35 protein-coding genes (2 of these 35 only partly in view) are annotated in these 57,671 nt (G+C 63.3%); 10 read left to right on the top strand and 25 right to left on the bottom strand.

The features are described from left to right. Positions 1–1,026: the 5' portion of an oligosaccharide flippase family protein gene (locus tag ACSQ20_RS04230; protein ID WP_436017740.1), read on the bottom strand. It extends 222 nt beyond the left edge of the window; the window shows 1,026 of its 1,248 coding nt (coding positions 1–1,026); its start codon is at positions 1,024–1,026; its stop codon lies off the left edge, out of view. A 298-nt stretch (positions 1,027–1,324) separates the two neighbouring features. Here ACSQ20_RS04230 and ACSQ20_RS04225 point away from each other — a divergent pair, with 298 nt between their 5' ends. Next, on the top strand, positions 1,325–2,530 hold the full coding sequence (locus ACSQ20_RS04225; RefSeq protein WP_436022909.1) for a glycosyltransferase: 1,206 nt from the start codon (positions 1,325–1,327) through the stop codon (positions 2,528–2,530). A 33-nt stretch (positions 2,531–2,563) separates the two neighbouring features. On the opposite strand, the gene ACSQ20_RS04220 is transcribed toward ACSQ20_RS04225, so the two are convergent. Then, entirely contained in the window at positions 2,564–3,796 is a 1,233-nt protein-coding gene (locus ACSQ20_RS04220) for an acyltransferase family protein (RefSeq protein ID WP_436017738.1), read from the bottom strand. Positions 3,797–4,133: 337 nt separating this feature from the next. On the opposite strand from ACSQ20_RS04220, the gene ACSQ20_RS04215 reads away from it, so the two are divergent. Beyond that, positions 4,134–5,684: a hypothetical protein gene (locus ACSQ20_RS04215; protein ID WP_436017736.1), complete on the top strand. Its 1,551-nt coding sequence runs from the start codon at positions 4,134–4,136 to the stop codon at positions 5,682–5,684. A gap of 43 nt (positions 5,685–5,727) precedes the next feature. Further along, positions 5,728–6,933, top strand: a complete 1,206-nt coding sequence (locus ACSQ20_RS04210; protein ID WP_436017734.1) for a glycosyltransferase — start codon at positions 5,728–5,730, stop codon at positions 6,931–6,933. Between the two features lie 57 nt (positions 6,934–6,990). Here ACSQ20_RS04210 and ACSQ20_RS04205 read toward each other — a convergent pair whose 3' ends face one another. Then, the gene (locus ACSQ20_RS04205; protein ID WP_436017732.1) at positions 6,991–8,739 is read right to left on the bottom strand and encodes an FAD-dependent oxidoreductase; all 1,749 of its coding nucleotides are present in this window, start codon (positions 8,737–8,739) and stop codon (positions 6,991–6,993) included. 165 nt (positions 8,740–8,904) lie between these two features. Next, positions 8,905–9,525 (bottom strand): putative colanic acid biosynthesis acetyltransferase, encoded by a 621-nt coding sequence (locus ACSQ20_RS04200; RefSeq protein WP_436022907.1) that lies wholly within the window; start codon positions 9,523–9,525, stop codon positions 8,905–8,907. Between the two features lie 230 nt (positions 9,526–9,755). Here ACSQ20_RS04200 and ACSQ20_RS04195 point away from each other — a divergent pair, with 230 nt between their 5' ends. After that, on the top strand, positions 9,756–10,379 hold the full coding sequence (locus ACSQ20_RS04195; protein ID WP_436017730.1) for a hypothetical protein: 624 nt from the start codon (positions 9,756–9,758) through the stop codon (positions 10,377–10,379). Positions 10,380–10,400: 21 nt separating this feature from the next. Here ACSQ20_RS04195 and ACSQ20_RS04190 read toward each other — a convergent pair whose 3' ends face one another. The 5 genes from ACSQ20_RS04190 to ACSQ20_RS04170 are packed head-to-tail and all read right to left on the bottom strand — an operon-like array spanning position 10,401 to position 20,169. Further along, a complete protein-coding gene (locus tag ACSQ20_RS04190) occupies positions 10,401–11,291 on the bottom strand; it encodes a transglutaminase family protein (RefSeq protein ID WP_436017728.1) in 891 nt (296 codons plus the stop codon). Continuing rightward, positions 11,288–13,978: a circularly permuted type 2 ATP-grasp protein gene (locus ACSQ20_RS04185; RefSeq protein ID WP_436017726.1), complete on the bottom strand. Its 2,691-nt coding sequence runs from the start codon at positions 13,976–13,978 to the stop codon at positions 11,288–11,290. Before ACSQ20_RS04185 ends, ACSQ20_RS04190 begins: the two co-directional genes overlap by 4 nt. 17 nt (positions 13,979–13,995) lie before the next feature. Then, entirely contained in the window at positions 13,996–17,520 is a 3,525-nt protein-coding gene (locus ACSQ20_RS04180; RefSeq protein WP_436017724.1) for a DUF2126 domain-containing protein, read from the bottom strand. Between the two features lie 46 nt (positions 17,521–17,566). After that, positions 17,567–18,646, bottom strand: a complete 1,080-nt coding sequence (locus tag ACSQ20_RS04175) for an alpha-E domain-containing protein (protein WP_436017722.1) — start codon at positions 18,644–18,646, stop codon at positions 17,567–17,569. A 50-nt stretch (positions 18,647–18,696) separates the two neighbouring features. Beyond that, positions 18,697–20,169, bottom strand: a complete 1,473-nt coding sequence (locus tag ACSQ20_RS04170; protein WP_436017720.1) for a circularly permuted type 2 ATP-grasp protein — start codon at positions 20,167–20,169, stop codon at positions 18,697–18,699. Positions 20,170–20,600: 431 nt separating this feature from the next. Between ACSQ20_RS04170 and ACSQ20_RS04165 the strand changes: the two genes are divergently transcribed. Next, on the top strand, positions 20,601–21,296 hold the full coding sequence (locus tag ACSQ20_RS04165; protein WP_436017718.1) for a hypothetical protein: 696 nt from the start codon (positions 20,601–20,603) through the stop codon (positions 21,294–21,296). 43 nt (positions 21,297–21,339) lie between these two features. Here ACSQ20_RS04165 and ACSQ20_RS04160 read toward each other — a convergent pair whose 3' ends face one another. The 9 genes from ACSQ20_RS04160 to ACSQ20_RS04120 all read right to left on the bottom strand — a co-directional run bounded on the left by ACSQ20_RS04160 (position 21,340) and on the right by ACSQ20_RS04120 (position 33,589). Then, on the bottom strand, positions 21,340–22,596 hold the full coding sequence (locus tag ACSQ20_RS04160; RefSeq protein ID WP_436017716.1) for a glycosyltransferase WbuB: 1,257 nt from the start codon (positions 22,594–22,596) through the stop codon (positions 21,340–21,342). Further along, positions 22,593–23,780, bottom strand: a complete 1,188-nt coding sequence (locus ACSQ20_RS04155) for a glycosyltransferase family 4 protein (protein WP_436017714.1) — start codon at positions 23,778–23,780, stop codon at positions 22,593–22,595. The genes ACSQ20_RS04160 and ACSQ20_RS04155 overlap by 4 nt, the downstream gene beginning before the upstream one ends. A gap of 8 nt (positions 23,781–23,788) precedes the next feature. Then, positions 23,789–24,742, bottom strand: a complete 954-nt coding sequence (locus ACSQ20_RS04150; RefSeq protein ID WP_436017712.1) for a GDP-L-fucose synthase family protein — start codon at positions 24,740–24,742, stop codon at positions 23,789–23,791. Positions 24,743–24,754: 12 nt separating this feature from the next. Continuing rightward, positions 24,755–25,873 carry a GDP-mannose 4,6-dehydratase gene (gmd, locus tag ACSQ20_RS04145; RefSeq protein WP_436017710.1) on the bottom strand — a complete coding sequence of 373 codons (1,119 nt, stop codon included), beginning with the start codon at positions 25,871–25,873 and terminating at the stop codon, positions 24,755–24,757. Positions 25,874–25,972: 99 nt separating this feature from the next. Next, positions 25,973–28,222, bottom strand: coding sequence for a polysaccharide biosynthesis tyrosine autokinase (locus ACSQ20_RS04140; RefSeq protein ID WP_436017708.1), 2,250 nt, complete (start codon positions 28,220–28,222; stop codon positions 25,973–25,975). Between the two features lie 68 nt (positions 28,223–28,290). Further along, positions 28,291–29,439 carry a polysaccharide biosynthesis/export family protein gene (locus tag ACSQ20_RS04135; RefSeq protein ID WP_436017706.1) on the bottom strand — a complete coding sequence of 383 codons (1,149 nt, stop codon included), beginning with the start codon at positions 29,437–29,439 and terminating at the stop codon, positions 28,291–28,293. 76 nt (positions 29,440–29,515) lie between these two features. Next, positions 29,516–30,919 carry an undecaprenyl-phosphate glucose phosphotransferase gene (locus ACSQ20_RS04130; protein ID WP_436017704.1) on the bottom strand — a complete coding sequence of 468 codons (1,404 nt, stop codon included), beginning with the start codon at positions 30,917–30,919 and terminating at the stop codon, positions 29,516–29,518. A 30-nt stretch (positions 30,920–30,949) separates the two neighbouring features. Then, a complete protein-coding gene (locus tag ACSQ20_RS04125; protein ID WP_436017702.1) occupies positions 30,950–32,575 on the bottom strand; it encodes a mannose-1-phosphate guanylyltransferase/mannose-6-phosphate isomerase in 1,626 nt (541 codons plus the stop codon). A gap of 15 nt (positions 32,576–32,590) precedes the next feature. Further along, positions 32,591–33,589: a GlxA family transcriptional regulator gene (locus ACSQ20_RS04120; RefSeq protein ID WP_436017700.1), complete on the bottom strand. Its 999-nt coding sequence runs from the start codon at positions 33,587–33,589 to the stop codon at positions 32,591–32,593. A gap of 1,117 nt (positions 33,590–34,706) precedes the next feature. On the opposite strand from ACSQ20_RS04120, the gene ACSQ20_RS04115 reads away from it, so the two are divergent. After that, positions 34,707–36,644, top strand: a complete 1,938-nt coding sequence (locus tag ACSQ20_RS04115; protein WP_436017698.1) for a hypothetical protein — start codon at positions 34,707–34,709, stop codon at positions 36,642–36,644. Between the two features lie 198 nt (positions 36,645–36,842). Continuing rightward, positions 36,843–37,949: a helix-turn-helix domain-containing protein gene (locus ACSQ20_RS04110; RefSeq protein WP_436017696.1), complete on the top strand. Its 1,107-nt coding sequence runs from the start codon at positions 36,843–36,845 to the stop codon at positions 37,947–37,949. Between the two features lie 851 nt (positions 37,950–38,800). On the opposite strand, the gene ACSQ20_RS04105 is transcribed toward ACSQ20_RS04110, so the two are convergent. The 7 genes from ACSQ20_RS04105 to ACSQ20_RS04075 form a co-directional block, all read right to left on the bottom strand. Beyond that, positions 38,801–39,589, bottom strand: coding sequence for a hypothetical protein (locus ACSQ20_RS04105; protein ID WP_436017694.1), 789 nt, complete (start codon positions 39,587–39,589; stop codon positions 38,801–38,803). 217 nt (positions 39,590–39,806) lie between these two features. Next, complete coding sequence (locus ACSQ20_RS04100) at positions 39,807–42,275, bottom strand: hemagglutinin repeat-containing protein (protein WP_436017692.1); 2,469 nt, start codon at positions 42,273–42,275, stop codon at positions 39,807–39,809. Positions 42,276–42,284: 9 nt separating this feature from the next. Next, complete coding sequence (locus tag ACSQ20_RS04095; protein ID WP_436017690.1) at positions 42,285–48,002, bottom strand: two-partner secretion domain-containing protein; 5,718 nt, start codon at positions 48,000–48,002, stop codon at positions 42,285–42,287. A gap of 30 nt (positions 48,003–48,032) precedes the next feature. Beyond that, positions 48,033–49,691, bottom strand: a complete 1,659-nt coding sequence (locus ACSQ20_RS04090) for a ShlB/FhaC/HecB family hemolysin secretion/activation protein (protein ID WP_436017688.1) — start codon at positions 49,689–49,691, stop codon at positions 48,033–48,035. Positions 49,692–49,895: 204 nt separating this feature from the next. Further along, positions 49,896–50,537, bottom strand: a complete 642-nt coding sequence (locus ACSQ20_RS04085; RefSeq protein ID WP_436017686.1) for a DsbA family protein — start codon at positions 50,535–50,537, stop codon at positions 49,896–49,898. Positions 50,538–50,647: 110 nt separating this feature from the next. Next, positions 50,648–52,153 (bottom strand): TAXI family TRAP transporter solute-binding subunit, encoded by a 1,506-nt coding sequence (locus ACSQ20_RS04080; protein ID WP_436017684.1) that lies wholly within the window; start codon positions 52,151–52,153, stop codon positions 50,648–50,650. Positions 52,154–52,241: 88 nt separating this feature from the next. Next, positions 52,242–53,357, bottom strand: coding sequence for an NADH:flavin oxidoreductase/NADH oxidase (locus tag ACSQ20_RS04075; RefSeq protein ID WP_436017682.1), 1,116 nt, complete (start codon positions 53,355–53,357; stop codon positions 52,242–52,244). 170 nt (positions 53,358–53,527) lie between these two features. Between ACSQ20_RS04075 and ACSQ20_RS04070 the strand changes: the two genes are divergently transcribed. From ACSQ20_RS04070 to ACSQ20_RS04060, 3 genes are all read left to right on the top strand, one after another. Further along, the gene (locus ACSQ20_RS04070; RefSeq protein WP_436017680.1) at positions 53,528–54,754 is read left to right on the top strand and encodes an MFS transporter; all 1,227 of its coding nucleotides are present in this window, start codon (positions 53,528–53,530) and stop codon (positions 54,752–54,754) included. A 243-nt stretch (positions 54,755–54,997) separates the two neighbouring features. Further along, positions 54,998–56,998 (top strand): glycoside hydrolase family 28 protein, encoded by a 2,001-nt coding sequence (locus ACSQ20_RS04065; protein WP_436017678.1) that lies wholly within the window; start codon positions 54,998–55,000, stop codon positions 56,996–56,998. Between the two features lie 203 nt (positions 56,999–57,201). Further along, positions 57,202–57,671: the start of a selenium-binding family protein gene (locus ACSQ20_RS04060; protein WP_436017676.1), read on the top strand. 925 nt of this gene lie beyond the right edge of the window; only the first 470 of its 1,395 coding nucleotides appear in the window; it begins with the start codon at positions 57,202–57,204; the stop codon falls past the right edge of the window.

Below are 57,671 nucleotides of genomic sequence, written 5' to 3'. Positions count from 1 at the left end.
GTTCACGACAAAGATGCGAAAGAGCGGCACGGCCGGCATCCATTGCGGACCGAGCACGAGCGAAAACAGCGGCGCTGCGAGCCAGCGCAGCAACAACACAATCAATGCCAGAGCGCAACCTGCCAATAACAGATAGCGCTCGAACAGCCGCGCGGCCCGCGCCGCATCGCTGCGGTGATGCGCGGCAAACGTCGGAAACAAATACTGCGACATCGCGATGGCCGCATCGGCGAGCAGCATCTGCGCCAAGCGCGACGACATCTGGTAGGCGCCCAGTTGTGCCGGCCCGAGCATCTTGCCGACGACGATCTTGTCGAACTGGTTGAGCACGAGATTGACGATGCTGCTCGCCCAAATCCAGCGCGAGAACGCGACGTAGTGCCCAATGCCGTGCCAACGCAGTGCGAGCGGCGGGCGCGGGCGCATCGTGGCCCATGTCAGCGTGCTTTTGAGCCCCTCGCCGAAGGCCATGCCGATCAGCACCGAATACGCACCGGCACCCGAGAGGGCCAGCACGAGCCCGATCGCGCAGTCGGCAAATGCCGCGGCAATCTCGACCACGGCGATGTGCTGAAAACGCCGCTCGCGCTGCACCACGAAATACGCTGGCGAAGCGACGCCGCGAATCAGCGGCAACACGGCCGCAAGCTGCAACAGCAGTAGCGCGTCGTGCAGATGAAACTGCGTGGCCATCACCGGCGCGAGCACGACGAGCAGCAGCGCGACGAGCGCGCCGCGCGCCACGAGCGTCGTCCAGACCGCGCCGAGTTGCGCGCGGCTCGGCGCCTCGTGTCCCTGGATCACGGCCTGCGCGAGCCCCGTATCGGAAAGCGACTCGGCAATAGCTACCGCGAGCAGCGCCACGCTGACGCTGCCGATCGCCGTCGGCCCCAGAATGCGGCCGATCGCTAAAAACTTGACGGCCACGAGCCCGCGCACGACGACCTGCTGCAACAGCACCCAGGTCGCGGCACTCGTACCGAAGCCGGCGCGCATCGACAGCGCGGCCAACCTGCTTGATCTCACTGCCCTGCCCCACGATGCGCTCACGTTGGCCAAACCTGCGTCATTGAACAATATGGATGAACAAAGTACCTGCTCGACGGGTGCAAGGCGCGCCATCTAGTAGGCCGTCTACGCCAGACGAAATTGAGCGCCTGTCTTTTTCCGCCATCGCGTTGAGCAAAATTGGCGGCTCACGTGCGGCGCGCGGTGCTAGTGTTCTCGAAGTCGGCACAGCACCGGTCGCGGAAATCCGCAAGCGCAGACGATGACAAACACAATTCCCACCCCCGACGCACACACCGTTCCCGAACCCCTTGCGATGGCAACGCCCGACGCATCGGCGCGTGCGGGCGTGCGCAAGAGCGTGCTGATCATCGAGCCCAATTTCACCGGGCATCGATGGCGCTACGCGCAATGGGCCGCGGAGGCCTATACCGAAGCGGGCTATCCGTGCCTGATCGTCACCGAGTCTCGCAACGAGGATCATCGGCTCGCGCGCAAAATCGCGGGCGCAGCACGCAGCGATCTCGAGATCGCCTTCGTCGATCCGCCGGAACCCTCACGAGGCGGGCTCGACCGCATCGCCTATCTCCGCCACCACCACTACTTTCGCTACGCCTACGGGCTCGTTGCACCGTTTCAGCCCGTTGCCCTCGTCGTCGTGCCCTACGTCGATTATTTTCTGTACGCGCTGCCGTTTCTCGGTTCGCCGTTCGGCACGACGCCGTGGCTCGGCATTACGATGCGCTCGTCGTTCCATCATCGAAAAGTCGGTGTGAAGGCACCAGATCGGCGTCTGGCCAACGCGATCAAATCGAGCTTGTTCCGCCTGGCCGTGCGCACCAAGGGTATGCGTGCACTGCTGTCGATCGACCCGACATTGCCCGAATGGAGCGCACAGGCGCTCGGACAACGTGCCACAGCCGTGCGTTATCTGGCCGACCCGTTTCCCGACACGCGTGCCGACGAGCCCGCAACGGCCCGCGCGCGCCTCGGCTTGTCGGCGGGCCGCCACTTGCTCGTCTATGGGTCCATCACCGACCGCAAAGGCATACGCGAGCTCGTCGCCGCACTCGCGCAGATGAACGACGCGCCGACGCTTGTCGTCGCCGGCGAGCAGGACGGCGACACGCGCGAATTCCTGCACACGCATGCGGCGCGCCTTTCGCCAACGCCCGTGGTGCTCGACCACTTCATCACGAACGAGATGGAACTCGATCTCTTTTCAGCAAGCGATGTCGTCTGGCTCGGCTACAAGGGGCATTACGGCATGAGCGGCGTGCTGGTGCAGGCCTATCGGTTCGGCAAGCCCGTCATTGCGACGGCCGACGGCTTGATCGGCTGGTTCTGTCGTGGAGGAGGCTTGGGGCCGGTCATCGACGATCTCGAGCCGGCATCGATCATCGGTGCCGTCAACGCGGTCTTCGCGCGCAACCGCACAGAAGGCGTGGCCGCGCACGGGCAATTGCTCGAACGCAACACACTCGAGCAATTCAAGCGCACGCTCCAAGAAGCGATGGGTTGAACCGGGCGCCGCCATCATCCTGCAACACCTACGTCATGACGGCTGCCCGCCGACGCGCGGCGGCACGGCGTTGGCTGAGGCCGCCACTGCGCCGCCCGGTGCCGACACGCTCGGTGCCGGCTTCGGCACCACGGGCACGGGCGCGCTAGGCGCCGCACTCGCCACGTCCCGTGCCGGGAACAGCGCGTTGCGCAGCAATAGGAACGGAAACTCGACAAGCCGTGTCGTCACATAGCCAAGCGATATCGCAATTGCGATTTGAAACGCGATCGCCATCGCCCAAATGACGAGCGACGGCAAGCCAAGCGCGGTCGCTCTTGTAATCAGGATGTCGGCCGGCGCAAAGGCCAGCGAATGCCACAGATAAATGCCGTACGAATAGACGCCGACCCAGGCAATCACCCGAAAGAGCACCGCGTGCGCGAGCGTGCCCGAGTGCTCGAGCATCAGCACGATCAGCGCCACATAGCCAATCGATTGAATCGTATAGCCAATGCTTTCGTCGAGCGCGACTCGCGGGGTCGCGAACGCAAGCCACACCACGAGCAGGCCAACGGTCGCAAGCAGCAAGCTCTTTTTCTGCGCGAGGCGGCGATAAAGCTCGGGCTTCATCCAATAAAGCACGGCGAGCATGACGCCGGCCAGCAGGCTGTCGATCCGGTATTGCGTCTGAAAGAACGCGGCGTCGAGCCCGCCGCTGGCGACCGCGATCGAGCGCGCGACGAGCACCACAAAGCACAGCAGGCCCAACCACGCGAGAATCGCGTTCGCCCGTAGCCGCCAGTGCGCGAAGAGCAACAACAGCGCCGGCAGCAGCAAATAGAAGTGCTCTTCGACCGCCAGACTCCACGTTTGCGAAATCGATGTGCCCAGATAATTCTGCAAATGGGTCAGGTTTTGCACCGCGAACGTGCTCGGCGCATGGCGGCCGGCCAGCAGGTGGAAGACGATCAGCACGTAATACGCGGGCCAGATCTTGAAGATGCGTCGAATGATGAAGCGGCGCACATCGACGGTACCTGTGTCGGCGTACTGACGCAGCAAAAGGCCGCCGACCAGAAAGCCGCTTAACGTGAAGAAGAGGTTCACCCCTTCGCGGCCAAAATGTGTGAACGGATATTGAACGATCGGGATCAGGCTAAAGCCGGTATCGACCGTATGAAAGTGGTAGCCCATCACCGCGATAATCGCGATGCCGCGCAGGAAGTCCAATTCGATCGTTCGATTTCGTACGACGGCATTGGCTCCCCCGAATAGATTGCTCATCGCATCACCTCTTTTTTTCACGGATCGGTGTGCGCGCGAGGCACACGATGACATTGCTTGGCACAGATGTTCCGATGGCACGGGTATGCGCGCCCGCCAATTTCGCGGCGATCGCGGACACGCTGTATGCACCGCGCCACACTCGCGCGCGCTCATCCGCCCGTGGGCGCCGAACGATAGCCGTTATCCGCCAGCACCGCTTTCGATTCCGCCGCACAGCGCTATAGTCGGCAGGACAAGCTGCGCCCCTTGCATCTTTCTTGCATCGAGCCATGCATCAGCGGCGCTCACGCCGCCCCGAGCAGCGATCAACAACGACGAGGGAGAAGCCCACCCGATGGCAGCCGTGCCGCATCAATATCAGTCTCAGTCGACGCTTGCCGGACACCCGATCGCGCGCAACAACCGCTACGCGAACCTGTGGATCTGGCTGTTCGTCTGTCCGCTCGCGATGGACTACAAGGCCGTCAGCGATACCTCGAGCCATCTTGCACAGGTGCTGCTGGCCGTGCCGACGCTCGGCGCGGGCGCGATCCTGATGCTGATCGCGCCGCGTTTGACGGACCGATCGAGCCTGCGCGCGCTGGTCTGGCTCGCGATCGCGCTCGCCGTGCCAGCCAGCCTCATCACGCAGTGGATTCAGGACAACCCGTTCGGACAATATCTGCGCGTCGTGCTGCCGTTCGTGCTGTTTCAGATCGGCTTCATCGTGGCCTGCCACCCCTGGCAGGAAGCGCGCGTGGAGCAGTTCGAAAAGGCGATTTTCTGGAGTAATGTCGTCTGTCTTGCTTTCACGTTCGTCTATGGCATGGCCACCGGCGGGGCGCTCGAGGACGTGCGCTATCGCATCGTGTCGGTGACGTTCCTTGGCCTGCAAGGCGTGCTGCTGCACGAGTTCGTCATCGCCAAGCGCTTCACGTTTCTGACGCTGACGCTGTTCATGTCCACCGTCGTCATCGAGCTGTTGAGCGTCACGCGTTCGCTGCTTGTCGGCACTGCGCTCCTGTTCGCGCTCGCCGTGTGGATGAGCGCGCCGTCGTTGCGCTATCTCGTACGCGCGCTCGTGCGCGCAGCGTTTGCCTCTATCTTGCTCGGTGCGATGGCCATAGGTGCAGCGTCGTTCTTCCCCGAGGTGGCCGGGCACTGGACCCAACGGCTCTTCTTCGCCGAGACGGCAACGACCACCGGCAAGGATCCGACCACGATTACTCGTCTGGCCGAAATGAAATATCAGTACGATCAAGTCACGTCGACGCCACTGTCGACGCTGGTCGGGATGGGCTATGGACACGACTATCGGTATTCGCCGTCTTATTTGCCCGACTTGAAAGGGCAGATGACTGAGAAGGATTTTTACGCGATCCACGACTGGTCCGCGGGACACAATTTCTGGGTCTATCAGTTCTATGCGGGCGGCGTGTTGTTCGGCATCGCCATGCCGTTTGCGATTCTTTTCGCGCTTTATCGCTGCACGGCGACTTATCGTCGATGGCGAACGACGATGCCGCACGTGCCTCACCTAGCGGTGCTGGGTCGTGCAATTTTGCTGACCGCGGCGCTGCCGGCCACGTCGATCGGCGGCAATCCGCTCGGGCCGCGGTTTTCCGGGCTCGTGTTCGGCCTGTCGCTCGGGCTGATGGTCGCAATGCATGTGCAGTTGCGACGGCTCGGTGCGCAGATGAGACTGGCGCACACCCGAGCGCAGCTTGATCCGCATGCGCACGCAGCAGAGCCGGTGGACGTGGCAGGCACAGTGGCCGCGGCACGTCATCAACCAACCGACGAGCGCGGCCGTCGCGAGCCCGGATTCGCTCCGGGTGGCGCCGGCCGGCCGCTCGCCTTGCCCGGCGCCCCGCGCCGTCCCGACGAGCGCATCGAGCCTCGTTGAGCACCGTCATGCCTGTTTTGCGCCGTTGTTTTCCGATCCTCCGATGAAAATCCTCCACCTGACAGCCACGCTCGATCCTCAAGCCGGTGGCCCCGCCGAAGGTGTGCGGCAAAGCGCGCTGGCGCTGGCGGCACTTGGTCATCGCGTGGAAACCGCTTCGCTCGACGATCCGGCCGCACCGTTTCTCGCGCAAACAGCGCTGCCGGTGCCGGTGACCGCGCTGGGTCCGGCGCGCGGCAAGTACGGGCGCACGCCGCGGGTCGCGCCCTGGTTGCGCGAACATGCGGGCCGCTTCGATGCGGTGATCGTCAACGGGCTCTGGCAGTACCACGGCTTTGCCGCCTGGCAAGCGCTGAGTGGGCTTGGCGTGCCGTATTACGTGTTCCCGCACGGCATGCTCGACCCCTGGTTCAAACGCACCTATCCGCTCAAGCACCTCAAAAAGTGGCTGTACTGGCCGTGGGCCGAATATCGCGTGCTGCGCGATGCGCGCGCGGTGCTCTTTACGACGGAAGAGGAGCGCGTGCTCGCACGCCAATCGTTCTGGCTTTATCGCGCAAGCGAGCGCGTGGTCTCATATGGAACCGCGCCGCCACCAGCCGACGCCACTGCATTGCGCGCAGCATTTTTCGCGGCGTTCCCCGCGCTCGCCGGCAAGCGGTTGATTCTATTTCTTGGCCGGATTCATCCGAAGAAGGGATGCGATCTGTTGATCCGTGCGTTTGCCAACGTAGCCGCGGCGGCACCTGATGCACAGCTTGTCTTCGCGGGCCCCGGCGACGAAGACGAACTCGCGCGGCTGCGCGATGAGGTAACGCGTGCCGGCATCGGTACACGGGTCACGTGGGCTGGAATGCTGAGAGATAACCTCAAGTGGGGCGCCTTTTACGCATCGGACGCCTTTGCGCTCAGCTCGCACCAGGAGAACTTCGGCATTGCCGTCGTCGAGGCACTTGCATGCGGATTGCCGGCGCTGATTTCCGACAAGGTCAATATCTGGCGCGAGGTGGCCTCCGATGGGGCAGGCTTGGTCGCGCCCGATACCGTTGATGGGACGCAGCGCAATCTGCGGCGCTGGTTCGCCTTCGATCAACGCGAAGCCGCGCGCATGCGCGCGCAAGCAGCGGCGACGTTTCGAGCGCGGTTCACAGTCGAGGCGCATACGCATCAGTTGCTCGATGTGCTGGAAGCCGACGCGGCGCAGCGCGCCTATTTGGTCGGCGGCGCGCAGGTGGTTTCTTCTTCGTAGCTTCGTAGCTTCGTCAGTTCGTCGCGTTGCGCCGCTTTCGTGCAGCCGCTTTTCGCTTCAACCAGCCGGCGGTGCCGGCATCGGCCCTTCCCTAACGCTCGATAATGACGCCGCCGCGAATGGCAGCGCCTCCACGCCTGCGCCCGATCCCGCCGCATGGCTGCCCACACGCGCGTCGTTGCTTGCCAATGCATCAGGCTTGCCGAGCGACGACGCAAGCCGCTCGGCCATGCGCAACGCCAGCGCAGTAATCGTGATGGTCGGAAAGTTTGCGCCGACGCTCGGAAACACGGAACTGCCGGCGATATGAAGATTGTCGATGCCATGCACCTTGCCGTGCCGATCGACGACTCCTTCGCGCGGCGAATCATGCATACGCGTCGTTCCCATGTGGTGCCACGTTCCCTCGAGCGACGAGGGCCACTCGCGCCCTTCGAGCGGCGCATCGAGCTGGATTTGCGCCACGCCGCCCGCGCGCAACTCCTCGGCCACGAGCGCGAACGTGCGATCGAACGTGCGCTGTACGAGCGGATCGAGCCGCCAGGCAACCTTCACGCGCGGCATGCCGAGCCGGTCTCGCGAGCGGCTCAGCGTCACGCGGCTGTCGCGGTTCGGCGCGGCTTCGACGATGGCCTGCAGCTTCACATCGGTAATCAGCGCGCGGGGCTGCAACAACCGCGTGACACCGAAGCCGAGCGTATCGAGCGGATGCGCCGCCATCGTCGCGAGGTCATCACGCAAGCGCCAGCCGGGCTGATCTTTTTTGAGCAGCGCTTGCTTGCAGCGAATCAGCGCTTCCGCACCTTCGCTGCCTTCGCCGTAAAACGTCGAAAAAAACCACACGCGCGCATTGAGCAATTGCTCGCGCCGCAGCACCTCGGGCGTCAATGCCAGTTGCGAGGAGATTCGCGTGCCCTGCGCCGAGACGGCAGCATTCTGATAGTGAAATTTGATGTCATAGAGTTTGTTGCGCGCCCAACGATCCGAAAAGCGCACGCTTGCCGACATCATGCGCGGATGGTCCATGAAATAGCGCCCGACGATGTCGTGTCCATTACCGAGCCCGGCCGGCTGCACGCGGTTCGAAGCCAGCAAAAGCCGTGCATTTTCGATGCCGCCCGCAGCGAGCACATAGTGCGTTGCGCGAACGACGATGCGGCGGCCCGACAACGTGGCGACATCGATGCCGGTCACGCGCGCGGCATCGTGATCGGTCGCGATGTTCACGGCGTTGGCATAAAGAAACACGCGCACGAAAGGCGAACGCTCGAGGTCCTTGCGATACAGCTTGCCGAATCGCGCCGGCGGACTGAATTGCGCGATGGTGTCGCGCACCTTGCCGGTAACGAATGGAATACGCTGTACGTCGGGGCGGCCGATCGCAGCCTCCCAAAACGCCGGGTCGAAATTGTCCGGGCCGAGCTTGAGCCACGCATGCGTGCGCGTGTAATAAGGCGCGAGCGTTTCGAGACCGAACGGCCAGCCGCTCGCGGGCACCCACTCGCGCTTTTCGAAATCCCACGGATCGAGCGGCCGGCACCATCCACCCCAGCAATTGCTGCTGCCGCCCAGAAAACGGCTGCGGCTGCCATCGGCAAAGCTGTACGGCAAGCCCGCGCTTTCCCCGCGATACAGATCGCGCGTCTCGTCGTCGGCCTGATAGCCGCCGCTTTCGAGCAGGCATGTGTCGATGCCCATTCGATTCATTTCGAGCGCAAGCGTGATCCCGGCCACCCCGGCGCCGACAACGCAAACCGTCGTTTCGACTACATAGCCCTCGTCGACGGCACGTGTATCGATAAACATGGTTTTCCCCTTTTTGTTGTTGATATTCGAGCTAGCGCATGTGTGACGTCAGCCAACATCGCGCCGCTTGCAGCCAACGGATCACGCGCGCTGGTCTGATGAAATATGTGTTTGTTGGTTTTTTATTTTTGGCTTTGCAGATTACCGAAGGGCGCGCCGCTGAACTCAAGATGCCGGAAAGCGCTTGCGCAAAAAGCGGCAAGGGTTGCCGCCATAGACCCCTTCTGGCTCGAGCGAGCGGTGCACCACGGAAAGCGGTGTGACGACGGCGGAGCGCCCGATCGTCACGCCCATTTGTACGACGCATTTCGATGTGATCCACACGCCGTCTTCGATAACGATCGGCGCGACGCGCAGGTCCATCGTCGTGCCGATGTCATGTGAGCCCGCGCTCAGAAATGTGCCTTGCGAAATGCACACATGCGAGCCGATGCGAATGGGCGCCTGGTTGTAAATCCATACGTCGACCCCGAACCAGCAGTGGTCGCCGACCGCGAGGTTCCACGGCGCCTTCACGCGTACCGGATGCACGAATCGGCAGCCGACGCCGATCTTCGCGCCGAACAGGCGCAGCAGCGCCACACGCACCATCGAACTCGGCACAAGCTTGTTGTTGATCAGGCACGCCTCGATGACGAACCAGGCGGCCTCGACGAGCCTGCCGCGCTTGGCGACATAGTTGCCCTTGCCAGCGCGCGAAAGGTCAATGACACGGCCGCGCACCCCGCCCTGAACGGGCGCATGCAATGGTTGCTCGTATGCGTCGTGCTGAATATGGCGCTCCATCGCCTGATGGCCCTCGCGATATTTGGAATCGATGACGTCCTGCAACGATTATCGAGTGCGGCATGCACGACGGAGGGTCGGCAGGCGCACAGATGGCGGCTCGCGGCGCGATTTTGGCGGCTGCTGCCCGCGTGCGGGCGCGAGTATGGACTGAACGTCACGCCATTTCGTTTTGCTTTTTATCGACAAGTCGTGCGAATAGATGCCTATCGCGCGGCGGGAGTTCGCCAGTGTCTATGCCGTTCGATTTCGATCCGAATTTTGATTTGATTAGCGCTCAGCCTCGTCTCGCACCAACGCCACGGACTTGGTTACGTACTTGGCACGCCGCGGTGCTGGCGTTGCTGCTAGTTGCGGCCTCGCCGCTGGCGGCGCAGCAGGCGCCGGGCAACGCGGGCGGCGCGAATGCCCGTGCCGGCGCACCCGCTCGCGGCGGCGCCGCAGGCGATGCGCCCCCAACCGGAGCCGAGCGCCATGCAGCCGCGCAAACCGCGGCGAACCAATTGCGCGGAGCCGGCGACGAGCAGTCGTTGCTCGGGGCGCCGCGGGGCTATCGCGACCCGTATCAAAGCGCGCTCGACGCGAACGAAACGCAGCAAACAGAGTTAATGAAAGCCGAGCGCGTGCCGTCTGGCGGCACGAACGCGAACGGCGGCAACGGCTACGATCCGCTGCCGCCGGGAGGCCGCCGGCCATTGCGCGCAGCGGATGCAAACGGCGCGGCTGCCGCGCCCGCCACGACGCCGCAAGAAGCCGCACAGGCGGCCTATCGCGATTCGTTCAACGGGCAGAAGACAAAGGCAGCGGCGAACGGTCTGCCTGCCGCGCAGCCCGTCTACAAGTCACCGTGGTGACCCGCCGCAATCACGGTTACATCACGGTTCAGCGCTGACGTGCACCGCCACCTCGACGGTATGCTCGCCGCCGCCGAGGATGATGCCGCGCAGCAACGACACGTCGCTGTAGTCGCGGCCGATGGCCAGCGTGACATGATCGAGGTCAGCGAGCACGTCGTTGGTCGGGTCGAGATCGACCCATCCGGTGCCGGGACAGAACACCGAGGCCCAGGCATGCGACGCATCGGCGCCAATGAGCCGCGGCGTGCCCTCGGGGGGCACCGTGCGCAAATAGCCGCTCACATAGCGTGCGGCGAGACCCAGCGAGCGCAAGCAGCCGATCATCACTTGCGCGAAGTCCTGGCAAACACCTTGGCGCAGATCGAATGCGCGCAACGCGGGCGTATCGAATTCGGTGGCCTGCGGCTGGTAAGCGAAATCCATGCGAATGCGATGCATCAGATCGATGGCCGCTGCGACGAGCGGGCGGCCCGGTGCGAAGCTCGGTAATGCGTACGCGGCAAGCTCGGGGGCGAGCGCGATGTTCGGCGAAGCGAAGACAAACTCCGTTTCCGGCAGATACGCGCCGAGCGCGCGGTAGCGCAGCGCTTCTCGAACCGTCTCCCACGGCGGCGTGGCCTCGGCATCGAGCGCCTGCCAACGGGGTGAGAGCACCACGGTCGATTCGCTCGTCACCGACAAATAATCGTGCGGCGCGTCAAACGTGAAATAGCGCACCTCGTTGCCGAACGAGTCGATGCGAGCGCTCTCGTACGACGGCACGGGCTCGATGCGCACCGTGTGCGAGACGACGCTTTGCCACGCGCATTCGAGCGGATGGATCGTGGCCAGGTGTTGCGCCGTTTCGACCGGCGTGGAATAGCGATACGTCGTCGTGTGCGATACCGACAGCTTGACGCTCTCTGTCATGACAACACCCGCGCCGCGGCCGAGCCGTCGGCATGGCTGAAGTAACGCGCGCAGATTTCGTTCGATGCGGCGGCAACGTGCGCAGCAAGTTCATCGCATAGCGTGGCGAGCGTCGCGTAGCGGCCCGATGCGTCGGTCGCGCACAGACGCGCAAGCGTCGGCAGCGACGTCACGGCAGGCATCGCTTCGCCAAAAGGCCGGCGTTTCGCCGCACCCGCTGCGGCCGCAATCTCGTCGAGCTTTTTCGCAAGCCGTTCGTAGACGCCGTACAGCCCGCGCGGATTGGTCGGATCGACGACCAGCAAGTCGACGAGAGCCGGCACTTCGAGCCGGCCCGGATAAAGCGAGCGATACGTCAACGTGCTGTCGAATAGCTGAAGCAACAAATCGAAGCCGGCGGGCGTGGCGAGTTGGCCGGTTTCGACGACAATCCGCAAGAACGCGGTCATGGCCAGCATGCGCTCGATGTGACGGCCGACGAACAGCAGCCGCCATGCTTCGTCGCGCACCATGCGATCGCCTTGCGCGCCGCTAATGGCGCAAAGCTGCATGGCCAGCGTTTCGAGCGCCTGCGTGAGCGCGACGCGATCGTACGATTCGTAGCGATCGGCACGCATGGTGTCGTCGCGCGACCCGGCTGCGGCGTCGCTCTGAATGCCGCTCGCGCTCGTACCCCCGCTGCCACTGGCACTGCCGGGCACGAGCGCAAGCGCATGGAGCGCATCGCGAAAATCGTTGCGCGCGGCGAGGATCGTGCGCCAATGATCGTTCGACAGCCGCGCGCGAATCTCGCCGCAGGCGCGCGCCTGCGATGCGATCACCTCGCCCACGCTCGCTGCCTGCGAATGCTCGTGCAGATTCGCCACCAGCAGGCGCTCGAACGCGTGACGCGTATCGGGCCGGGCTGCCTCGACGGCCGGAATCAACTGAAAGCGCAAAGCGAGCTCGACGAGCGTGACGAGCATATCGTCCGAGTCGAGACTGTCGAGCGAATCGAGAATCAGGCGGCAAAGCCGCACGCTGTTTTCGGCGCGTTCGCTGTAACGGCCAGCCCAAAAGAGATTCTCCGCGGCACGGCTCGATACGGTACGGTGCCGATGCGCGAAATCCCCAGGCGTCATCGGCGAAGGCAGCAGCGAGAGCGTCGAGCCGGGCTTGCTCGAAAGCACCCAGGTATCTACGCTGCTGCCGCCCGATTGCATCGACACGCTGGTCTGTCGCTCGCCGGCCAGCCGCGTGAATGCGCCGGGCAGCACATGCCAGCGGCCATTCGTCCCCGCGATCGCGTACACGCGCAGCGCACACGGGCGGCGGCACAGCGTGCCCGCTTCGAAACGCGGCGCGCACGAATACGGCAGCGGCGCCTGGATCGTGAATGCGTCGGGCGCTTGTTCGATCCGCTCGCGCCAGTCACCGAGCCGTTGCGCGCCCGCGGCAAGCCCCGGCGGGAAATCCGACGACGACGGATGCGGGACACCCGCCCAGGTCGGCACGAGCCATCCCTCGGTCAGCTTCGCGAACGCGTCCTCACGCACCGCCGCTTCGCCGCACCACCATGTCGCGATGCTCGGCAGCGCGAGCGGCTCCCCGAAAAGCGCATTGGCAATGCCGGGCAAAAATCCGTGCAACGCCGCCGATTCGACCACGCCCGCGCCCGGTACGTTCGACACCACGACATTGCCGGCCCGCATCACCTGCAACAGACCCGGCACGCCGATCGAGGATTCGGCCCGCAACTCGACCGGATCGCAAAAGCTGTCGTCGAGCCGCCGCAGCACGCCGTGCACACGCTCCAGGCCCGCTAGCGTTTTGAGATAAAGCTTGTCCTCGCGCACGGTGAGGTCGGTGCCTTGCACGAGCGTCAAGCCGAGATAGCGCGCAAGAAACGCGTGCTCGAAGTAGGTCTCGCTGAAAGGCCCGGGGCTCAGCAGAGCGATATGCGGCGAGCCGGCCCGCGCCCGGCGTTCGGTATCGGTCATCGTCGCGCGCGCGGCCTGCGCAAGCGTGGCAATCAGTTGCGAATAAGAAGGCGCGAGCCGCCTGACACCGAGCGAGCGGAACGGCTCCGCAAAGAGGCTGGAAACGATGAGCCGGTTTTCGAGCGCGTAGCCGAGCCCCGATGGCGCCTGGGTGCGATGCCCGGTCACCGTCCATTCGCCGCCCGGTGCGCGCGCAAGATCGACGGCCACGATCTGCAAGTACCGGCCGCCCGGCGGCAGATAGCCCTTCATCGCGCGCAGGTAACCCGGATGCCCGAACACGAGCGCCGGCGGCAACAGACCCTGCGCCAGCAGCGTCTGCTGGCCATAAATGTCGGCGACGAGCGCTTCGAGCAGCCGCGCGCGCTGCACGACGCCACGCTCGATGACGGCCCACTCGTCTTCATCGACGATGAACGGCAGCAGATCGAGCGCCCACGGCCGCGGCTCGCCGTTATCGGCGTAGACGTTGTAGGTGATCTCGTTGTCGCGCACCTGGCGCGCGACGGCCGCCCCCATTTGATCGAGGCCCGCTACGCCCTCTTCGCCGAGCAGGCCGAAAAAGCGCCGCCAGGGGGCGCGGATAGCGCCCGCGGCGTCGAGCAGCTCGTCCCAGTGGCCCGGGCGTGCGGGAAGGTCGCGCACATGCGCGAGCATATCGGCGACATCGGCTGCGGCATCGAACGGCAGGGTCGATTGGAAAGGCAAGTTCGTCAGTGCTCAGGTCAGTCGTCGTCCCCGGTGCGGCGCAGATCGAGCGTAAAAGGCAATTCGAGGCTGCGCTCGCGCGCTTTCACGGACATCGGCCCGGGTGTATAGCCGATTGTGAAAAAGCGCGCACGCCGCCGGCTCTGCGCTTCATTCGCGTTGACGGGAAACGTCTGATAATTTCGTCCACCCGGATGGGCGACATGATACTGGCATCCGCCCACCGAGCGCTCAGACCACGTATCGACGATGTCGAACGTCAGCGGCGCATGCACTCCGATCGTCGGATGCAGCGACGTGCCGTGCTGCCAGGCCCGAAAGCGCACACCGGCGATGTACTCGCCCGCGCGGCCCGTCGGATGCAGCGGCAGCGGCACGCCATTGACGGTGATCAGATGACGGTTTCCGTTCAAACCAAGCACGCGCACTTCGAGCCGCTCGAGCGACGAATCGACAAAGCGCACGGTGCTGCTGGCCGCGCCCTCTTCGCCCATCACATGCCACGGTTCCAATGCATGGCGCAGCGTCAGCGCGATGCCGCTCAGATGGAGTTCGCCGACGAGTGGAAAGCGAAACTCGAAGTGCGGCGCGAACCACGCGCGCTCGAACGCGTAGCCCGCCGCGCGCAGATCGGCGAGGACGTCGTCGAAATCGGCTTGGACGAATGTGCCGAGCATGAAGCGATCATGCAGCTCGGTGCCCCAGCGGGTGAGGCGCGTCGTATATGGCGTGCGCCAGAACCGCGCGACGAGCGCGCGCAGCAGCAGTTGCTGCACGAGGCTCATGCGCGCGTGCGGCGGCATTTCGAACCCGCGTAGTTCGAGCAAGCCGAGCCGGCCGGTCGGGCCGTCGGGCGAATAGAGTTTGTCGATGCAAAATTCGGCGCGGTGCGTGTTGCCTGTGACGTCGATCAGGATATTGCGCAGCGTGCGATCGATGAGCCACGGCGGGACGGGGTGGCCGCCTTCGCGTTGCTCGCCCAGCGCACTGAGCCCGTCGAGTTGACGCTGCAGTTCACGAAATGCGATTTCGAGTTCGTAGAGCTGGTCGTTGCGCGCCTCGTCGACGCGCGGCGCCTGGCTCGTCGGGCCGATGAAAAGCCCCGAAAAGAGATACGACAGCGACGGGTGATTGTGCCAATAGCCGATCAGACTCGCGAGCAGATCGGGGCGTCGCAAGAACGGACTGTCGGCCGGCGACGCGGCGCCGAGCACCATGTGGTTACCGCCGCCCGTGCCGGTGTGGCGCCCGTCGAGCATGAATTTTTCGGGCCCGAGGTACGACGCGCGCGCGGCGCCGTAGAGAAATTCGGTGTGATCGACGAGTTCGTCCCAGCTCGAAGCGGGATGAATGTTGACTTCGATCACGCCCGGGTCGGGCGTCACCTGGAGCAGCTTGAGCCGTGCGTCGCGTGGCGGGGGGTAGCCTTCGATGACGATCTTGACTTGCAAGTCCGTTGCCGTTGCTTCGATGGCCGCGAGTAAATCGAGGTAATCGTCGATCACGGCAAGCGGCGGCATGAAGACATAGAGCGCACCGCCTTCGCGCTGCTGCAAGACGGCCTCGGCTTCCGCTTGTGGGCCCGCAGCACGCGCCGGATTACGCGCTTCCACGCAGAGTGCCGTGCGCCGAACCGATGCGGCCGATTCGCCACGCTCGGGCAGGTGCGAGTCGCGCTCGGGGCCATTCAAGCCGTTGCGGCCATCGCTGCCGCCGACGGCTGCTGCTGTCGCGGCCGGCGACGCATCAACGGCATCGCGCGCGACGTACTGCGTACGCAACTGCGTGGCACTGCGCAACGTGGGTGCAGGCGCGAAAGGGTCATGTTGATGCAGCCACGGGTAATCGGCGGGCGAGACCCACGGCAACGAATCCAGCGGCAATCGATACCCCATCGGCGAATCGCCCGGCATCAGATACATGCGCTCATCGCGGAGAAACCAAGGCCCCGTCACCCAACGCGGACCCGCCCGCGTCGCCGCGGCGTCGTGCTCGTGCTCGTGCTCGTGTTCGTCCGCGTCTTCATCCTCACGCTCGCGGGCGAGCGGCAGCGCATAGCCCGTCACCGCGCTCAGGCCCGCGTCGAACACGCGGCGCAACCGCTGCCGCTCGAGTTCGTCGGATAGGCGTGAATCGAAAGGATCGACGTTCACTGGCAAACGCCGTTCGCGCCACAGGTAGTACCAGACATCCTCGTAGCCCGGCTGAATGCAGTCACCGTCGAGCGCGAGCTTGCCCGCCAGATGCCGGATGAACCGCCCGGCGTCTTCCGACGTGTAATGCATCGGCTCGCGTTCGTCCGCGAAGCGCGTCGCATCGTGCCAACACGGCTCGCCGTCGGCCCGCCAATAGAGCGACAACGCCCAGCGCGGCAGCTGCTCGCCTGGATACCACTTGCCCTGCCCCATATGCAAAAAGCCGTTCGCGCCATACTGCGCGCGCAGCTTGTCCATCAGCGCGACCGCATAGCCGCGCTTGGTCGGCCCGAGCGCATCGGTGTTCCATTCCGCTGAATCCCGATCGCGCACCGAGACGAAGGTCGGCTCGCCCCCCATCGTCAGTCGCACGTCCAACGCGGCGAGATCGGCGTCCACCTGCGCGCCAACGCGCTCGACATCAGCCCACACCGCGTCGGTATAAGGTTTCGTGACACGCGGCGTCTCGAGCACCCGCTCGATCGACATCTCGTGCGAGAACGTCACCTCGCACTCGTCGAGCGCGCCGGACACCGGCGCGGCGCTGCCCGGCTGCGGCGTGCAGGCGACCGGAATATGCCCCTCGCCCGCGAGCAGCCCCGAGGTGGGATCAAGCCCGACCCAACCCGCGCCGGGCAGATAGACCTCGCACCACGCGTGCAGGTCGGTGAAGTCGACTTCGGTGCCGCTCGGGCCATCGAGCGCTTTCTCGTCGGGCGCGAGTTGCAGCAGATAGCCCGACACGAAGCGCGCCGCGAGCCCGAGCTGGCGCAGCGTTTCGACGAGCAGCCAACCGGTGTCTCGGCACGAGCCGGACGCTTTCTCGAGCGTCTCTTCCGGTGTTTGCACGCCCGGCTCCATCCGAATCAAGTAGCTGATTTCAGTGGCGAGGCGTTGATTGAGCGCGACGAGAAAATCCATCGTGCGACACGGCGTTCGATCGATGCTTTCGATGAGTGCGGCAAAGCGCGGCGTCGGCGCGGCATGCGTCGCGAGATACGGTGCAAGCTCCCCGGCAAGCTCGGGCGAATACGCGAATGGAAACTGTTCGGCTAGCGGCTCGAGAAAGAAATCGAACGGGTTGTAGACCGACATCTCGGCAACGAGATCGACGGTGACGCGAAACGTTTGCGTCGGCTCGGGGAAGACGAGCCGCGCCTGATAGTTGGCGAACGCGTCCTGCTGCCAGTTGACGAAATGCTTCGCCGGCTCGACCCGCATCGAATAGCTGAGGATTGGTGTGCGGCAATGCGGCGCCGGCCGCAGGCGGACCACGTGCGGCCCGAGCGCGACGAGCCGATCGTACTGATAGTGCGTGACATGGTTTAACGCGACGCGAATCGACACGTGGGAGCCTCGCAGCGAGAGTCGGAAAAAGTTCGTTCGACGATGCTCATGTCGAGTGCGCTGCGGTGTGCGTGCGCGTTTGGGTTTGAGTTTGCGCGTGGCTTTGGGTTTCGCCTTGAGCGCCTTCTTGCGTTTGCGTTTGCGTTTGCGTCTGCTCAAGCGCAGGCTCGGGGGCGAGCGGCACGAGGAAATCGCGGCTGATGCAACTGCCGAGTTCGTTGACGCGCGCGAGGAATTCCGTCAGCCACCCGTGCAGCCCGTCACGCAGGATTTCGCCGATAAAGCACGCGCATACATCGTTGTGCAGTTGCACTGCCATAGCTTCGGCGCGTCCCGAACGGGGGTTGCGCACGCGCGCAATGATCTGCCGGACCTCGTCGAGGCTGGCGGCCAGCGAGCGCGGCCAATCGGCGAACAGCACGAGCAGCCCAGCCACACGCTCCGGCGTAATCACATCGCGATAGACCTTGCGATAGACCTCGAAGCCCGAAACCGAGCGCAGCACAGCCGCCCAATGGTAGTAATCGAGCGATTGCGCCGGCGGCGGCGTTTGCATGCCGCTGCGTTCTTCGAGCATCTGGAACTTGACATCGAGAATGCGCGCGGTATTGTCGGCGCGTTCGAGAAAGGTGCCGAGGCGCATGAAATAAAACGCCTCGTCCTTGACCATCGTGCCAAGCTGCACGCCGCGCGAAAGATGCGACCGGAACTTGACCCACTCGAAGAACTCGCACGGGTCGCGTGCGAGCACGCCGTCGGCCAGCATGCGCTGTGATTCGAGCCAGGTCGTGTTGATCGTTTCCCACAGCTCGGTCGTGATGGACCCGCGCACCGCACGTGCATTTTCCCGTGCGGCGCAAAGGCAACTGATGATCGATGAAAGATTGTCGCGGTCGCTCGACATGAAAGCGATGACATCGCGGCTCTTCATGCTCCGATGCGCGGCGGCATAAATATCGGCCAGCTCGGAAATGGACAACATCGCGCGCCAACCGAGCGCGGCATATTCGTCCGATTGCGGCACGAGCGACATTTGATAGTTCGCGTCGAGCATGCGGGCGGTATTTTCGGCACGCTCGGTATAGCGGGCCATCCAGAAGAGATGGTCGGCGGTGCGGCTCAGCATGATGGCTCCCGAATGGCGTTGTCAAATGTGATGCTGCGTCGCTACTCGATTTACTGCTCGAGCACCCAGGTATCCTTGGTGCCGCCGCCTTGCGATGAGTTGACGACGAGCGAACCCTCGCGCAGCGCCACACGCGTGAGCCCGCCCGGCACCATCCTCACCTCGCTGCCCGAGAGTACGAACGGGCGCAGATCGATATGGCGCGGCGCAATGCCTGCTTCGACATAAGTCGGACAAGTCGATAGCGCGAGCGTCGGCTGCGCGATGTATTTGTCGGGGTTTGCGAGAAGCGCTGCCCTAAACGTCTCGATTTCGGCCTTCGTTGCCGCGGGCCCAACGAGCATGCCGTAGCCGCCCGCTCCGTGTGTCTCCTTGACGACGAGCTCGGGCAGGTGCTCGAGCACATAGCGCAGGTCATCGGGCTTGCGGCACATCCACGTGGGCACGTTGTTCAGAAGCGGCTCTTCGCCGAGATAGAACCGCACCATGTCGGGCACGTACGGGTAGATCGATTTATCGTCGGCCACACCGGTGCCGACCGCATTGGCCAGCGTCACATTACCGGCCCGGTACGCCGCCAGCAGGCCCGGCACACCGAGCGTCGAATCCGCGCGGAACACTTCGGGGTCGAGAAAATCGTCGTCGACGCGCCGATAGATGACATCGACGCGCTGCGGCCCTTGAGTCGTGCGCATATAGACGAACCCGGCGTCGACGAAGAGGTCCTGCCCGACGACGAGCTCGACGCCCATTTGCTGCGCCAAAAACGCGTGTTCGAAATAGGCCGAGTTGAACATGCCCGGCGTGAGCACCACGATCGTGGCGTTGTGGGCCCCTTGCGGCGCAGCGGCGCGTAGCGTGTCGAGCAGCAGGTCCGGGTAGTGCGCCACGGGCGCGACGCGATTACGGGCAAACAAATCGGGAAACAGCCGCATCATCATCTTGCGGTTCTCGAGCATATACGACACGCCCGATGGCACGCGCAGGTTGTCCTCGAGCACGTAGAACTCGCCCTCGCCGGCGCGCACGATGTCGATGCCGGCGATATGCGCATAAATATCGCGCGCGACGTTGACGCCTTTCATCTCGGGACGATACTGCCCGTTAGCGACGATCTGCTCGATCGGGATCACGCCCGCGCGGATGATCGACTGCTCGTGATAGATATCGTGAATGAACCGGTTCAGCGCGTTGACGCGCTGACGCAAGCCGCGCTCGAGCGCCGCCCACTCGTGAGCCGGGAAGATGCGTGGAATGACGTCGAACGGAATGGTCCGCTCGGTGCCCACGCCGGTCTCGTCCTTCGCGCCATATACCGCAAAGGTGATGCCGACGCGCCGGAAGTTCAGGTCCGCTTCCGCACGTTTGTTACTGATTTGCTGCTCGCTTTGCGCGCACATCCAGGCGAAAAACTCCCGGTAGTGCGCGTGCGGCCGGCCGCAAGCCGAAAAAGCGGCCGCAGATACGCCAGTTGTATCCGGACCGTCGCACTCGAACATCTCGCTGAAGAAGGCTTGTGTCATGGCCGATTTTCCGTTTGCGATGGTGTTCGCGGTTCGTTCGATGTTTGTTTGTCGTCGTTGTTTGTTCGTTTATTGGGCTCCCCTCCACGGTAGCCGGGGTTATGACCTGGCGACACGGGACAAACCCGCGTTCGCGGCATCCGGGCGTTCGGAGTCCTCGAACGCAATTTGCGTGCCGATGCGGTGCCCAGGGCCTGCTGGTGTGTCGCACGCTCCGCTCGCGCACCAGAATGAGGCATCGCGAGGGGCTTGGCACCGCTTCGATGCGCGGCGATCATTCGATCGCGCCCCGAAAAGCTCGCTATTGCAGTGTGCGCTTCGCATGCGCCCTCTCGCAAGCGGCGCTTTTTGGCTAACGTCAGCACCGCTTGAGCTGGAATCGGTAGCCGCCCAGACGCGGCGTCGGCAAAACATCGCATCGGGAGCGGGCCATGGGGCTAGCCGGTATCGGGGGAGGTTCAGGGGCCGAGGGGCCGGACAATGTCTCGGGGCGTGTGCCGGACGAGGAGCCGCCAGAGATACGGAGCCCGCCGTCATCGCCGCCCTCCTCGGATTCCCGGTTTGCGGCACTTACGCCTCTGCCTCGGTCTGCCGACGTGCGCGCGGTGAATTTGTCGGGCCGCGAGACCGGCCTTTATATCTCTCGTCAGGTCGAACCGGAAAGCGCGCAGCGCATCTTTGCGCTGGCGATCGAAACATTGGGCGTGCCGCCTGAGACGTTGGTGCCGCCCGACAAGATGCATGTCACCGTCGTGCGCAGCCCCACTTCGCTGCGAGAGCCATTTCTGCCGGACCTCAGACCGCTTGAGGTCGTTGCACACACCGACTGGCATTTGGTACGTCTGGGCGCTGGCATCGCACTGCGTTTCGACGCGCCAGCGCTAAAAACGCGCTGGCTGTTGGCAAAAGAAAAAGGCGCCGGCTGGACATACGGCGACTCCGACTATGTCGCACACGTCACCATTACCTATAACGCGCACGGCCTCGAGTTCGAACCCATCCCACTAAGGCCCGACTTCCCGCTGAAATTGCGAGGCGAACGGGCCGAGTCTTTCGACCCGAAATGGGTCAAACATCAGGGCCTCGATGAACCGGATACGGATGCTGAAACGCCTGATGCGGGTTGAGCGGAACGTTCGGGTTCCGGTTGTAGTTGTCAGCGTTCGCCCATCAAGTGTCCAACGTATCCAATACGTCGCCCACGTCACGCACGCAGCACTCCACCAGCCGCGCCTCGAGTCGTCCCAACACCGCCCCCGGCGACAAGGTGCGCTCCGCGAATTCCCGCGCCGCCGCACCCAGGCACGCACGACGCGGCGCGTCGTCGGCGAGCGCGGCGATGACATCGGCGAACGCCTGCGCGTCGTCGGGCTCCACCACGACACCGCGCGGCGCCACTGTCTCGTGCAGCTCGGTGCCCTCGCGCGCCATCGCGACGATCGCGCGCCCGCTCGCCATCATGCCGGTCAGCTTCGACGGCATCACGAGATCGGCGGCATCGGCACGCTGCGGCAGCGCATGGATATCGGCAACGTTGAGCAGTTCGTTGAGTCGCTCAGGCGGCTGCAAGCCAATCACGCGACAGCTCGACAAACCCGCAACCGATGCGGCAAGCGCGGTCTTCGTCGGCCCTTCCCCGCAGAACACGAAGCAGATATCGTTGCGCGCAGCCAGCAGCAAGGCCGCGCGGGCGAGATGCTCGAGCCCTTGCTTCTTGCCCATATTGCCGGCGTAAAGCACCACTTTCGCATCGTCCGCGATAGCCAACTCGCGCCGATAAGCACTTGCGCGCTCAAGCGGACGGATCGTATCGACATCGACCCAGTTCGGCGCGCAAAACGTCTTCGGTGCATCAACACCCAGCAGCACGAGACGCGCGACCATCTTCGCCGAAATCGACGAAACCACATCGAAGCGCCGCAGCACTGTTCGCTCGATAGCACGCGCGATGCGTGCCGCACGTGCGCTGTCGAGCAGCCCGAGGCCGAACGCGGCGTCCACCTCGAAGTCCTGCACATGCAGCCAAGCGCGGGCGCCGGCGGCACGCGCCACCGCAAGCGCCGCCGGCGCACACAGCAGCGTCGGCGCAATCGCCATCACGACATCGGGGCGCCAGCGCACGTGACGCAGCATCGGCACAGCCGAGCTCAGCGCAAACGACGCGAGATGAACGAGCCGCGTCGCGCCGCTCGGCCGCGCCGGCACCCAAAGCGGCGCACGCGATACGCGCACACCGCCGCGCACTTCGCGCATATAACGCCAAGCCGACCAGCCGTCGGCCACACGCCATTCCGGGTAATAGGGCGGCGCGGTGACGACGCGCACGTCATGTCCGCGCGCCGCCAGCGCCTCAGCCATTTCGGCCGTGTATTTGCCGGTGCCGGTCAGCTCGGGCGCGTAGTTCAACCCATAGACGAGCAGCTTCATTGACGCAGTTGCTCAACGCCCGAGGCTGGTTTATTGCCTGGCGTGCCGACCAGCATCGTCGCGCAGCCGCGCGCGATATTGGCCGCTGCCGAACGCGGATCGAACCGCGCGATCGTGTCCATGCATTGCCGCGCCGTTGCCCCGGTGTCGGCGAACTGCCGCATGGCCGAGAGCATCGTATCGCGCAGCGCCCCGACGTCGCCTGCCGCAAACGAAAAGCCGGTCTGCCCTGGCACGACGAGCTCGGGCACGCATCCGCATCGATCGCTGACTGCAACCGGACACCCGTGGCTCAACGCTTCATTGACGACCAACCCCCAAGGCTCGCTGTAGCTCGGCAATACGAGGCACGTCGCGCCGAAGTACTCGTTCGAGAGCGGCTCGTCTTGCAAGCTGCCGAGAAAATGCACGGTGCCGCGCACCCCAAGCGCATCGACCGACGCCTGCAATGCCTCGCGCATCGGCCCGGTGCCGACAATGCGCAGCGTGGCGAGCGGCACGGTGGTGCGCACCTGTGCGAACGCGGCCAGCAACGTGTCGATACCCTTTTCTTCCGACAGCCGGCCCACGTAAAGAAATACCGGCTCGTTCTCGCGCCGCTTCGCCAAGCGCTGGTCATAGGCCCGCTCGCGCGAGAACGAGCGCGGCAGCGCCGCCGCCTGGCACGGCACGAAGATGCGATCGGCTCGTGCACCCAGTGAAGCGAGATATTCTCGAGAGCGTTCACCGAAGCCGAAATAACCGTCGCACAACGAAAAGAAAATGCGTTTGGGAATCGACGTCATCAGGCGCCTCGGCTTGTCGCGCCCCGTCGAATCGCAAAAGACGGCACGCCGCTTACGCGTCACGATGCACGCCGCGAGCATGGCCCAGTATTCGGGGCGGTGATAGCCCGGCAGCACGATCAGGTCCGACTTCGCCCGCATCACGGCCCACGTCAGCCGGCCAATCATCTTCCACACCGGCACGTCTTCGTAGCAACCGTCGAACAGCTTTTCCATCGGATAACGGTGGAACGAATAGTCGACATCCGAAAACCCGATGCGATCGGTTTCCGTATCGGCGATCTGCACCATCGAGTAGCGGATCGTCCCCGCCATCGACAAGTTATGCAGCGCGGAAAACACGACGCCCTTGTGGCGGGACCACACGACGTTGTGAAAGATCGTCACGGTTGCTGTCATGTTTCGAATCATCCGTTCGATGCCGCTTCGAGTGCGCAGTGGTGTGCACAAAAATCCTCGTAGGTCTTGGCGATACCGTCCTCGAGGTCAATGCTCGCGCGCCATCCCATGCTGGCCAGACGCGATACGTCGAGCAATTTCTGCGGTGTGCCATCGGGTTTCGTGGCATCGAATACGAGCTCGCCGCGATAGTCGACGATGCGCGCGACACATTCGGCCAACTCCCGAATCGACAAATCTTCGCCGACGCCCACGTTGTAGACGCCCTCACCCACGTCGTGCTCGAGCAAAAAGCGCGTGGCCGCGGCCAGATCGTCGACATGCAGAAATTCGCGGCGCGGCGCGCCCGTGCCCCAGACGGTGAGCGTGGGTGCGCGCGCTATCTTGGCCTCGTGCGCTTTGCGTATCAGCGCCGGCAGCACATGCGAGCCACGCGGGTCGTAGTTGTCGTTCGGGCCATAGAGGTTAGTCGGCATCAGCGACACATAGTGCGTGCCGTATTCGCTGTTATAGGCGTTGCACATCTTGAGGCCCGCTATCTTCGCGATGGCATAGGCATCGTTGGTCGGTTCAAGCGCTGAACTTAATAAGTACTCCTCACGAATCGGCTGAGGGCAAAGTTTAGGGTAAATGCATGACGAGCCGAAGAACACGAGCCGCGCCACGCTGGCGCGATACGCCGCGTGAATCACGTTGGTTTCGATCGCCAGGTTTTCGTAAAGAAACCTCGCCGGCTGCGTCGCGTTGGCCATGATCCCGCCGACGCGCGCCGCGGCCAGCAGCACCACGTCGATGCGCGCATCGTGGAAAAAGCTGTTGACCTCGTGCTGATCAGTGAGGTCGAGCTCGCTGTGCGTGCGCGTGACGAGATCGCGATAACCATGCGCGTTGAGTTCGCGCACCAGTGCCGAGCCAACCATACCGCGATGGCCGGCAACGTAGATGCGTGCATGCTTGTCCATCGTCGTGTCTCCTCACTCGTGATGTTCAAGCGCTGTGAAGCCGGCAAGCGTCACGAGCGCATCGCGCCGTGCAAGCTGATAGTCCGCTCGCACCATCTCTTTCACCAACGCATCGAACGATGTACGCGGCTGCCAACCGAGCTTTGCATGGGCCTTGGACGGATCGCCCAACAGCGTCTCCACTTCGGTCGGCCGGAAATAGCGCGGATCGATGCGAATGATGACGTCGCCCGCATTCATGCGCATTTCACGGTTCGCGACATGCTCGACAATGCCAAGTTCATCGCGTCCGCTACCTTCGAAGCGCAGCGTGACGCCCAGCTCCGCTGCCGCGCGCTGGATGAACTCGCGCACGCTGTACTGTTCTCCGGTAGCAATGACGAAGTCGTCCGGCGCGTCCTGCTGCAGCATCATCCACTGCATCTCGACATAGTCGCGCGCATGCCCCCAATCGCGCAGCGCCGACAGGTTGCCCAGATACAGCTCCTTTTGCAGGCCCACCGCGATGCGCGCAAGCGCCCGCGTGATCTTGCGCGTGACGAAGGTCTCGCCGCGAACCGGTGACTCGTGATTGAACAAAATGCCGTTGCATGCATAGATGCCATACGCCTCCCGGTAGTTGACCGTCGTCCAATAGGCGAAGAGCTTGGCAACCGCATACGGGCTGCGCGGATAAAACGGCGTCGTCTCGCGTTGCGGGACTTCGCGCACGAGGCCGTAGAGTTCGGAGGTCGACGCCTGATAAAAGCGCGTTTTCTTTTCCATACCGAGGATGCGGATGGCTTCGAGCACACGCAGTGCACCAAGCCCGTCGGCGTTGGCCGTGTACTCGGGCTCGTCGAACGACACCGCGACGTGGCTTTGCGCCGCCAGGTTGTAAATTTCGTCGGGCTCGACCTGCTGAATCACGCGCAGCATGCTGGCCGAATCCGTCAGGTCGCCATGATGAAGAAAAAGACGTTCGCCGCTTTCATGCGGGTCCCGATAAAGATGATCGATCCGCTCTGTATTGAAAAGCGACGTGCGGCGCTTGAGCCCATGCACGATGTAGCCTTTACCGAGCAGCAATTCGGCCAGATAAGAGCCGTCTTGCCCCGTAATTCCCGTAATCAACGCGACCTTGTGGTTCATCGTCTTGTCCTCTCGATGGTGGGGCCGCGCCGCTCGTGCCACGACGCGGGCCGAAATATTCCATGCTTAAGTCCTGCTGAATGAGTGCTCCCGCGCACCTCATTCGGCGATGCTTTCGTAGCCGTAGTAGCCCCCGTTGTACGAGCTGCCCAACATCGGCACCGCAGGCGGCACGTCCGTGAGCAGCACGCCTTGCAAGTTCACGCCACCCGTTTCGAGCCGCTTGGCCGTCTCGGCAATCTCCCCGATCGGATGCCGGCCATAGCGCACGACGAGCAGCGTCGTGCCCGCATACTTGCCGATCACCGTCGAATCGGTGACAGCCAGCACTGGCGGCGTATCGATGATCACGAGGTCGTAATGGCTTGACAGCGCGGCCAGCAAATCGCGAAAGCGCTCGCTCATCAGCAGCTCCGACGGATGGCTCGGCAACGTGCCCTTCGTCAACACGTCGAGGCCCGGCAGTACTTCGCGCTGGATGACCGAAGCGGGTTCCGCACCGCGCAGCACGTCCGACAGCCCCGGTTGATGACGAATACCGAAATGCGAGTGAACTTCGCCGCGACGCATGTCGCCATCGATCACCAGCACGCGCTTGCCGGCCGATGCGACAAGCGCCGCGAGGTTGACCGACAGGAACGACTTACCGGCATCGGGTCGCGAGCCTGTCAGCATGACGATGTTGTTGCGCGCATGGTCGAGCGACAGCTCGAGCGTCGTGCGCAGGCTGCGCACGCCCTCGACAGCAATGTCCTGTGGCGATTGCGCCGCGAGCACGTGCAACCCTTGACGGCGCATCATCACGTTTTGCTGCAGACGCAATTGCAAGCCGCTGCGCGGCACGACGGCGAACACGGGTACGCCGATCGCATTTTCGATTTCGTCGGCCCGCTCGACGCCGCCGTAGAGCGCCTTCTTCACGAAGGCCGCAACGATGCCGATAAATAGCCCGCCACCGAATGCGATCAGAAGCACGATGTAACGCTTCGGCCACACCGGCTGATCGGGAGCTTCGGCAAAATCGACGACACGCACGTTACCGACCTGCCCCGCCTTCACCACACGCAGTTGCTGCGCGCTGTTCAGCAGGTTCGTATAAAGCTCGGTATCCACGCGCACGTCGCGCAACAGCCGCAGCGCTGTCTGCTCAGTGTCGGGCAATTGCGACACGCTCTTCGACATCTGCCCCTGCGCGCCTTGCAACTGCGCGATTTGCGCGTCGAGTGCAGCGACGGCCGGATGGCTCGCGGTAAAGCGCTGCGAGAGGTCGGCCCGCTGGCGCTGCAAATCGGCGAGCTTCGTCTTGTTGTCGACCACTTGCTGCAGCAACAAACGGCTCTCTTCACTCAAATCGACGGTGCCGTGCGTGTTACGGAACGAGTTATAGCGCTGCTCCGCCGCATCCAACTCATGACGCAATTGCGGCAGTTGCTGATCGAGGAAGGCCAACGTGTGCTCGGCCTCGGCCGAACGGCGGTCTGCGTCCTGCTTGATGAATTGGCGTGCGATGCCATTGACAATGTCTGCAGTGAGCTGCGCATTTTCCCCTTGCAGCACGACGTTGATGACGCCCGACTGCAAGGCCGTTTCCGTCACGCGCAACGCTTTTTGCAAGCGCTCGACGGTATCGAGCGTCGACGAACGCGTCAGTTCGAATTGCGTGCCGGAGCGCCCGGTGAGCCGGTCGATATGCACAAGCACCGGCCCGGCCGTCGATGCGGCGCGAACATCCTCGCCGACGCGGCCGCTCGCAATCGCAATGCCGTCCGGGTCGCTGAGCGTGAACGTGCCGGCGGGCCCCGCCGTCAATGTCAACGTCTTGCCGTAAAGCGTCTTCGGTGTATCGAAGCGCGCAACGGAAATCTTCTCGTTACCCCAAGCGAAACCGCCGAGATCCATGAACGGGTCGATTCGAAAGCCGAACTTGCCCATGGTGAGCGCGGCGAGCAACGGACCGACCACCGGCACCATCCGCGGTTGCGCAGCAATGTCGAGATGCAGATCGCGCACGGTTGCTTCAGTGACGAGGCGCGACTTCAACAATTCGATTTCAGCGGCCGTCGTCGCCTTGCGCGTAAACATCCGCGAAAGCGGTTGGATCTGCTGCTGCTGATTGCCGCCGCCTCCACCACCGTTCTCGCCGTTTTGCACGTCCTCCACCTGAATGACGGCATCCGCCTTGTAGACGGCTCGCACGAGAAACGCATAGCCCACGCCCACCAGTGTCACGGCCAGCGTGATCGTGGCAATTAAGCGCCAATTGCTGAATATCGCCTGAAGATAATCGGTCAGGCGCAATTCGTCCGATGCCGACACGTCGGTGTAGCGATTTTCGAAATTCATAGCCATATCGATGACCCCGGTTGCTGGGCGCGACGCCCCGTCGCCGCGCGCGACGGGGCGAAGAGTGTGTGCACCTATTTGGTTACGATGGCCGCCGTCAATCCTGCGTTGATCGCCGGCAGGAACAGATTCAGCACGCGGTTGAACTTGACGAGCCCGCCGTTATCGACGTAGACCACGTCCTTCGGCTGCAACGCGAACTGATTCGCGAGCACCATCGAGACGGGCGACGTCGCATCGAGGTGATAAATCTGCGGATTGCTGCCCGTCGAATCGCGAATCACGAAGAGCTGCTTCGCCGCGGCGGTGTTCGGGTTCAGGCTGCCCGCTTGCGAGATTGCTTCAGCGAGCGTCATCTTGCCGTTACGCATCGGCATCACGGTGGCGGGCTTGTTCACTTCGCCCATCACGTATATGCCGTGCTCGTCGCGCGAGCCGACGCGCACCATGTCACCCGGCTTGAGGACGAGGTCTGCCGGGTTGTGCCCCGTGCGCACCAGTTCGCCGAAGTTCAGCGGATAGCTCGTGCCGCCGCGTACGAGCGTCACCTGGCTTTGATCCGCATTCGACGTAAAGCCGCCCGCACGGCCGATCGCCTGCGTCAGCGTCATCGGAATATCGTTGACCTGCTGCGCGCCGGGCTTGCCGACTTCACCGTCGACATACACCTGCGTCGAGCGGAACGACGTGATCCGCACCGTAACCTCGGGGGTCTTGTAGACTTTGCTGATGCGCGAGACGATCTTGCGCCGGATGGCCTCGACGCTGTCGCCGGCCACATGCACTGTGCCGGCATAGGGGAACTGAATGTTGCCCGCCTCGTCGACGACGAAGCCCGGCGCGGCATCAGACTCGCGTGTCGTGCCTGCGGGTTGGCCCAGCGCCGCCGCGAGTTCAGGGTGATCCCACACGGTAATCTGCAACACATCGCCGGGGCCGACCGCATACGAGCCGGGCTTGCCAAACAAGCTTTGCATTTCCGGCGCCAGCGTGTCTTTACTGGCTTGCCCGTTCAACTGTCGGATCAACGAAAGGTTGATGTCGGTAATCGGCACCTGCACCTTTTGTTGCGCCTCCTTGCTGTATTCGCCGCCCGTCTCATCAAGGGTGGAAGGGGTTTCCATGCGCTGGCCAGGCACCATCGAGCATGCCGAAAGCAGGCCCGCCAGCGCGACCAATACGAACATCATTAATGCGCGAACGCGCTCGTTTGAATAGCACATGACCGTTCCTCCGTGCCGTTGTTAGTGTCTGGGTGCCGGTGCAGCGTCACGCACCAGGCACCGCGTTGATCGATCGTCAATACGCATTGGTGTGCACCAGCCCCTTGACGATGGTCGCGGCGATGATGCGCATGTCGAGTGCGAACGACCAGTTGCCGAGGTAGTACAAATCGTGCGCTACGCGCCGCTCCATTTTTTCGATGCGATCGGTTTCCCCTCTATAGCCGTTGATCTGCGCCCAGCCCGTAATGCCTGGCTTGATGCGATAACGATGGATATAGCCGGCCACGACCTTCTGGTAAAGATCGTCGTGTTCGAGCGCATGCGGGCGGGGGCCGACCACCGACATGTCGCCGCGCAACACATTGAAAAATTGCGGCAGCTCGTCAAGACTCGTGCGACGCAGGAACGCACCGACTCTCGTTACGCGCGGGTCGTGCCGAACCGCTTGCTTGACCACGCCGGGCGACTCATCGTGCATCCGCATCGAGCGAAATTTGTAGATCGTGAACACGCGTCCGTCCGCGCCCTTGCGTTTTTGCCGAAAAAACACCGGCCCCGGCGACGACAACTTGACGGCCACGGCAATCGTCAACAACACCGGCGCAAGACCGATCAACGCGCATAGCGCGAACACGCGATCGAACAATTCCTTCTTGAACATCGCGCTCGGCGAAAGCGGCGAAGCCATCAGGTTGATCGCCGGCACGCCGAGCAGGTCGATGATGCCGCTCGTATCGAAGAGCGCGAGACTGCGCACGTCGGGCATGAAGCGAATGTTCACGAGATCGTCATGAAACTCGCGGACCACGCGCAGGATCGTTCCCTCCTCCGACAGCGGCAGCACGAGCCACAGTTCATGAAGATCGCTCGATCGCACATATTTGGCGAACGCATCGAGATCGTCAAAGCGCTCGACATGCCGATCGAGTGCATCGAGCGTAGGCACTTCATGATGCGGATCGCCTTTCGGCAGATACACGGCCGTCGCACGAAAACCGGTGGCGGGCGCGGCCTCGATGCGGCGCAAAATTGTTTCGCACTGCGAACCACATCCCACCAATGCAACCTGGTGCAAGTTCAAACCGGCGTGACGCAAACGCGCCAGCACGGCGTGCACGACGAGCCGGTATGCGATCAGCCCACCGCCGGCCAGCGCCATCCAATAGGCAAACCACAGCCGCGACACGAAATCGATCTGGCGCAGCGAGAACATCACCGTCAGCGCACAGGCCAGCACCGCGACCCACGCCAATGCAACCTGCCCAGCGAGCACGCGCTTGGAGCGGCCGCGCCACGATTCGTAGACGCCGAACATAGGGAACAGCACGAGCGCGAACGCAGCCGTGAACAGCGTGAACGCGTCGGTGAAGCCGCGTTGCGACCAGTCATCAAACCGCAACTCCGATGCAACGCCGGCCGCCGCGATAATCAGCATGACGTCGCATAGCCGCGCGAACAAACCTTGAAAGTCCCGCATATCGATCTCCGCGAGCGTGGGAACGCGTCGTCACTTCGGCGTATCGTTGCCGCTGCTTTTGCCATCGCCATCGTGGTGGGTCTGGTCGGCGCATCGCCCGTATTGATCGTCGAAGCGCACGATGTCGTCCTCGCCGAGGTAGGCACCCGATTGCACCTCGATGATTTCGAGCGGCACCTTGCCGGGGTTGTCCAATCGATGACGCACGCCGAGCGGGATGTAAGCCGATTCGTTCTCGCTCAGCAAAAACTGCTCGTCGCCGCGGGTCACGCGCGCCGTGCCGCGCACGACCACCCAATGCTCTGCGCGGTGGTGATGCATCTGCAGCGACAGACGCGCGCCGGGCGATACCACGATGCGCTTGACCTGAAACCGCTCGCCATGGTCGATCGAGTCGTAAAAGCCCCACGGGCGCCGCACCTTGCGATGCGCGTCGGCCTCGGGCGCGTGATCGGCCTTGATCCGCGCGACCAGCCCCTTGACGTGCTGCACGTGCGCGCGGTCGGCGACGAGCACGGCGTCCGGCGTCTCGACGACCACGAGGTTGTTCGTGCCGACACAGGCGATGAGGCGGCCTTCGGAATGTGCATAGGTCGCGCTTGCGCCTTCGAACACCACGCGTCCGCGCGCCACGTTGCCGTATGCGTCCTTATCGAGCGCATCCCAGACCGCGTCCCACGAACCGAGGTCGGACCAGCCGGCATCAAGCCGGACCACCACGCCGTCGCACGGTGCGTCGGCGGAGCCGAGACGCTCCATCACGGCGTAGTCGATCGAATCGGCTGGCGAACCCTCAAACGCCTCGGCGCCGGGTTCGAACCGGCCGCCTTGCGAATGCCCGCTGCCGAACGCAGCCAAGCACGCGTCATGCATCTGCGGCCGCAATGCGCGCAGTGCCGCGAGCCACACCGATGCGCGCATCACGAAGATGCCGCTGTTCCACCAGTAGGTGCCCGCCGCGAGGTATTTGGCAGCGAGTTCGGCGGCCGGCTTTTCGACGAAGCCTTCGATCACATGCGTGCCGTCACTGATTGCCTCGCCGATGCGGATATAGCCGAAGGCCGTATCGGGGCGCGTCGGCGGCACGCCGAGCGTCGCGATCGCACCGCGCTCGGCATGACGCGCGGCCACTTCGACCGCGGCTTGCAGCGCCGGCACGTCGGCGATGGCGTGGTCAGCCGGCATCACAACGAGAATCGCGTCCTCGCCGTGCGAGAGCGCCATTGCCGCGGCCAGCGTGAGCGCGGGTGCCGTGTCGCGCCGGGCTGGCTCGACGATCAGCTTTGGCGCGACACCGTTCGCACGCAACTGCTCGTCGATAATGAAACAATGCTCGCCGCCGCAGACGACGATCGGCGATTCGGCCATCTCCCAGCCGTCCGGAAAACCATCGAGACGGCGGACCGTCGCTTGCAACAGGCTATCCGAGCCAACCACATCGATCAGCTGTTTCGGAAAGTGCTCGCGCGACATCGGCCAAAGCCGCGTGCCCGAGCCGCCAGCGAGTACCACGGGGACAATCTTTTTGCACGATGTCGACGTACCCGGCTTGCCCACCCCAGGCGTGCGGGGAGCGAGCGCGGTGGCGGACCACGCGGCGGAGCGCGAGCGCTCCCCGTTGCCGCCGTCGCCATATTGTTGTTCGTGAGACCTCATGCCATGACTCCCTGTTCAGCCGCCCGCTTCGCGGCGGCTTTGCATACGGAACTCGGTCGGCGAAATCATCATTCGCTTTCGAAAGATCTTCGCGAGCCGGTCGCCGTTGCCCATGCCGCTGCGGCGCGCGATCTTGTCGACCGGCAGCTCGGAATCGATCAGCAGGCTGCAGGTAATGGCCAGGCGCGCTTGCAACAGATAGTCCGATGGCGTCATGCCGAGCTCGAGCTTGAAGCGTCGCAAGAAGTTGCGTTCGCTCATTGCCGCGACCTGTGCCGCATCGGCGATCGAGATCGGCCGTTCGCAGTTCTCCTGCAGCCAGCGCGCAGCGCTGCGAATCTTGTCGCCCGCGCTCGTGGCACCTGCGTCGCCGAGAATCGGCACGAAGCGCGCGCTCGAGCCCGGCATCAGCCGTTCCGCCACGCGGCGCGCAACGTCGAGACCGAGATCGCGCTTGACCATCGTCAGTGCGCCTTTCATCGGCCCGAGGCGGTCGCTCGTGTCGGCAATTGGCGCATCGCGTCCCGCCTGCTTCAGATAGGAGCTGAATTGATATTCGCTGTCGCGATTGCCGATGCCCGCAGCCTCGAGCAATAGATGGCCTTCGTCGATCGAGCGGACATTGGCGGTCTTCACCTGCACGCGGCGCAGCCATCCGATCAGCCGTTCGTCGCTCGCCGCCACATTCGCGCCCTTGCCGCCCGCCACGAACAGCGCATCAAAGCCGTTGTAGTGACGCGCGTCGAGGCCGTCGGTCCAGACGCGCACAGACGAGGAGCAATTGACATTGCCACCACCGGCCGATAGGAACGAAACGTCATAGACCCATTCGTCGCTCGAGCGGTGGCCGACCAGCTCATTGGCCACATGAAAGACTTCGGCGACGAGGCCGGCACCGAGAAGCGAAAAACCGTCGAACAGGACGATCGCAATGCGGCGCGTAGCGCATCGTGGGCTGGACTGCACGGTGTGCAGCCAACTCATCACGGCAGGTTCGATACTCGCGTAAGGCATGGCATTTCCCTCAAAAGGCGTTGCCTGCATATTGGCTGCCCCCTTCGTCAATTTGCAGTGCATCGTAGACAGAGCGCATACGCATTGCGCACATCGTGACGCAATCGGACGGCATGTTGTCGGAATGACGCGGACCGAATAAATCGCCTTTTCCGACATCTGGCGCATACGTCTGGACCAATCGGACAAATCCAATTAATTACCCAGTCTTTCACACACGAATTAGCTAAAAAACGCCAAGCCGCGCTGGCAAAACCAATGCCATGGCTAAGCGGCGAATGCACCGCCGGCGCTTGTCTCCTGCTTTGTGACTTTGATCAATCTGTGAACTCGGCTTCGAGCAAGCCGATACCAACCAGCGCAGTTCCTCGGCCAGGCCTATGCGGCGAAAAACAGCTGCCAGGCCTCGTCCGCCGGTGCCAAAAGAAAGGCACTCCCGAACCAACGCTTGGGGGAAAAGATAAACGGACTCGCTCTACACATATGTTGCGCAACCCACATTGGCGCATAAAGCCTGAAACTCGATGCTAGCGATTCCTGGCACATCATTCTTTCTTTCTTATTTTGTATCATCAAATATCGGCATTGTGCGCAACGCGATGTTTCAATCTTGACTCATTTTGATAAATCCTCAATTCCCAATATATGGTCAATTTTAATCGTAACAAAAATGTGCAATTGCTTCGCTTAATAGCTGATGAAAGGCGCGTGAGAGGAAGTCGATCGCTTGTGGAATCGCGGCTCGTCACCTTGCGTTACAGCACCGGCGGTGCGGCGGCAAGAGTTTCCGCTTGCGCGGCGTTGCTCGCGCAAACGATGCGCCGGTGAAACATTCCATCGGTCGTGCTCGCCAGAATGCAAGCAGCGCAGGCGCCCGCATCTCGTCTAGTATCCAGACGAACCCAGACGATTCCGCCACGCCGTGTTGCGCCAATCAACTAGATGTTTCAGTTCCGAAAATTACTGAAACTCGGTCGCCCGACGGCGCGTGAATCGGGATCGAAAGACACACGTCGCGTCGAAATCGACGTTCGCCCCACAGTGTTCGGCAGCAGACAGTTCAGGCCGGTTGCCTGTGTTGTAGTCGGAAGTCCACATTCCTCGGATGGTTTCGTTCATGCCTGCTGCGCGTCACCAGTGGCAACCGTTGGCACTGTTGGAACTGGTAGCCTGCCTCGCATGGCTCACGCTTCCGGCATCGGCTCGCGCGGCAAGTGCGGTCGATCAGGCGAGTTCAGGTGGCCAGTCCATTGTTTGTGAGGCCGCCGCGAACGCTCGCGCCGCCGTCGCAACCGGCGATGTGCTCGAAGCCGATACGCCTGGCAGCGACGGCACGCGCCTATTCGCGCTAGCAAGCCCCATCACGATTGCGTTCACCACTCGCACGAAGGAGAACGACACGCTCGCGTGGCAATTGCGCGACGAGCGCGACGCGGTGCGCGCAAGCGGCCGCGTTAGCGTGGCAGCCGGCGAGCGCATCACAACATTGCGCTGCCGTTCCACGCTGGCCGGCTACTTTGCGATTTCGGCAACGCTCGAACGTGTGGGCGATGCATTGCCCGCGCGCGGCACGCGTCCCGCAGGGATCGTCACGTTTGGTGTGCTGCCCGACGTCTCGCGCGTGCTGCCGGCCGTCGCTTTCGCGCGACAAGATCAGCATCGCTTCGGTGGACAGGGCACCAACTATTTGCAGCCGGGGCAAAGCTGCTGCGATGGTGACGGCTATCGGCCGCTTTACCCGGAGCTCGGGCTGACATGGGCCAACGATAACCGCAACTGGTACATGCAGGAACCGCAGCACGCCGACACCTTCAAGCCCGGCACCGACACGCTGGCGCCGTACTTTAGAAAAGGCGACATCATGCGGCTGATCCAACTCGACGGCATTCCTGGGTGGGCCAGTCCGACCGGCGAGCGCACGCATAGTTACGCGCCGGTATCGGAGGCCGCTTATCGAAGCTACATGCGGCGCGTCGGCGCCGATTCGGCTGCCATCCGCGCCCGATATTTTCCGCGTCAAGCGAACAACTACTACCAGGTGACCTGGGAGCCCGATCACGACAGCGGCCTGCCCTGGCGCGATACCGATGCGCATTTCGTGGCGCTTTATCGCGCAACTTACGAAGCGATCCACTCGACCGATCCGCATGCCGTCATCATGGGCACGGCCAATGCATCGGTGCGCGAAAACGCGCGCTGGCTCAAACGCCTCGCACCGCTCGGGCTCGGCAAGTATCTCGATGGCGTGTCGATTCACGGCTACTACGATATCGGCTGTTCGCCGTCGCATCCGCCAGAACGCCTTTCCACCAGTGCCAATGCGGCGATCGCGGCCAATGCGCTGCCTGCATCGATGCGCGAGTTGCGTGGTGCGATGGGGCAGTATCTCAAGCCTGGTGCGAAGCTCTTTGCGACGGAAACGGGCGTCAGCTACGACATCGGCACGTCATATAGCGCGAATTATCCGACGCATAACGTGCTGTTCGCGCATGGCGCCGTCGTCGCACGCACCCACCTGATTCTGCTCGGCGAAGGGGCCGACATCAGCTACGTGTTCTACTCGACCGATACCCCCGATGCGCCGCCTGGCTATGGATTATTCTTCGACCTCACGCATGCGCAGGGCAGCTATGGGTCGAACAACATCAGCCCCAAGCCGGCGGCGATGGTGATGGCCGCCATGACGCGCATCATCGATGGCACGATCACGCTCGGCTATTTGAACGACGTACCTTCCGGCGTGTACGGCTACGCGTTTCAACGCTTGGATGGCGGCAAAATCGTCACGGCGCTGTGGACGCACGATAACGCCGCATGGAGCGCGTCGACGGGCTTTAGCGCGACGCACAGCGTGCCGTATGCGCTGCAAGTCGACGATGCGAGCAGCTCGGGGCAGGTCGCCGTGCTCGATGCAATGGGCAACGCCACATCGATGCCGTATAGCAATGGACGTATCAAGCTCGCGCTGACCGAGTCGCCGATCTACGTCGTTTCGTCACATGCTGCTGCGATCAAGTCGCACGTCGCGCAGCCGGCGGGGTTCGTCGGGCGGTGAGTGGCGGCAAGACTTGCCGCCATCGGAGCGAACTATCGAAGCGATCTGACAACATGCCGTGCTTTTCCGACGCGGCCAGACGCGATGCGTCGCATGCCGCATATGATGCGACCCAGTCGGCTGTCAAGTACGCTGCACGAGTTCTTACGCGCAGCGCCCGTTTCTCGAATGTTCCTGCCGTTGCGCGACACTGCTCTCATGGCTGAACGCATCGCAATTCTGATCTTCGACGCGTTTTCGCTCGTCGAAGTAAGCTCCGTGGCTGAGGTCTTTCGACTCGCCGACGAGATCGAACTCGAACGCGAGGTCGCGGCGCGTGAGCATGTGAGCGCGCCGTCATCGTCTTCATCGTCGCCTTCGTCGCTGTCATCTGCCGCGGCGTCGGCCGGTGAATCCGACGTGCGCGAACCCGAGCCGCTGCATAGATTGCATGAATCGCATTCGGCGAATGGGCTTCATGCTCCGTACGAGCTGATCGTGGTATCGGACGTGGGCGGCAGTATTGCAAGCAGTGGTGCGATGCGGGTGTGGTCCGAGCGGCTCGAAGATTACGCGTCGATCGGCTTCGACGTGCTTTTCATCGCGGGTGGCCCGGGCGCTGGGCGTGTCAAGACGGATGAAACACTCCTGCGCCACTTGCATGCCGTGCTCGCGAAGACGCGTCTTGTGAAGGCGATTGGTGAAGGCTTTGCGATTCTCGCGGCCGCGCATGCGCTCGGCGGACATGCCCAGCCTGGCGCTGCGCCGAATGCGCCACTTTTATCCGGCGCGACTACTGCGCCGCGCACCGCTCCGCTGATCGAGCAGCCGGTGGCACTCGACGACCCGCTGGGGCCGATTGCGGCAGCGCTGTCGATCGTCAAACGCGAGCGCGGCGCTGACACGGCTCGCGAGATTTCTGAGCGTTCGATTCCCGGGGCATGGCGAAGGCTCGGGGCGGTGCTGGGAGAACTCGATGAAGGCGGTGCGCGGGAGAAGATCAACGCCGCGGCGCGCTGGATGCGGGAGAACTATGGACAACCCGTTTCGGTGGCGAAGGCGGCACAAGTCGCAGCGATGAGCGAGCGCAGTTTCTTGCGGCGTTTCAAGTCGCAAATGGGGCTCACGCCTTCGGAATATCTGCTGCGCGCGCGGCTTGATGCGAGTTGTTTGCTGCTTGTGGCGACGGATCTGCCGGTTGATAAAATCGCGCGGCGTTGCGGCGTCAGCAGCGGTGATGGGCTCGCGAAAATTTTTCGCAAGCGCCTTGCGATTTCGCCGACGGAGTATCGTACGACGGAGCGGCGGCGGTCGGTGCGGGGGTAGGGGTGGTTGTACGCATCGCTATTATTCTTGCTCTCAGATCCGAACTACATGCATGCCTATCGCTACAGCCATCAGAATCACCAGTAGAACGAGCAGCAGGTTTCGCCATCCTCGTCGCGTCGTTGGAAGCTCGCTTAGCGCCGCGCCGCCACTCAGCAAGACAAGAGCCAAGACCACCAACGCGGCAATGACCATCGTGGCCTTCGCTAACATTCCGAAGAACAGTTCAGCAAAGTGACTCAGCCACGTGGAACGGCGAGGCCCTACCGTCGGACGGCGAAACTCGGGATGTTTGCGCGAGAACATTGGGTTGAATTAGTTCAATTGACCGAGCCGCGCCTGCGTAGCTTGCTACCACGCCACGGCCTCTCCAGACTGAAATCGCACCGGCGATAGCGAGGGTGAAATTCAACACCTTCGTCGAGCGGACTTCTACGGCTATCGCTAGGGCGGTCGCGCCTGCCTCGATCGAGAAGGCGCCCAAAGCAATGCGCCAGACCCGTTTCGCGCAACGATTCTTGCTTCAAGCCAATAAGACGTACCTCACCGCAAAACACAGGGAATCAACCACTGCATCCACAGCCGTCGAGATCGTCTGCAGAGTTGGTACTTCGACCTCGATAATGGATCGGTCAGGGTTTCACAGACACTCATGAGCTGTTTAGAGCGTAGTGCCGCTCGAACTCAACAGGTGGCCAATTTCCGATCGACGCAAACATCCATGCCTCAACGGAACAGGAGGCTCTTAACTATCACGTACACAATGAAGCTCATCATCGCCGTGAAGACGCTCCACCACACGATTTTTTGTGGCCGCGTTTGCGGAACAGATGTGATTGACGGTCCCATCTCTACCATTCAGCTCCGGTTTTCCCTTGATCTACCGAGAATCCCCCTCCTGCGGTAGCAGGGTTCTTTGTCTTTCCAAGCGTCGTGCCTGCACCCACTCCAATAATGGTCGCGGTCCCGTTGCCCGGCGATACCATCACCCCACCGCCGAGACCACCATACAGCGCAGACCCTCCGCCGGCATACCCTTCAGCAAACTTGTTTGTTTGACCTGGTCGCACAGTCATCGTATTGAGATACCCGCCGGAAATGTTTACACCCGCCCCCACTGAATTCGGGATGCCCTTATTCAATCCGTAACCCAAGTATGAGTTGCCATCCCGCGTGAACGTCCCCCACACGCTTCCCACGAGGTAATCGACCTGGAAGTTCACAAAGTCCGGCATTCTGAACAGCCCCGGATTCGAGCCGATCGTTGTCGCCTCGTACGTCATGCCGTTCGCTGCCTTGCCGTTCGTGTTGTTCACGATGAACGCCTGCACGTCAGGATCCCCGCGCCGCACGTTCTGTACCCACACCGACTCGCCCTTCACGTTTTGCCCGTAGTAGCTCCAGTCCGTCCCGTCTTGCGGCTTCTCGCCCGTCGCAACTTGATTCTCGCCGTAGTACGCCTTCCCGTCCACCGTCAAATCCATCAGTGCCTGTTGATTGGCAATGTCGTCTCCGGTGTACGACAGCCCCTTTTCCTCAGCCAACGCCGTGAGCTCCTTTCTTTGCTCCCGGTCTTCATCTTGAAGCTGCCGATTAAACCGGACAGTTAATTTTTCAGAACAGTTCTGTTGTTCGATCAAGAACGTCGTCCCATGTTGCAGCGCGCCGCGACAATGAATGCGCACATCACCCCGCCCAGGACAAAGCCATGGACAAAGATATCGTTAGCATCCTGCCGGCTCCATTCATGTGCCCCCCCATAAAGCAATCGCGCCAAATAAACAACAGCAACCTTTATCGCTGCCACCCCCAGCAGTGAAATACCGACTGCATATACCATGAGAAGTAGCAGTCGCATCACTTTTTCCCGCCTTGGCTGTCTCGAACGCTATTGATTTCAGCGGCTCCGAATTCAAAGCCAATGCTGCCGCCGATCGAAGAGCTGATTGCTGGCACGTTGTTCGGCGTAAACAGCCTCAATCCAGACGATCCCGACCATTTTCCGACATCGGCCCAACCGGAACTGTTCATCGTCGGCCTCATCAATGATCCGACTCCAGCTTCAACGCTCTTACCGATACCGTAACCGAATATCGAGCCCACACCGCTTGCGGCGCCTCCGAGCACGACACTGTCGCTCTTTCCCTGCAAGATGTTATTGAGTGCCGTCGTTGTCGCGCCTCCGAGGATGTTGATGCCGACGTTCCTCGCTAGTCCGGCATAGACGGAGCCAGCATATCCAGTCCCGAAGGAGCCGGCGACGTCCACCCAGTTGATGGAGCCGCTTCGGAGATATTGCGTTACCGCATTAGTCGTGGCGCTGACAGTGCCGGCCCCCACTGGCGAAGCCCATGCACTCGATCCGAGTGCGCCGTTCGTGCTGAGGAGCGGTGCGCCAGGAATCATGGCGACCGGCGCCGCGAATGCTATCGTCGCTGCACCAGCTGCCGCGCCCCACGTTCCCTTTGCATAAGCATCGCGATACATCTGCTCCCGGCTCGCTGAATTCGCAATGTCGTCGGCAGTCGGCGCATTCATGCCAACGCCGCTCGGATAATATTTGGCATACATGTCCGTATTGGCCTTTTGTTCCGGGGTCGCATAGAAGATATAGCCTGGCCCGCTGTTGCCATCCGCAGGCAACATGCCGCGCTCTTGACGCAGGAATGCAGCAGCACGCTCATTCCACTGCCCAGGCGAGCCGTTTTGAAGCATCAAGTTTGCTTGAGTCAACAGTTCTTGCTCCGCCTGATCAACCGTCAAGCCGGTTTGCTTTGCGTAACTTTTCTTTCTTCTCTCGATCGAGCCTCTTTCCTCCGGATGAAGCTGCCGATTAAACCGATCCACGTTATACGCACCCACAGCACCCGCATTGCCGCCTACTGCCACGCCCAGCACCGTCGCGAGGCTATTCGCCACGATATTGGCCAATGCCTCGTCGACGTCGGCGTTACCCGTGGGCTTTGATGACCTGATTTGCTCAGCAAGCTCGTCTAACTTGCCACCCGCCAGCGAAGCCACCCCGGCCCCCGCCGCCGCGCCCACCGCATTGCCGCCACCAAGCCCCACCGTCACCGCCGCCCCCGCGGCCTGCATCAACGCGCGGCCCTTGCCGCCCTCGCTCCAACGCTCAGCCTGCGCTTCGTAGTGCCCCGCAAGCTTCGCGTCACCCCGCGCCTTGGCCTGCTCCATCTCTTCCAACGCCGCCTTATGCTTGCCGTTCGCATACCGGCCGATCTGCTTCGCCACCACCTCCCCCGCTGCCTGCACCGCTGTCATCACCTCCGCCTGCCGGTTCAGCCTGCTTTGCAAGTCCGGCGTGCGAGCCACCGTGCCGCTCAATGCGCTGGTATCGCGATTGAGCATCGCCACGTCTTGCACCTGATTCGCTTCATCGGTGATCGTGATCGAACCCGCTTCCACCGCACTGCGCGTCAGCGCGCTTTGGCTGCCACTGTCGTGTTGCACCAGCATCGGCGACACCCCGCCCGTGTTCTTGCCCGAGCTCGCACCGTGCGTCGCGTAGTTATTGCCGCCGTTACCTGTCGTGCCCCCTTGCGCCATCCCCCCGCTCGTTGCGCGATAGGTGGAACGGTTCATGACGTCGCTCCAACTCAGCGTGCCCGTGCTCAGGCGATTGTCCGGCGCGCTCGCCGTACTCGCGAGGTACCCGCCTTTCAAATCCGTATTGCCCTTTACCGTCACCTCAAACCCACCCTCACCGGCTTGTAGGCCTGACTGCTCGTTCACCGCCTCATAGTTGCCGCGCGCTTGACCAGCGTTGACGCTAAAGCTGCCGCTCGCGCCGCCCGTGCTCACCGCAAAGCCACCGCCCCCACTGTACTGATGCGCCGCACTGCGGCTCGTGTCCTGCATCGAGGCAATGTTCAAATCGCCCCCAATGTCCGCCACGATGCGCTTCGCATTCACGTTTGCGCCCACCACGTTCGTGTCGCCCCCGCTGACCAGCGTGGCCCGATCGCTTGCGTTGATGTGCGTGTTGTTATGACTGCTCGCATCGGCATTCGCCTCGCCTCGCGCGTACGACACCGAGCCCGATACGCCCACCCCATCCACCCCATACGACACCCCCACGCTCGCGCTCTTCGATTCATTCGTGCTGCGCGTGCGGTTCGTGTCGACGCTGCTCAGCAAATCAATGCGATTGTTCGCTTGCAGTAAGGCCTCGCGTGCATCGATGTCCGAGCCCGCGATCGTGAGGTTGCCGCTCTCGGATGCCGCGTCGCCTGTTGCGACGAATGCCGCGGTCTCGCCCGCACGAATATGGCTGCCGGTGTGCTGCGTGCTGTCTTCGGTAAAAGTCATCTTGCTACGCTACGCGCCCACACTCAGTTCCACTTTCGCCTCCGGCCGGCGCTTAGGGTCCTGGATTGCGCTGATCATGTCCTCCGTGGCAATCAATGCCTGCATCGCGCCACCCGCGGCGGCAATGCCGCGCAGGGCTGCCGCACGGCCATCTTGGCTGTCGCTTGCCGCCTGCGCCTGCTGGTTGACGTTTTGCAGCGCATCGATCACCGGCGTCTTGACCGCCAGCGAGATGCCCGCACTCTTCATCTCGTGCGTCTCGTCATGATGGCGCTGTGTGCTCGACGCCTCAATGCTCACCTCGCGGGCGATACCGGTGATGTTCTCGCCCGCTATGACGTCCGAGCCCGTGATCTGCAGCCGATTGCCGGCCTGCATCCTCACACTGGCGTGCGTGCTACCCACTAGACTGCCCTGCTCGCCGCGCACGGTGTCGCGGCTCGTGTCGGTCGTTTGACTGCGCCCGTAAGAGATACCAGCGCCTGCCGCGCCCAGGCCGCTTCGCGTGACGTCCTTGAAATGGTACTCACGTGCCGAAGTCTCGGCCGTCCCAATCGAGAGGTCATGCCCCGCGGCCAGCGTGGCGTCATCGGTTGCCGCAATCGTCGCCGCTTGCGTGCGGAGGTCATTGCTTGCCGTCACCGTGACGCTATCGCCCGAGAGCGTCGTGCCAATCGCCTCGGTGTGCGCGCTCGAATCGAGCGTGTGTGTCCTCTTCGACGACAGGAATCCGCTTTCCTTGTGGTAATGCTCATCCAGCGCGCTCGCGCTCCGTTTGCCCGCATCGAGTTTCACGTCGCGCCCGGCATGCACGTCGATCTCGCCTTGCGCGCTGGCATAGGCGGCAACCGCGTTGACATCGCGCCCCGCCTGCATCGTGAGACCTGCGCCCGATGCGATGCGCGTGCCCACGTCCACCGAGGCGGCATGCTCCGCGCGGTTCCTCTCGCTCCATCGGATCGCCTCCTCGCTGCTTTCACGTGCGGCAAGCAGGTTGATGTCGTTGCCGGCTACGATTTGCGCCTCCCCCGTCGTGGTCATCACTGCGGCACGGGCGTTCACATCGTGCCCCGCTTGCACTTGCAGTGTGCCCGCGTTAATCGTCGATAGGCGATCAACGCCCGTGGCTGTGCCGCTGTCGGCCTCGGCCGAGCGCGTCGTACTCGTCAGATTCACATCGTGGCCCGCCGCGAGCGCCACCGCATTGCCCTGAATCACCCCACCGAGATTCGTCAAGTCACGTTTTGCGCCGATGAGCACGGTATCGGCCTCGACCATGCCGCGGTTCGTAATCGAGTCGGCGGTGATAACCGTGACCTTTCGGCCCGCGATCGTGCCTGAATTCCGGTACGAACCCGCCGCGTCGATGCGAACCCGCTTGCCGGCAATGACGGTGCCCTCGCCCGTTACGTCAGCCGCGCGGGCACGCAAGTAAACCTGCGGGGCCAACACCGTCTGCTCGGTTCCATCCGGCAGCTTCACCGACTGATTGACGAGCCACACCATATCGGTGGTCAACGCGGCCATTTGCGCTTCGGTGAGTGCGGTGCCGACGTTCAGATCGAACCGCTTGGCCGCTTGCACCCCATTGGCCAGCAGCGTCTGATACTGACGCTGCTTATCGGTGTAATCGCCCACGAAATACTGTCCGGTCGTACGCATGACTTGCTGCAACACCAGTTGCTGCTCGTAAAAGCCGTCGCCGATGCGCTTGGTGACGCGCGCCGGATCGGTCTTGAGCGCCGCTAACATCGTGTCGCTCGATACCTCCGTCTTGCCGCGTGTGAAGCGCGGATCGGTTTGGATCAGAAACGGACTGCCCGCATCGGGTGTGACGCGATACAGCGCGTGGCTTGGCAGTTGGACGTTCGGGCTCACGGTGCGAATCACCGCGTCCCCGGCGTTGGCCCGGACTGCCGTGATGAGCGCCTGGTCCAGGCCGCGGGTGGGGATGCCCGGCACGACCTTCGCAGGCGAGCCATTGAAGGTGGGCGCATCGGGCGTCCCGGCCGCGACCTGCTTGATCGGAGCGGCGCGTGCCGCATTGGGCGTGGCCACCGGCAGCTCGATCTCACGCGCGGGCACGGCCGGCCGATACGGCGTGTAGTCGTTCTTGCGCTCGTCCCCGCTAAATCGTCCACCCGAGGCGACCCGCGTATAAATCGCGTGCCCCTCCGCCGTGAACGTTTGTTCGCCCACCGCACGCTGGTTGTCCCGCATGCCGCCTAAATACGCGGTGCCGCCCGCGACGATCTGGCTCTTGTCGTTGCTGCCGTCTTTCGCGTTGATATGAATATTGCCGCCCGCGGTGATCTTGCCCGGCTGCGTCGCGACAACCACGTCCTTCGACGAGCGCATCTGAACATCGTAGATGGTCCAATCCGATACCATATGGCGGCGAACGTCGTCGTTGTATTTCCAAATGGCACGGTTCAATGCGGTGTAGGCACTGCCGCTCGCTCGCATCCAGTTGATCACCGGCGCGCAATCGGGGGCGGTCGATATAAAGCACGTCGTGATGGCGGCACTGCCTGTCAACGGCGGCAGTGGCCGGCCCCGCCCATCACGCTGTTCGACACTTGGCACGGCGGGCGGCGCTGCAATACCAAACGTCCGCCAAATGCCGTTATCCCCGAACACGCGGTACTTCGGTGGTACATTCTGCCCGCTCATGTCATCCCAATAGGGCTCTGAGAACACCAGATCAATCGCGCCCGCCACTCCGTTCACGGTATGCGGACCGAACGTCGCCGTCGGATACGTCTTGGACGGCAGCAGCAACACTTTGTGATCGTCCGAGCCAAGCCACCGATAGTTGGCGCCATCGGTGATCTCGTGATTGTTGCGGTGGTACAAGTGAACGGTCGACGGATCGATCTGCTCGGTCGAGCCCGGGAGCTGATGCCAGACCTTGCGGCCCGAATCGGTCGTTTCCTTAGCCGTTCTAAAGTCCGCGTTCAGGTTATCGACCCGATCCGCATCGATGTTGGCGTCTCCTCCCGCATCGAGCTGGGCACCGATATTAGTGACGGTCTCGGCGGTGCCCATTGCACGCGCGTCGGCATCGAGCGCACCGCCGATGCGCATATCGCCGCTCGCGTGCACGATCGCGTGCTGCTCGTTCGACATCGTTTGCGCGCCGATGTCGGCGTCGCCGCGCGAAGCGATTACGCCGCCGACACCTTGCTCGTTCTGTGCGTTGATAACGGTTGGCGCGCCGACCGACACCGTGTCTCCATAGAGGCGCCCAATATTGCGCACCGTCTCGTTGGCCGTGACGTGGGTCGCACCGCCATCGATCAATCCCTCATTGGCAACGGTGTCGGTCGCTTTGACGTTCGTCTGCACGGTGCCGATCATCTCGCCACTGGCCTTGTTGTTGACGGTGGCACCCGACACTGAAAGCCTGTTGCCGGCCGATAGCGTTCCGCTGTTCTCGTGCGCGCCTTCGGTTGTCGCGCGCAGGTTGCCCGCTGCGGCCACGGTCCCCCCGTTGTTGAGACCGTCGCGCCCGGAAAGCTTAGCGTCACCAGCCGACTCAAGTGTCCCGCCGTTATTGAGCACGCCCGCCGAAACATCGAGCTGCTGGCCCGCGTTGACGCGACCATCCGTATTGCTGAACGTCCCCGCGCTTTCGAGCTTGACCTTATCCGCATCGACTACCCCCGCGCGATTGGTCAGCTCCGCATTTTTTAGCGAAAGATCCTTGTCCGCCAGCAGCTTGCCCTCGGTGTTATTGGTCGCGCCGTCGGTCGTAATCGACAATCCGCCCTCGACCGAACCGATCATGCCCTGCACGTTCTGCAGCACACCCGCGGTAAGTTGCGTGTCGCCGGTCGTGGCGATGGTGCCGCCGCGATTCGTCAGTTCGCCAATGACCCCGATATTGGCCGCACCCGACGTAATCGTGCCTTCGCCATTCGCCAGTGCGCCTGCGCGCAACGTCAGCTCACCGCCCACACCGAACCGGCCATTGGAGTTATCGATCTCCCGCGCGACCTCAAACGATCCATCCCCGGCAATGGTGCCGATTTGACCGTGCTCATTGCTCAACAGCCGGCCGGCCTTGAATAGCAAGCTGCTTGCGCCTACGATCACGCCATTGGCATTGGACGCCGCGCCACTTGCGTCCACCTTCAACGCGCCGGCGGCCACGATCGTGCCCGAGTCGTTCTCGATCGACTCGGCCGCCACCTGTGCCTCGCCCCCGCCGATCGCCCCTCGCTCGTTACGCAGCACCCGCGCGTCGAGCGTCAAGCGGCCCGCTGCCGACATTGTGCCGTCCGTGTTATTAACGTCCTCGCGCGCCTGGATACGTAAATCGCCCGCCACGCTTCTTACCTGCCCACCGCGCGTATTCGAAAGCGTCTCGCTTTCGAGCCTCAGCCGCTTACCGCCTTCGATCACCCCGCCCGCATTCGAAATATCGCGCGCCGCCTCGATCGTAAGCTGGCCCGCCGTGCCGATTCGCCCATCGGTATTGTCCAGGCGCGCCGCGTCGATCGTTGCGTGGTTCGCCAGCAGCGTGCCGCCGACGTTCGACATCCGCTCGCGCGCCACCACATCGATGCCGCCGCCCGCAGCGATCAGCCCGCGGTTCACCACCTCCGACGCGACAAGCTTCACCGTGCCGGGCGCACTCGGCACACCGCTGCTATCCACACCGGCCCATACCTGCGCGCTGTTGCGAAGCACCGCTGCCTCCAAGGTGACGTCCCCCGTCGCCGCAATCACGCCCTCATTCGAGAGTGCCGCCGAGGCGCTCAGCGTCGCCGCCTGCGCGCTGACGATCTCGCCCCGATTCGTAACGACCTTGCCCTCGATACGCGTACCCGCTGCCGATTGCAGGCGTGCACGCGGCTCGATCGTGATCTCGCCATTCGCCGACAGGTGGATCTCGCCCGTCAATGAGGTAATCCCGCCGACCTCGCGCACCCCCAAACCCGCCTCGGTGCCGATCAGCCGCACACCGTTGGCGTACATGCTGCCGAGCGCCTTGGCGTCGATCGCAAAGTAAGGCGCGGGGCCGACGCCTGGCTGCGGGTGCGCCGCGTTCGTGCCGTAGTCGACCTGGTTGGCGCCGGCCACCGCGTCGGCCCAATCGGCCCACAGTTGGGCGTTGATCGTCATCGCGCGCGAGATCAGATCCAACGCACTGCCGCGCGCATCGAGCCCGGCGCCGGTGATATCGATATGGCCCTGCGTGACATTCAAGCCCGCGAGCGAGCCGTCGGCATTCAATGTCGGCAACCCAGTGGACAGCGACACGCGCGGCGTATTGATAAAACCGCACCCCGCGCAGGTGATGCCGGCCGGATTCGCGATGACGAGGTTGGCCCGGTGGCCAGCGATTTCGGTGGGACCGAGCAAGCGCGTGGCGTTGCCAGACGTCACCTGATTAATGATGACGCGTGCCGATTGGTTGCCCAAAAACGGATTGCCCTGCACGGCGCCCGCCAGTTGCGACGCAGTCGGCCGACCGCTATTGACAATCACCGCGCCGTTCGTGCCCACGTTGTACTGCGTGAAGTTGTTCAGCGAGACGCCCGCGCGATTGGGCGCCGTGATGTTGATCAGCGGCACCCCGTTGGCTGACACACCGATGACCGGATGCGTCGGCCCGCGGCGATCAGGCGTGATCGGCAACGTGATCTGCGCGTGGACAGCGAACGGCTGAGCAATGAATGCGCACAGGACGGCGAATCCAACACGCGTTGTTAGTCTCAATCTCCCCGATTTCATCATTTCCTCTCGCGCTTAGAACAACGTGCTCAGCTGAACGAGCAACGTGGGCGAACGGCGTTGGAAGTGATCGGGCATCGAAACCGGCCAACCCAGCGAGACGTCATAGCTCAGCGATGCCGGAGAACGCTTGGTCGATAAATTGCCGCGCATGCCCAGCACCGCGCCAACGAGTGCCCTGCCCGAGAGAAATTCCGTCGCCGCCCCGCGCACGCGCCCCGCATCGACCCCGACATAAAGCGCCTGCGTCCCGATGGCCGTCGGGACGAACCAATCGATTTCGTTGGAAAGCGCCCAACCGCTTTGCGCCGCCAGCGTCCGTTGCTGATCGAAGCCGCGCACCGCGTAGCGTGTGCCGATCGTGAAGTAGTCGGATGGTGTGAGCGGCGTGCGCGCATGCTGCGCGTTCCAGCTGAACCGATACGACAGCGCCTGTCCGCCCAACGTGAACGGCGCTTGCGCGCTCACGCTCGCGAGTTCGATTTGCGTCGCGCCGCTAAACTCAGGCGCGCCGATCACCGTTCCGGGGTTGCGCGAGAGACCCGGCAGCGACGCACGCCAGCCAAGCGAGCCGTCGAGTAGCGCATCGCCGAGATAGTGGCGGTGCGACACCTCGAGCTCATAGCCGATCACGTCGCGATGCTGCACCGGCAGGTCCACACCATCGATCGCGTTATGACTGAGTTTGTGGAAAATATCGGCACGCACCTCCGTGCGCGCTCGCGCGCTGCGATAGATGACGCCTGAGAGCCCCGCTTGCAGTTGCGATTGCGTGCCGCTGTATTCGATCGGGGCGTCGAAGCCCGCCACCGTTTGCTTGTAGCGCGAGCGGCTGGCGCTCAACGAGAGCAGCGCATAGCCGAGCGGCACGCTGTAGTTCGCCGCCACCGAGCGATTGCCCTGATCGCGCGTGCCGAAGTTCGCGTTGGTTGCACCAATAACCTGCAGTTGGTCGTACAGATGCAGCGGCGAATCGAACGTGAACGCGCTCGAGAGCTGGTACTTGCCTGTCGAGTCGAGCCCGGCGTTATCGACACCGACCACCGCCTGCCACCGCTTGCCGGTGCCAGGGCGCAGGACGATGTCCGATTCATCGGGCGATAGGCTCGGCGCAAGCTCGAACATCGCATCGGCTTGCGAGTGCAATCGACGCAAATTCTCCAGGCCCTGATCGATATCGCGCTGATTGAGCAGCGCAGGGTGAGACGTCGGCAATGCCGCGCGCAGCCAGCCGATGCCCGGCACCGGCGACTTGAGCTCCCCCACCCGGCCGGCCACGACCTGCAACGCGAGCGTGCCCGATTCCATTGATTGAACCGGCATCAGCACACGCGAGCTGATATAGCCGCGTTCGATCAGCGCGCCGTTCGCCACGTCCAATATCTGCGTGAGCGCCGTTTTACCGACACATTGACCTACCACCGGCTGCAGCTTGCGGCCAAGCCACCCGAATGGGTTGTCGTGCAAGACCAGCCGATTTACCGCAAAGCAAGTGGGTTCAACCGGCAAATGTGCGAGGTCCGCTGCCGTCGAGGACGGCTCGGCGGGTGTCAATACGTCTGGGCGCGCGTTGAGCGCCTCGATGGCTTCGAGTTGCTCTTGTTGCAGACGTTGAATCTGCGGCCCCGGTGTAGGCGGTAAAGACGGTGCGGCTGGTGCGGCGCGAGACAACATCAACATGCTCCCCAGCAGCCCAATCCAAGCTGCCAGGTGTCGGCGTTGCATCATTGGCGGCGTAATCGGTAAATGCGGTAAATGCGTATAACCGCCGCATTACACGCCGCTCGCCTCAAGCAATCGAAGTCGTTCGAGAAAATTCGGACTGAATAACGATTGATGCCCGACGAAACAGGCTCCCGCCCGCGCCCCTATCGCCCGCTATGAAGCCAGCCCATTCGGCAGCTCACTGATGCGCCGAATCTCGGGCGATTCGAGCCAGCCCGGCGAGCGCGCACAGTAAAGCACCATCGGCAGCGCATCCTCGCCCCAGAACAACTGCCGATTCAGACGAAACGTCGGCACCCCGAACACGTCCAGCGCGATTGCATCATCGAGGTTGCGCTGCAAACGCGCCTTCGTGTCCTCATGCTCGATCAACCGTTCGCCGTGCGGCACGCCGATCTCGCTGCATAGATCGGCAAAACCATCCGGCGTCGAAGGATCGCGGCCCTCGCGCCAGATGAAGCGAAACATCGAGCATACGGTACGAACATCCGCCTCGATCGCCGCCGCGAGCAACAGCGGCTTCGTCGAATCGAATGGATGAACGCGCGGCATCTTGAACGCAATGCCAAGCTGCTCGGCACGAAACAGCGCGTGACGATAAGTGAACACGCGTTTGGGCGGCACTTCGCTCGCCGGCCGCTGCCCCCAATGGCGATACAGCGCATGCACCGAAACAGGCAAAAGCCGAAACGGCATGCTCGGCCATTTGTCATGCTGCTCGAGCAACAGGTACGAAAACGGCGACACGAAATCGTAGAACCACAGCGGCGTGGCCGCGTCGATGGTTTGAGTCATGAAAGTCTCCAATTGCCCGTCTGGGCGGTGCCTCGCTCACGCTGCAAAATGCAAAAGCGCCGCTCGTGGCATGAATCTTACGCGCGCCGACCTGCGGCGTGCGAGGCACGTCACACCTTTTTCGCAAGCCGCGCCCGCACGAAGCCGATGTGCTCGCGCAATACGTAAAACTGGTCAGCATAGGCAAGCGGCGTCTTGAGCCGGTGCACTGCGGCCTCGATCGCATCGAGCTTGTCGAGCAGCGCTTCGCGTTCGCCTTCCGACGTGTCGTTCAGCGCGGCGCGCTCGATGCCGATCAACGCGCCATACCATCGGTAGATACGCGACTTCACACGCCACGTATAAAGGGAAGGCACCAGCCGCAACCCCGGAATCAACACGACGACGATCGGGACGATCAGCACGATGAGACGGTCCGCCAAGCTCGCCACCCAAAAAGGCATCACGCGATAAAGGAAGCTCTTGCCCGATTTGTAGTAGCGCGCGGCATCGTCACTAATCGGAAAATCATGCGCGAGCGGCGCGGGAAATTCCCCCGCACGCTGCAGCAGACTGGCTTGACCGTGCACTTGCCGCGCCGCTTCGATAAGTAGATCCGAAAGCGCCGGATGCAGCGTGTCGCGGGCGATGAGTTCCGCCGTCGGCGCAAGCGTGTGCACCGTGCGCGGCGGCAGATTCTTGCCAAGATCGAGCGCGCCCATCGGCAACGCGATGTCGGTCAAATACGGAAAACGCCGCGCGTACGCCTGCGCCTGCGCAAACGAGAAAAGCCGGACGCCCAGCGTACGCGTGAGTTGAGCCATGACCGGCAGTTGAGCCGAGTCGCCCGAGAAAAACGCCGCATCGATACTGCCCGAGGTCAACGCTTTAGCCGCCGCTTCACCCGTGAGCGGCAGCAACTGCGTGGCGCCCCCCGGCTCGATGCCGTTGGCTTTCAACAGCGCAAGCGCAAGCACGCGGGCACCGCTGCCTTCGGGGCCGATCGCAAGCCGGTCGCCGGCGAACTCGGACAGGCGCGTATGCCGCGTCCGGCCGTTGTAGAACACGACGAGCGGAACATAGGCGACACTGCCGAGCGAAATGAGCCCTTTGGGCGCCGCCACCGCGGCCGCGGACGCACGCGGCGCGGCCAATGCGGCGGACGCACCGGAAGCCGCGGAAGCGCCCGAAGCCATGGAAACGTTCGGCGTGCTGGCCAATCCGCTTCCGCTGGACGCCGCGGCCCCTTGTGCGGCGCCGGAGCCGCCTATCGCGGGCGTCGCTGCAATCAAGCCGCCCTGGACAAAGCCCACATCGACGCCCGAGTGAGGGTCCGCAAGGCGCTGCAGGTTCTGCAGCGACCCTTCCGATGGCAGCACCTCGAGTGTGATCCCGTTACCGGCAAGCACCTGCTTATAGCGCTGCGCCGCATTCCAGAACGAACTCCCGGGCGGTCCGGCGGTGATCGTCAATGTCGTCGGCGGCGCGGGCTGGATCAGGCGGATGGCTATCCAGATGGCAGCCGCCGAGATCGCGAGAATCGGCCCGAACGAGACGGCAAGATCGCGCCACGAGATGGCAACGAAACGGGCGACGAGGCGCGGCGTGCGCCGCGGGCGGTCGTGGACGGGCTTCATTGAGCGTGGGTTGCGAGCGTCGGTTGGATCAAAGGCGATGCGTCGCCGATAGTACAGGAGTCGCACCGACCGACACTTGACTCGACACTCAACGTTGGCCGAAGCTCGCTTCGATGAAGAGATGCTTGAACTCGTGCGGCTGCGAACGCCAATACTGCTTCGGCGCGTGCACCTGGGCGCCGAGCGTCGCGGCCGCGTGCCACGGCCAGCGCGGGTCGTAGAGCATCGCGCGCGCGAGCGACACAGCGTCAGCCTCGCCGTCGGCAACAATCGCTTCGGCCTGCTCCGCTTCGGTGATCAGGCCCACAGCAAGCGTGGGCAGCCCTACTTCGGCCTTCACCCGCTGGGCGTACGGCACCTGATAGCCCGGGCCCAGCTTGATCGCCTGCTGAGGCGAAACGCCGCCGGTCGTCACATGAATGGCCGCACAGCCGCGCGCCTTCAGTGCCTTCGATAACGTCACGGTGCCCTCGATGTCCCAGCCGTCAGGCACCCAATCGGTGGCCGAGATGCGCGCCCACACCGGTTTATCGGCGGGGAACGCGGCGCGCACGGCGTCGAACACTTCGAGCGGGAAACGCATGCGGTTTTCGAGGCTGCCGCCATATTCGTCGGTGCGGTGATTGGCGATCGGCGACAGGAACTGATGCAGCAAATAGCCATGTGCCGCATGCAGTTCGATCGCGTCGAACCCAAGCCGCGCCGCACGTGTGGCGGCCGCGGCGAAATCGTCGCGGACCTTGTCCAGACCCGCGCGATCAAGCGCCAGCGGCGGCTCCTCATCCTGTCCATGCGGCAGGGGCGAAGGGGCCACGGTCCGCCACCCGCCGGGCGAGCCTGCCGGAATTTGCGCGCCGCCCTCCCATGGCGCGCGGCTCGACGCCTTGCGGCCGGCATGGGCTAACTGGATCGCCAACGGTATCGGCGAGTAAGCGCGCACCGCACCCATCACCCGCGCGAGCGCGGCCTCGTTCTCGTCCGAGTAAAGACCGAGATCCGCCGGCGTAATGCGGCCTTCGGGCGAAACGGCAGTCGCTTCGATAATCAGGAGCCCCGCGCCCGACAGAGCAAGATGACCGAGATGGATCATGTGCCAGTCGGTGGCCGAGCCCGCTTGCGCCGAGTATTGGCACATCGGCGCAATGACGATGCGGTTCGACAGCGCAAGCTGGCCGATAGTCAGCGGTTCGAAAAGATGGCTCATGGCGATATGGCTCCCACACAGGTTCAGACGGACGTGGCGTCACCTTAGCCGATCTGCATGCGATACGTCTGCGCCGCTGCCCAGCGGTTTTGCTGCACCGCACAGAAACCGGTTCCATGAGACAATGCCGCTTTCGCGTCGCCCGCCGCACAGCACCGTACCGTTGAACCATGTCCGTCGCTTGCCCCCCTCCCGTTGCATCGCCTGACTCGACCGATCGCGCCTCCACCCTGCGCATCGTCACCATCGTTTTCTACACGTTCGTCTGCTATCTGATCATCGGTCTCGCGCTGCCGGTGCTGCCGGGCTTCGTCACGGACGATCTCGGCTTCGGTTCCGTACTCGCGGGCGCGGCCATCAGCGTGCAATACGCGGCAACGCTGATGTCGCGGCCCCACGCCGGCCGCAGCGCGGACACGCGCGGCGCCAAGCGCACGGTGCTGATTGGCTTGGCGGCTTGCGGCGCCAGCGGCGCGTTGCTGCTGGCCGCTACGGTCTGCACGCCGTGGCCCACGGTCAGCCTCGTGGTGCTGGCCGCCGCACGGCTCGTGCTGGGTTTCGGCGAGAGCTTCGTCGGCACCGGCGCGATTCTCTGGGGCATCGGGCGAGTGGGTGCGCATAACAGCGCGCGCGTGATTTCATGGAACGGCATCGCCACTTACGGCGCGGTGGCTATCGGAGCGCCCGCAGGCGCCCTGCTCGCGCGAGCGTTCGGTCCATGGGCACTCGGGGCCGTCACGATGGCGCTCGCCGGGCTGGGCTACACGCTCGCACGCCACGTCACAGCAGTGCCGCTCGTGCATGGCGAACGAATGGGCTACGCCAGCGTATTCCGGCGTGTGCTGCCGCACGGCATCGGCCTGGCGCTCGGCACGGCCGGGTTTGGCTCGATCGCCACGTTCATCGCGCTCTACTACGCCGCGCGCGGTTGGCAGCACGCCGCCCTTGCCCTGACGGTGTTCGGCACACTCTTCGTCGGCGCACGGCTCGTATTCGCCAATGCGATCAGCGTCTATGGCGGCTTTCGCGTCGCCATCGCTTCATTCTCGTTCGAATGCGCCGGCTTGTTGCTGTTATGGCTTGCCACCGAGCCGCACATGGCGCTCGCCGGCGCCGCGCTGACAGGGTTCGGCTTCGCGCTTGTCTTTCCGGCGCTCGGCGTCGAGGCCGTCGGGCTCGTGCCGCCGGCAAGCCGGGGCGCCGCGTTGTCGGCCTATTCGGTGTTCTTCGACTTGTCGCTCGGCATCATGGGGCCGCTGGCAGGTTATGTGGCGGGCGCATTCGGCTACGCGTCAGTGTTTTTCGTCGCCGCATTGGCCGCGGCCGTTGCCGCGGTGCTCTCCGTCAGCCTCTACCTGCGCCACACGCGCGGCGGGCCCGCCGCCGCGGCACTGTAGTTCGCGCCGCCCGCCTCGATCAGTAATTTTCTGTCTCGCTATGTTATACGATGACGTATAACTAAATCGAATATCACCCGCCCCCTTGATCGGCCAAACCAATATTCGCCCGGGTTTACGAGAGATTACCGTGCACACCCGTTCGGAACTAGACTGCCGATGTAGTACGACAACATACGAATCACGAAGGCGGGAAAACGGGCATTCCGTTCGCCCGCCTATCCTTTTGGAGGAGGCGTTCAAATGGCAGACAAGAGCCGTCGTCGTGCTTCATCGGCTTCATCCTTTCCCGCTGCGCGTCTTACACGGCGCGCATTCATCAGCTTGTCCGGCACCGTGCTCGGCAGCGCTGCGCTGGCCGGCACCCTCGGCGCCGGGCGCGTGTTCGCAGCGGCGCAGCCGCCTGCGTCCGCGGCTGTCGATCTGATTTGGGGAGAACACGGCGCGGCTGCGCGTGTCGCCACGTTGGTTGCACACGTCACGAAGGCCCGTTTTCGTCCACGCGACTACGACGTGACCGCGTATGGCGCACGCGCCATCAGCATCGTGGCCGCCGTCTCGCCTTATACGAACCCGGCCAAATCGCCGGTGAGCCCCGGCTCCGAGCATACGCCCGCGCCGAATTCGTTCGACTCGCGCCCGGCCTTTTTGGCCGCGATCGCCGAGTGTCACCGCGAGGGCGGCGGCCGCGTCGTCGTGCCGGCCGGCAACTGGTATTGCGCGGGGCCGATCGTGCTGCAAAGTCACGTGCGCTTTCACTTGAGCGCGAACTGCACGATCTATTTCAGCCCGAACCCGGCCGATTACGCGAAGGACGGCCCGGTGGACTGCGGCACGAACGGCCGGCTGTTCTATAGCCGCTGGCAAGCCGACGACTGCCTGAACTTCGGCGCACCGGTCTACGCGCGCGACGCCATCGATATCGCGCTGACCGGCGAGGGCCCGACCTCGGTGCTGAACGGCCAAGCCATGACGCCATTTGCCGGCAGCGGCAATGCGAGCGTCAGTTGGTGGACTTACAAGGGCTCGTCGGGCGCCTATGGAGCAAGCGCATCGGTGCCAAGCCAGGCGTCTCTCAACCCGAACAACGTCGATTTGCGGCTCATCGCGCCCGGCATCTCCGACGCGCTCTACGCGTTGCTCACCTCCCCCATCACGCCGTGGCAGCAAGATCAGAACTATCTGCCCGCGCTCTCGGAGGCCGGCGTGCCGGTGGCGCAACGCATCTTCGGGCTTGGCCACTACCTGCGCCCGTGCATGGTCGAATTCATCAACTGCAAAAACGTGTTGATGGAGGACTATCAGACGCAAAACACACCGTTTTGGCAGCATCATCCGACCGCTTGCACGAATGTCGTCTTCCGCGGCGTGACCACCAATAGCATCGGCCCGAACAACGACGGCTTCGATCCCGAGGCCTGCACCAACGTGCTGGCCGAGAACTGCACGTTCAACACGGGCGACGATTGCATCGCCATCAAATCCGGCAAGAACCTCGATACCGAATATGGACCGGCTCGTCGGCATCTGATACGCAATTGCACGATGAACAGCGGCCATGGCGGCATCACGCTGGGCAGCGAGATGGGCGGCGGCGTGGAAGCGATCTACGCGACCAATTTGTCGATGCTCAATGAGAACTGGCAGACGAACCCGCTCAACATCGCCATCCGCGTGAAGACGAACATGAACCGCGGCGGCTACGTGAAGGACTTCCATGTGAAGGGCGTGACGCTGCCCAACGGCGTCAGCCTGAAAGGGGACGGCTATGGCTCGTCGATGCTTCCAGGCAGCCCGATCAACGCAACGGTGCCGCTTGGCGTGGTCACCCCCGCCGCGGGCAACCCCGCCGCGGCGCAAGGCGGCATCATCACGTTCGATTGCGATTACCAGCCGGCGAAGGACGCCGTGCGCACACGGCCGCCGATGGTGCAAAACATCACGATCGCCGATGTGAAAGCAAACAACGTCACGCTGGGCGGCGTCACCGCATCGTGCTTTCAGGCCATCGTCGCCCAAGGTCCGGTAGCGTCCGATTACAACGGCACGCCGCCCACCCCGGCCGCGCTTCCAATCTCGGGCGTCACCATCAGCAATTGCGATTTCGGCTCACCGGTCGCGGCGGGCACGGCCACCGTCACCTCCCCCGGCCCGATCTACGCGTTCAATGTCGCCGCGATGAAGCTCGAGAACACCGTCATCGCCGGCCAGACGTTCAACACGACGATCACCGATTCGCGCTGACGCACACCCACGGGCACACGTGTACGAGCACGGTAAGCGCATCACGCGTTTGCCGTGCTCAACCAACATGCAAAGCGCAAACCGCCTGGCATAGCTGCTTACGCGTATTAGCTCATTGCAATTGCTTCCTTGCTTTTGTCCATCGCGACCTCCTACGATAGACAGCCTCACCGCTTCTCACAAGGAAAGGAAGAGGCCTATCTATGTCGTCCTGGAAACCCGATCCGACGTTCTACCCATCCGCCCGTCTCGCGGCCGACGCGCCCAAAGAAACACTCGCCTACGTCGCCAGCTTCGATCCGACCCGAACCGTGCCCGACGAGCTCGCGGTAGTCGACGTCGATCCCGGCTCGACCGCTTACGGCAGCATTGTGCACCGCCTGCCGATGCCGAACATCGGCGACGAGCTGCATCACTTCGGCTGGAACGCTTGCAGTTCTTGTCTGTGCCCGAACGCGCCGCATCCGCATTCCGAGCGGCGCTACCTCGTCGTGCCGGGCTTGCGCTCGTCGCGCATTCACATCATCGATACGAAACCGAACCCGCTGCAGCCCAGCATTGCCCGTGTGATCGAACCGGAGGAACTCGCGCGCCGCGCCGGATATTCGCGCCCGCACACCGTGCACTGCGGACCGCAGGGCATTTACGTCACCGCACTGGCGAACGGCGAAGG

Origin of the sequence: Trinickia sp. LjRoot230 (genome assembly GCF_964253315.1) — a bacterium.
In the GTDB taxonomy this organism is placed as follows: Bacteria; Pseudomonadota; Gammaproteobacteria; order Burkholderiales; family Burkholderiaceae; genus Trinickia.
Note: the sequence above shows the minus strand (reverse complement) of the source record. Positions and strands in the feature narration are given on the sequence as shown.

Coding starts and splice junctions, on each gene's coding strand:
- ACSQ20_RS04225 (WP_436022909.1), top strand. CDS start 1,325: ATGGCAACGCCCGACGCATCGGCGCGTGCGGGCGTGCGCAAGAGCGTG.
- ACSQ20_RS04220 (WP_436017738.1), bottom strand. CDS start 3,796: ATGAGCAATCTATTCGGGGGAGCCAATGCCGTCGTACGAAATCGAACG.
- ACSQ20_RS04215 (WP_436017736.1), top strand. CDS start 4,134: ATGGCAGCCGTGCCGCATCAATATCAGTCTCAGTCGACGCTTGCCGGA.
- ACSQ20_RS04210 (WP_436017734.1), top strand. CDS start 5,728: ATGAAAATCCTCCACCTGACAGCCACGCTCGATCCTCAAGCCGGTGGC.
- ACSQ20_RS04205 (WP_436017732.1), bottom strand. CDS start 8,739: ATGTTTATCGATACACGTGCCGTCGACGAGGGCTATGTAGTCGAAACG.
- ACSQ20_RS04200 (WP_436022907.1), bottom strand. CDS start 9,525: ATGGAGCGCCATATTCAGCACGACGCATACGAGCAACCATTGCATGCG.
- ACSQ20_RS04190 (WP_436017728.1), bottom strand. CDS start 11,291: ATGACAGAGAGCGTCAAGCTGTCGGTATCGCACACGACGACGTATCGC.
- ACSQ20_RS04175 (WP_436017722.1), bottom strand. CDS start 18,646: ATGCTGAGCCGCACCGCCGACCATCTCTTCTGGATGGCCCGCTATACC.
- ACSQ20_RS04170 (WP_436017720.1), bottom strand. CDS start 20,169: ATGACACAAGCCTTCTTCAGCGAGATGTTCGAGTGCGACGGTCCGGAT.
- ACSQ20_RS04165 (WP_436017718.1), top strand. CDS start 20,601: ATGGGGCTAGCCGGTATCGGGGGAGGTTCAGGGGCCGAGGGGCCGGAC.
- ACSQ20_RS04160 (WP_436017716.1), bottom strand. CDS start 22,596: ATGAAGCTGCTCGTCTATGGGTTGAACTACGCGCCCGAGCTGACCGGC.
- ACSQ20_RS04155 (WP_436017714.1), bottom strand. CDS start 23,780: ATGACAGCAACCGTGACGATCTTTCACAACGTCGTGTGGTCCCGCCAC.
- ACSQ20_RS04150 (WP_436017712.1), bottom strand. CDS start 24,742: ATGGACAAGCATGCACGCATCTACGTTGCCGGCCATCGCGGTATGGTT.
- gmd (WP_436017710.1), bottom strand. CDS start 25,873: ATGAACCACAAGGTCGCGTTGATTACGGGAATTACGGGGCAAGACGGC.
- ACSQ20_RS04140 (WP_436017708.1), bottom strand. CDS start 28,222: ATGGCTATGAATTTCGAAAATCGCTACACCGACGTGTCGGCATCGGAC.
- ACSQ20_RS04135 (WP_436017706.1), bottom strand. CDS start 29,439: ATGTGCTATTCAAACGAGCGCGTTCGCGCATTAATGATGTTCGTATTG.
- ACSQ20_RS04130 (WP_436017704.1), bottom strand. CDS start 30,919: ATGCGGGACTTTCAAGGTTTGTTCGCGCGGCTATGCGACGTCATGCTG.
- ACSQ20_RS04125 (WP_436017702.1), bottom strand. CDS start 32,575: ATGAGGTCTCACGAACAACAATATGGCGACGGCGGCAACGGGGAGCGC.
- ACSQ20_RS04120 (WP_436017700.1), bottom strand. CDS start 33,589: ATGCCTTACGCGAGTATCGAACCTGCCGTGATGAGTTGGCTGCACACC.
- ACSQ20_RS04115 (WP_436017698.1), top strand. CDS start 34,707: ATGCCTGCTGCGCGTCACCAGTGGCAACCGTTGGCACTGTTGGAACTG.
- ACSQ20_RS04110 (WP_436017696.1), top strand. CDS start 36,843: ATGGCTGAACGCATCGCAATTCTGATCTTCGACGCGTTTTCGCTCGTC.
- ACSQ20_RS04100 (WP_436017692.1), bottom strand. CDS start 42,275: ATGACTTTTACCGAAGACAGCACGCAGCACACCGGCAGCCATATTCGT.
- ACSQ20_RS04090 (WP_436017688.1), bottom strand. CDS start 49,691: ATGTTGTCTCGCGCCGCACCAGCCGCACCGTCTTTACCGCCTACACCG.
- ACSQ20_RS04085 (WP_436017686.1), bottom strand. CDS start 50,537: ATGACTCAAACCATCGACGCGGCCACGCCGCTGTGGTTCTACGATTTC.
- ACSQ20_RS04080 (WP_436017684.1), bottom strand. CDS start 52,153: ATGAAGCCCGTCCACGACCGCCCGCGGCGCACGCCGCGCCTCGTCGCC.
- ACSQ20_RS04075 (WP_436017682.1), bottom strand. CDS start 53,357: ATGAGCCATCTTTTCGAACCGCTGACTATCGGCCAGCTTGCGCTGTCG.
- ACSQ20_RS04070 (WP_436017680.1), top strand. CDS start 53,528: ATGTCCGTCGCTTGCCCCCCTCCCGTTGCATCGCCTGACTCGACCGAT.
- ACSQ20_RS04065 (WP_436017678.1), top strand. CDS start 54,998: ATGGCAGACAAGAGCCGTCGTCGTGCTTCATCGGCTTCATCCTTTCCC.